At 61.7% G+C, this 55025-nt stretch carries 59 protein-coding genes, 1 tRNA gene and 4 pseudogenes; 39 read left to right on the plus strand and 25 right to left on the minus strand.

Translation table 11 applies throughout. The features are described from left to right. Positions 1 to 133: 133 nt before the first annotated feature. The 19 genes from adhP (at position 134) to WF331_RS10555 (ending at position 16883) form a co-directional block, all read left to right on the plus strand. Positions 134 to 1144 carry an alcohol dehydrogenase AdhP gene (gene adhP, locus WF331_RS10465; protein ID WP_340622878.1) on the plus strand — a complete coding sequence of 337 codons (1011 nt, stop codon included), beginning with the start codon at positions 134 to 136 and terminating at the stop codon, positions 1142 to 1144. Between the two features lie 91 nt (positions 1145 to 1235). After that, positions 1236 to 1442, plus strand: coding sequence for a DUF6434 domain-containing protein (locus tag WF331_RS10470; protein WP_016498947.1), 207 nt, complete (start codon positions 1236 to 1238; stop codon positions 1440 to 1442). Between the two features lie 469 nt (positions 1443 to 1911). After that, entirely contained in the window at positions 1912 to 2589 is a 678-nt protein-coding gene (locus WF331_RS10475; RefSeq protein WP_241799766.1) for a thermostable hemolysin, read from the plus strand. Continuing rightward, positions 2579 to 4048 (plus strand): AMP-binding protein, encoded by a 1470-nt coding sequence (locus tag WF331_RS10480; RefSeq protein ID WP_284396382.1) that lies wholly within the window; start codon positions 2579 to 2581, stop codon positions 4046 to 4048. The genes WF331_RS10475 and WF331_RS10480 overlap by 11 nt, the downstream gene beginning before the upstream one ends. A gap of 8 nt (positions 4049 to 4056) precedes the next feature. Continuing rightward, positions 4057 to 4737, plus strand: coding sequence for a TenA family transcriptional regulator (locus WF331_RS10485; RefSeq protein ID WP_084966335.1), 681 nt, complete (start codon positions 4057 to 4059; stop codon positions 4735 to 4737). Further along, positions 4724 to 5530 carry an SDR family oxidoreductase gene (locus WF331_RS10490; protein ID WP_016498943.1) on the plus strand — a complete coding sequence of 269 codons (807 nt, stop codon included), beginning with the start codon at positions 4724 to 4726 and terminating at the stop codon, positions 5528 to 5530. The genes WF331_RS10485 and WF331_RS10490 overlap by 14 nt, the downstream gene beginning before the upstream one ends. Further along, positions 5527 to 6168 carry a hypothetical protein gene (locus WF331_RS10495; protein ID WP_016498942.1) on the plus strand — a complete coding sequence of 214 codons (642 nt, stop codon included), beginning with the start codon at positions 5527 to 5529 and terminating at the stop codon, positions 6166 to 6168. The genes WF331_RS10490 and WF331_RS10495 overlap by 4 nt, the downstream gene beginning before the upstream one ends. Positions 6169 to 6170: 2 nt before the next feature. Beyond that, positions 6171 to 6833, plus strand: coding sequence for a response regulator (locus tag WF331_RS10500; RefSeq protein ID WP_284363190.1), 663 nt, complete (start codon positions 6171 to 6173; stop codon positions 6831 to 6833). Beyond that, complete coding sequence (locus tag WF331_RS10505) at positions 6830 to 8194, plus strand: sensor histidine kinase (RefSeq protein ID WP_016498940.1); 1365 nt, start codon at positions 6830 to 6832, stop codon at positions 8192 to 8194. The genes WF331_RS10500 and WF331_RS10505 overlap by 4 nt, the downstream gene beginning before the upstream one ends. A gap of 173 nt (positions 8195 to 8367) precedes the next feature. Further along, positions 8368 to 9357 carry an aldo/keto reductase gene (locus WF331_RS10510; RefSeq protein WP_284363194.1) on the plus strand — a complete coding sequence of 330 codons (990 nt, stop codon included), beginning with the start codon at positions 8368 to 8370 and terminating at the stop codon, positions 9355 to 9357. After that, entirely contained in the window at positions 9354 to 9944 is a 591-nt protein-coding gene (locus WF331_RS10515; protein ID WP_340622879.1) for a flavodoxin, read from the plus strand. The genes WF331_RS10510 and WF331_RS10515 overlap by 4 nt, the downstream gene beginning before the upstream one ends. A gap of 24 nt (positions 9945 to 9968) precedes the next feature. Next, positions 9969 to 10961, plus strand: coding sequence for an aldo/keto reductase (locus tag WF331_RS10520; RefSeq protein WP_340622880.1), 993 nt, complete (start codon positions 9969 to 9971; stop codon positions 10959 to 10961). Between the two features lie 59 nt (positions 10962 to 11020). Next, a complete protein-coding gene (locus WF331_RS10525; RefSeq protein WP_340622881.1) occupies positions 11021 to 11488 on the plus strand; it encodes a (R)-mandelonitrile lyase in 468 nt (155 codons plus the stop codon). Positions 11489 to 11717: 229 nt separating this feature from the next. Further along, positions 11718 to 12491 (plus strand): carboxymuconolactone decarboxylase family protein, encoded by a 774-nt coding sequence (locus WF331_RS10530; protein WP_049277005.1) that lies wholly within the window; start codon positions 11718 to 11720, stop codon positions 12489 to 12491. Positions 12492 to 12612: 121 nt separating this feature from the next. Beyond that, positions 12613 to 13557: an alpha/beta hydrolase gene (locus tag WF331_RS10535; protein ID WP_340622925.1), complete on the plus strand. Its 945-nt coding sequence runs from the start codon at positions 12613 to 12615 to the stop codon at positions 13555 to 13557. A 49-nt stretch (positions 13558 to 13606) separates the two neighbouring features. Beyond that, positions 13607 to 14659, plus strand: a complete 1053-nt coding sequence (locus WF331_RS10540) for an alpha/beta hydrolase (RefSeq protein WP_340622882.1) — start codon at positions 13607 to 13609, stop codon at positions 14657 to 14659. An 82-nt stretch (positions 14660 to 14741) separates the two neighbouring features. Then, the gene (locus tag WF331_RS10545) at positions 14742 to 15635 is read left to right on the plus strand and encodes a LysR family transcriptional regulator (protein WP_016498932.1); all 894 of its coding nucleotides are present in this window, start codon (positions 14742 to 14744) and stop codon (positions 15633 to 15635) included. A gap of 179 nt (positions 15636 to 15814) precedes the next feature. Further along, entirely contained in the window at positions 15815 to 16534 is a 720-nt protein-coding gene (locus tag WF331_RS10550; RefSeq protein ID WP_016498931.1) for an SOS response-associated peptidase family protein, read from the plus strand. 28 nt (positions 16535 to 16562) lie between these two features. Beyond that, positions 16563 to 16883 carry a hypothetical protein gene (locus WF331_RS10555; protein WP_284396359.1) on the plus strand — a complete coding sequence of 107 codons (321 nt, stop codon included), beginning with the start codon at positions 16563 to 16565 and terminating at the stop codon, positions 16881 to 16883. A 100-nt stretch (positions 16884 to 16983) separates the two neighbouring features. Here the strand turns inward: WF331_RS10555 and WF331_RS10560 are convergent. Continuing rightward, positions 16984 to 17627: pseudogene (locus WF331_RS10560) on the minus strand (putative metallopeptidase). A gap of 87 nt (positions 17628 to 17714) precedes the next feature. On the opposite strand from WF331_RS10560, the gene WF331_RS10565 reads away from it, so the two are divergent. Beyond that, positions 17715 to 17957 carry a Pathogenicity locus gene (locus WF331_RS10565; RefSeq protein ID WP_080642775.1) on the plus strand — a complete coding sequence of 81 codons (243 nt, stop codon included), beginning with the start codon at positions 17715 to 17717 and terminating at the stop codon, positions 17955 to 17957. Positions 17958 to 18072: 115 nt separating this feature from the next. Here the strand turns inward: WF331_RS10565 and WF331_RS10570 are convergent. The 7 genes and pseudogenes from WF331_RS10570 to WF331_RS10600 form a co-directional block, all read right to left on the minus strand. Further along, positions 18073 to 18192: pseudogene (locus WF331_RS10570) on the minus strand (DUF7681 family protein); the annotation flags it as partial. 610 nt (positions 18193 to 18802) lie between these two features. Next, complete coding sequence (locus WF331_RS10575) at positions 18803 to 19165, minus strand: hypothetical protein (RefSeq protein WP_016498926.1); 363 nt, start codon at positions 19163 to 19165, stop codon at positions 18803 to 18805. Between the two features lie 301 nt (positions 19166 to 19466). Beyond that, the gene (locus tag WF331_RS10580) at positions 19467 to 19829 is read right to left on the minus strand and encodes a VOC family protein (RefSeq protein WP_016498925.1); all 363 of its coding nucleotides are present in this window, start codon (positions 19827 to 19829) and stop codon (positions 19467 to 19469) included. Between the two features lie 353 nt (positions 19830 to 20182). Continuing rightward, a complete protein-coding gene (locus WF331_RS10585; protein ID WP_016498924.1) occupies positions 20183 to 20380 on the minus strand; it encodes a hypothetical protein in 198 nt (65 codons plus the stop codon). Positions 20381 to 20500: 120 nt separating this feature from the next. Beyond that, complete coding sequence (gene trbK / locus WF331_RS10590; RefSeq protein ID WP_284363209.1) at positions 20501 to 20719, minus strand: entry exclusion lipoprotein TrbK; 219 nt, start codon at positions 20717 to 20719, stop codon at positions 20501 to 20503. After that, positions 20716 to 20886 (minus strand): hypothetical protein, encoded by a 171-nt coding sequence (locus tag WF331_RS10595; protein WP_174370129.1) that lies wholly within the window; start codon positions 20884 to 20886, stop codon positions 20716 to 20718. Before WF331_RS10595 ends, trbK begins: the two co-directional genes overlap by 4 nt. Positions 20887 to 21047: 161 nt before the next feature. Continuing rightward, a complete protein-coding gene (locus WF331_RS10600) occupies positions 21048 to 21230 on the minus strand; it encodes a hypothetical protein (protein ID WP_063422729.1) in 183 nt (60 codons plus the stop codon). A gap of 66 nt (positions 21231 to 21296) precedes the next feature. Between WF331_RS10600 and WF331_RS10605 the strand changes: the two genes are divergently transcribed. Both WF331_RS10605 and WF331_RS10610 read left to right on the plus strand, forming a co-directional pair. After that, positions 21297 to 21671, plus strand: coding sequence for a hypothetical protein (locus WF331_RS10605; RefSeq protein WP_284363211.1), 375 nt, complete (start codon positions 21297 to 21299; stop codon positions 21669 to 21671). Between the two features lie 67 nt (positions 21672 to 21738). Next, a complete protein-coding gene (locus WF331_RS10610) occupies positions 21739 to 22323 on the plus strand; it encodes a hypothetical protein (RefSeq protein ID WP_284363212.1) in 585 nt (194 codons plus the stop codon). Between the two features lie 175 nt (positions 22324 to 22498). Here the strand turns inward: WF331_RS10610 and WF331_RS10615 are convergent. Next, positions 22499 to 22723, minus strand: a pseudogene (locus WF331_RS10615) (hypothetical protein); the annotation flags it as partial. Between the two features lies 1 nt (position 22724). Here WF331_RS10615 and WF331_RS10620 point away from each other — a divergent pair. After that, positions 22725 to 22898 (plus strand): annotated as a pseudogene (locus WF331_RS10620) (integrase); the annotation flags it as partial. A gap of 105 nt (positions 22899 to 23003) precedes the next feature. Here the strand turns inward: WF331_RS10620 and WF331_RS10625 are convergent. After that, positions 23004 to 23077 (minus strand) — tRNA-Cys (locus WF331_RS10625). A gap of 154 nt (positions 23078 to 23231) precedes the next feature. Then, entirely contained in the window at positions 23232 to 24251 is a 1020-nt protein-coding gene (gene sohB / locus WF331_RS10630) for a protease SohB (RefSeq protein WP_016498905.1), read from the minus strand. Between the two features lie 198 nt (positions 24252 to 24449). Here sohB and WF331_RS10635 point away from each other — a divergent pair, with 198 nt between their 5' ends. The 4 genes from WF331_RS10635 to WF331_RS10650 all read left to right on the plus strand — a co-directional run bounded on the left by WF331_RS10635 (position 24450) and on the right by WF331_RS10650 (position 27590). Further along, complete coding sequence (locus tag WF331_RS10635) at positions 24450 to 25160, plus strand: histidine phosphatase family protein (protein WP_284396314.1); 711 nt, start codon at positions 24450 to 24452, stop codon at positions 25158 to 25160. 56 nt (positions 25161 to 25216) lie between these two features. Further along, positions 25217 to 25534 (plus strand): SCP2 sterol-binding domain-containing protein, encoded by a 318-nt coding sequence (locus WF331_RS10640; RefSeq protein WP_016487959.1) that lies wholly within the window; start codon positions 25217 to 25219, stop codon positions 25532 to 25534. A gap of 185 nt (positions 25535 to 25719) precedes the next feature. Beyond that, positions 25720 to 26787, plus strand: coding sequence for a phosphotransferase family protein (locus WF331_RS10645; protein WP_284396312.1), 1068 nt, complete (start codon positions 25720 to 25722; stop codon positions 26785 to 26787). 35 nt (positions 26788 to 26822) lie between these two features. Further along, positions 26823 to 27590, plus strand: coding sequence for an SDR family oxidoreductase (locus WF331_RS10650; protein WP_016498902.1), 768 nt, complete (start codon positions 26823 to 26825; stop codon positions 27588 to 27590). Here WF331_RS10650 and WF331_RS10655 read toward each other — a convergent pair whose 3' ends face one another. Together WF331_RS10655 and WF331_RS10660 are read right to left on the minus strand one after the other, a co-directional pair. Then, complete coding sequence (locus tag WF331_RS10655; RefSeq protein ID WP_340622883.1) at positions 27591 to 28412, minus strand: class I SAM-dependent methyltransferase; 822 nt, start codon at positions 28410 to 28412, stop codon at positions 27591 to 27593. Between the two features lie 127 nt (positions 28413 to 28539). Further along, positions 28540 to 28890 (minus strand): hypothetical protein, encoded by a 351-nt coding sequence (locus tag WF331_RS10660; protein WP_016498900.1) that lies wholly within the window; start codon positions 28888 to 28890, stop codon positions 28540 to 28542. Between the two features lie 116 nt (positions 28891 to 29006). Between WF331_RS10660 and WF331_RS10665 the strand changes: the two genes are divergently transcribed. Beyond that, on the plus strand, positions 29007 to 29297 hold the full coding sequence (locus WF331_RS10665; protein ID WP_016498899.1) for an RcnB family protein: 291 nt from the start codon (positions 29007 to 29009) through the stop codon (positions 29295 to 29297). A 1-nt stretch (position 29298) separates the two neighbouring features. On the opposite strand, the gene WF331_RS10670 is transcribed toward WF331_RS10665, so the two are convergent. Beyond that, complete coding sequence (locus WF331_RS10670) at positions 29299 to 30459, minus strand: GGDEF domain-containing protein (protein ID WP_284363223.1); 1161 nt, start codon at positions 30457 to 30459, stop codon at positions 29299 to 29301. A gap of 224 nt (positions 30460 to 30683) precedes the next feature. Between WF331_RS10670 and WF331_RS10675 the strand changes: the two genes are divergently transcribed. The 4 genes from WF331_RS10675 to WF331_RS10690 all read left to right on the plus strand — a co-directional run bounded on the left by WF331_RS10675 (position 30684) and on the right by WF331_RS10690 (position 34952). After that, on the plus strand, positions 30684 to 30869 hold the full coding sequence (locus tag WF331_RS10675) for a hypothetical protein (RefSeq protein ID WP_016498897.1): 186 nt from the start codon (positions 30684 to 30686) through the stop codon (positions 30867 to 30869). A 73-nt stretch (positions 30870 to 30942) separates the two neighbouring features. Continuing rightward, positions 30943 to 31335: a glycine zipper domain-containing protein gene (locus WF331_RS10680; RefSeq protein ID WP_016498896.1), complete on the plus strand. Its 393-nt coding sequence runs from the start codon at positions 30943 to 30945 to the stop codon at positions 31333 to 31335. Positions 31336 to 31559: 224 nt separating this feature from the next. Continuing rightward, the gene (locus WF331_RS10685; RefSeq protein WP_340622884.1) at positions 31560 to 33389 is read left to right on the plus strand and encodes an SLC13 family permease; all 1830 of its coding nucleotides are present in this window, start codon (positions 31560 to 31562) and stop codon (positions 33387 to 33389) included. Positions 33390 to 33527: 138 nt separating this feature from the next. Further along, positions 33528 to 34952 carry a GGDEF domain-containing protein gene (locus tag WF331_RS10690; RefSeq protein WP_063422708.1) on the plus strand — a complete coding sequence of 475 codons (1425 nt, stop codon included), beginning with the start codon at positions 33528 to 33530 and terminating at the stop codon, positions 34950 to 34952. A gap of 1 nt (position 34953) precedes the next feature. On the opposite strand, the gene WF331_RS10695 is transcribed toward WF331_RS10690, so the two are convergent. Then, a complete protein-coding gene (locus WF331_RS10695) occupies positions 34954 to 35715 on the minus strand; it encodes a sulfite exporter TauE/SafE family protein (protein ID WP_016498893.1) in 762 nt (253 codons plus the stop codon). Between the two features lie 98 nt (positions 35716 to 35813). Here WF331_RS10695 and WF331_RS10700 point away from each other — a divergent pair, with 98 nt between their 5' ends. Continuing rightward, entirely contained in the window at positions 35814 to 36737 is a 924-nt protein-coding gene (locus WF331_RS10700) for a LysR family transcriptional regulator (RefSeq protein ID WP_016498892.1), read from the plus strand. A 113-nt stretch (positions 36738 to 36850) separates the two neighbouring features. Here the strand turns inward: WF331_RS10700 and WF331_RS10705 are convergent, their stop codons facing one another. Further along, positions 36851 to 37045, minus strand: a complete 195-nt coding sequence (locus WF331_RS10705) for a hypothetical protein (protein ID WP_016498891.1) — start codon at positions 37043 to 37045, stop codon at positions 36851 to 36853. 672 nt (positions 37046 to 37717) lie between these two features. On the opposite strand from WF331_RS10705, the gene WF331_RS10710 reads away from it, so the two are divergent. Further along, on the plus strand, positions 37718 to 37903 hold the full coding sequence (locus tag WF331_RS10710) for a hypothetical protein (protein ID WP_016498890.1): 186 nt from the start codon (positions 37718 to 37720) through the stop codon (positions 37901 to 37903). Between the two features lie 164 nt (positions 37904 to 38067). On the opposite strand, the gene WF331_RS10715 is transcribed toward WF331_RS10710, so the two are convergent. From WF331_RS10715 to nicC, 6 genes are all read right to left on the minus strand, one after another. After that, the gene (locus WF331_RS10715; RefSeq protein WP_340622885.1) at positions 38068 to 39360 is read right to left on the minus strand and encodes an OprD family porin; all 1293 of its coding nucleotides are present in this window, start codon (positions 39358 to 39360) and stop codon (positions 38068 to 38070) included. A 140-nt stretch (positions 39361 to 39500) separates the two neighbouring features. After that, entirely contained in the window at positions 39501 to 40814 is a 1314-nt protein-coding gene (locus WF331_RS10720; RefSeq protein WP_016498888.1) for an MFS transporter, read from the minus strand. Positions 40815 to 41021: 207 nt separating this feature from the next. Next, positions 41022 to 41663, minus strand: a complete 642-nt coding sequence (locus WF331_RS10725) for an N-carbamoylsarcosine amidohydrolase (RefSeq protein ID WP_041167667.1) — start codon at positions 41661 to 41663, stop codon at positions 41022 to 41024. 15 nt (positions 41664 to 41678) lie between these two features. Beyond that, entirely contained in the window at positions 41679 to 42431 is a 753-nt protein-coding gene (locus WF331_RS10730; protein ID WP_016498886.1) for a maleate cis-trans isomerase family protein, read from the minus strand. A gap of 13 nt (positions 42432 to 42444) precedes the next feature. After that, a complete protein-coding gene (gene nicD, locus WF331_RS10735) occupies positions 42445 to 43251 on the minus strand; it encodes an N-formylmaleamate deformylase (protein ID WP_340622886.1) in 807 nt (268 codons plus the stop codon). Beyond that, positions 43248 to 44396, minus strand: a complete 1149-nt coding sequence (gene nicC / locus WF331_RS10740; RefSeq protein WP_241801327.1) for a 6-hydroxynicotinate 3-monooxygenase — start codon at positions 44394 to 44396, stop codon at positions 43248 to 43250. The genes nicD and nicC overlap by 4 nt, the downstream gene beginning before the upstream one ends. A gap of 321 nt (positions 44397 to 44717) precedes the next feature. On the opposite strand from nicC, the gene WF331_RS10745 reads away from it, so the two are divergent. From WF331_RS10745 to WF331_RS10760, 4 genes are all read left to right on the plus strand, one after another. Continuing rightward, positions 44718 to 45770: a 2,5-dihydroxypyridine 5,6-dioxygenase gene (locus WF331_RS10745; protein WP_174370117.1), complete on the plus strand. Its 1053-nt coding sequence runs from the start codon at positions 44718 to 44720 to the stop codon at positions 45768 to 45770. A gap of 70 nt (positions 45771 to 45840) precedes the next feature. Continuing rightward, a complete protein-coding gene (locus WF331_RS10750; protein WP_016498882.1) occupies positions 45841 to 46317 on the plus strand; it encodes a MarR family winged helix-turn-helix transcriptional regulator in 477 nt (158 codons plus the stop codon). Between the two features lie 133 nt (positions 46318 to 46450). Then, the gene (locus tag WF331_RS10755; protein ID WP_016498881.1) at positions 46451 to 46924 is read left to right on the plus strand and encodes a (2Fe-2S)-binding protein; all 474 of its coding nucleotides are present in this window, start codon (positions 46451 to 46453) and stop codon (positions 46922 to 46924) included. Then, on the plus strand, positions 46921 to 50478 hold the full coding sequence (locus WF331_RS10760) for a molybdopterin cofactor-binding domain-containing protein (RefSeq protein WP_340622887.1): 3558 nt from the start codon (positions 46921 to 46923) through the stop codon (positions 50476 to 50478). The genes WF331_RS10755 and WF331_RS10760 overlap by 4 nt, the downstream gene beginning before the upstream one ends. A 3-nt stretch (positions 50479 to 50481) precedes the next feature. Here the strand turns inward: WF331_RS10760 and WF331_RS10765 are convergent, their stop codons facing one another. Then, a complete protein-coding gene (locus tag WF331_RS10765; RefSeq protein ID WP_041167666.1) occupies positions 50482 to 51120 on the minus strand; it encodes a TetR family transcriptional regulator in 639 nt (212 codons plus the stop codon). A 111-nt stretch (positions 51121 to 51231) separates the two neighbouring features. Next, on the minus strand, positions 51232 to 52398 hold the full coding sequence (locus tag WF331_RS10770) for an MFS transporter (protein WP_340622888.1): 1167 nt from the start codon (positions 52396 to 52398) through the stop codon (positions 51232 to 51234). A 283-nt stretch (positions 52399 to 52681) separates the two neighbouring features. Between WF331_RS10770 and WF331_RS10775 the strand changes: the two genes are divergently transcribed. Continuing rightward, on the plus strand, positions 52682 to 53899 hold the full coding sequence (locus WF331_RS10775; protein ID WP_016498877.1) for an amidohydrolase family protein: 1218 nt from the start codon (positions 52682 to 52684) through the stop codon (positions 53897 to 53899). Between the two features lie 188 nt (positions 53900 to 54087). Here WF331_RS10775 and WF331_RS10780 read toward each other — a convergent pair whose 3' ends face one another. Then, entirely contained in the window at positions 54088 to 54966 is an 879-nt protein-coding gene (locus WF331_RS10780; RefSeq protein ID WP_016498876.1) for a LysR substrate-binding domain-containing protein, read from the minus strand. Positions 54967 to 55025: the final 59 nt, after the last annotated feature.

Raw genomic sequence — 55025 nt, forward strand, 5'->3', positions numbered from 1 at the left:
CGCATCATTGCCGCGGGCTTTTCTTTTGCGACGTGTTCTTGAAGCATGACCTGAAGCAGTTTTGCCCGACCCGGCAAGGGCTATGCTAACCCAGCGATAACCCAAGCTCACTCGGATAGACACGGAGGCTCTTATGAAAGCTGCTGTTGTTGCACCAGGCCGTCGCGTGGACGTGGTAGAGAAAACCCTGCGCCCACTCGAACACGGCGAAGCGCTGCTGAAGATGCAATGCTGCGGTGTCTGCCACACCGACCTGCACGTGAAAAATGGCGATTTCGGTGACAAGACCGGCGTAGTGCTGGGCCACGAAGGCATCGGCGTGGTTCAGGAAGTCGGCCCGGGCGTCACCTCGCTCAAGCCGGGCGACCGTGCCAGTGTTGCCTGGTTTTACCAGGGTTGCGGGCATTGCGAGTATTGCAACAGCGGCAACGAAACCCTGTGCCGCGAGGTGAAGAACTCCGGGTACACCGTGGATGGTGGCATGGCCGAAGCCTGCATCGTCAAGGCCGACTACTCGGTCAAAGTACCCGACGGCCTCGATTCCGCTGCCGCCAGCAGCATCACCTGCGCCGGCGTCACGACCTACAAGGCAGTGAAAATTTCCAACATCCGCCCAGGCCAATGGATTGCCATCTACGGCCTCGGCGGGCTGGGCAACCTGGCCCTGCAATATGCCAAGAACGTCTTCAACGCCAAAGTGATTGCCATCGACGTCAATGAGCAGCAACTGCGCTTCGCCAGCGAAATGGGCGCAGACTTGGTGGTCAACCCGCTCAACGAAGACACCGCAAAGGTTATCCTGGCCAAGACCGGTGGCGCCCACGCCGCCGTGGTGACTGCCGTCGCCAAAGGCGCGTTCAACTCGGCCGTAGACGCCCTGCGCGCTGGCGGGCGACTGGTTGCCGTCGGGCTTCCGTCGGAATCCATGGACCTGAACATTCCCCGCCTGGTGCTGGATGGCATCGAAGTGGTGGGCTCGCTGGTAGGGACACGCCAGGATCTGCAGGAAGCTTTCCAGTTTGCGGCTGAAGGCAAAGTGGTGCCAAAGGTGACTTTGCGGCCAATCGAGGATATCAACCAGATCTTCGACGAGATGCTGGAAGGCAAGATCAAAGGGCGTATGGTGATCCAGTTCGAAGGTTGATTGCCTCAAAGCTGATCATTCCGCACGACCACAACGCCCGTAGATGATCCTCTACGGGCTTTTTGCCTTCTCAACAGTCAAGGAACAGACCATGAGCTTCGACTGGCACGCCGGCCCGATCACCAGAGCCACCCCGCTGGACAAGCATTACCGCAACACGCAGAAGGTTCGTCAGTTTCTGCTCAGTGAATGTGGCGCGTCATTCAAGTTCGACCGTACCTTTATGGCATGGATCAAAACCGGGGCACCCTCAACGATGGGCGAAGTCGCGGACGAATGGCAGCGAATCCATCGATGACAGCCGCCACTTGATGCCTGCAAGCCGGATTGTGCTGTAGCCGCGTCTTTGAGCATCTTGTCCAACGATTCAACCATGCTGGAATAATCCATTTCCTGACTCCATCAATGTTGGATTGGGCTTGAGTTCACCATAGCTTGAGAACGTTTCAATATTTGATGAGGGCGCCGAGACGATATCACTCGCCCTCTTGCTGATGACCATCGCCTCAGAGATGAGGTTCAAGATAAGTGCTCAAGATGCAGTGGGGGGCCTGGCATAGACTGACGGGATCCATTTGGCCAAAGCGCGCTGGTGCCTGCATCGGGCTTTCACTGTCATCCAGTTGAACACGCAGCGGGGGCAGTGACCGAGTGCTCGATCTCCTGCGACTAATCCGGATCTCAGACGCTTTGTGCTGTTTGACTTCAGATTCCCTTCAGATTCGCGCCTGATAATTCTCTCCGTCGAACCCAATCGGGGGAGTTTTATGAGCGAATCTGAATGGAGCAGCCTGCTCCCGCTTCCTGTAGGCAGTCATGCCGACCACCACGCGCAGTTGTCGCTTCATCTGGCAGGCGACGCTTCACGCGAGGATCTGGAGCACTTCATCCACCAGTGCTTTGCCACCGTGCACCAAGCGGATGTGCAGCACTACTTGCCAGAGCTGCTGGCATTGCATGACAGCCACGGACGCCTGATCGCAGCGGCCGGCATGCGACCAGCCTGCGACGGGGCTCTGTTTCTCGAGCGGTATCTGGACGCTCCTTTGGAGGTCGCTGTTTCGCAGGTCGCCGGTGTTGCCCTGGACCGTACAGGCATGGTCGAAGTGGGCAACCTGGCCTCACTCAGCGCTGGCAGCGCCCGAATCATGATCATTGCCGTGACTTGGTTGTTGGCTTCGCGTGGCCTGGAGTGGGTGGCATTCACCGGCGCGGCGACACTGATCAACAGCTTTCAACGGCTGGGCTTGATGCCTACCGTACTGGCTGCGGCTGATCCTGAGCGCTTGCAGGGGCAGTCTAATCAGTGGGGAACGTACTACGACCAACGACCACAGGTGTTCGCCGGCAACATCGGCCATGGCTTCGATGCCCTGACCCGGGCGGGGGTGTTCCAACGCCTTGGGTTTCCCAAGCTGGCCCAGGAGACCGGTCATGCCGCATGAACTGCATCTCTTTCACGCGTTGTTGCTCCAGCATGCCCAGCAAAAACCCGATTCTGTAGCTGTTCGGGGCCCGGCGCAGTGTTTCACCTACCGGCAATTGCTTGACGAGGTCGAATTCCGTGTAGCCAGCTTGCTGACCAGGCCAGCGGGCACGTTCGTCATGGTGCTGGATAACGGGCCTGAGCTGCTTTTCTGGGACTTGGCGGCTCTTTTCGCCGAGCGCACTTGTGTGATCGTACCGCCGTTCTTCAGCCCGGCTCAGTTCCGGCACTGCCTGCAGCAGAGTGGTGCCACGAGCGTGCTGTGCGAGACGCAGTGGACCGCCCTTCTCCTTGAGCAAGGGTTTACCCAAAAGCCGGCAGAAGGCTTTCTGACGCGTGATGGCGTCGTCGCGCCTGAATTGCCGGCGGGCACCGCAAAAATCACCTACACCTCCGGCAGTACCGGAAGCCCCAAGGGCGTATGCCTGGGCGCCGAGGCCATGCTGCGGGTAGCGCGGGAGCTGGAAGCTGCAAGCCGACCAACCGAGCCTCAGCAATACCTGGCGGTACTGCCACTGGGTGTATTGCTGGAGAACCTCGGCGTATACGCCGCGCTCATGGCGGGCGCCTGCGTCCAGCTCTACCCGCAGCAACAGTTGGGCATGGGCGGCGCAAGCCAGGTGGATTTCAAGCGCTTGCTCGCTGCGATTGCCCTAAGCGGTGCACAAAGTCTGATCCTCGTGCCGCAACTGCTGATGGGGCTGGTCACTGCTATCGAGCGCAGGCTCATGGGGGTTGGCCCACTGCGATTCGTGGCCGTGGGCGGCGCCCGGGTATCACCCCACCTGCTGGCTCGGGCCGATGCCGTGGGCTTGCCAGTATTCGAAGGCTATGGCTTGTCCGAATGCGCCTCTGTGGTTGCCCTCAACCGACCGGGGGCCGTTCGCCCTGGCAGCGTCGGTAAGCCCTTGCCCCATGTGCAGGTGCGCATTGCTGACGACGGCGAGGTGCTGGTGGCTGGCTCGACCTTGCTGGGTTACCTGGAAGAGGCGCCGGTCACCGGCGAATGGTGGGCGACGGGCGACCTCGGTCACCTCGACGAAGAGGGCTATCTGTACCTTGACGGGCGTAGTAAGCACCAGTTCATCACCAGCTTCGGTCGTAACGTCAACCCGGAGTGGGTTGAGTCGGAGCTGACTCAGGGCGGCGTGATTGCACAGGCATTCGTGCATGGCGAAGCCTTGCCGCACAACCTGGCGCTGCTCTGGCCACTGGACCCCGCCGCCAGCGACGAGGCTATCGAGCAGGCCGTACGGCACTGCAACGCGCAACTGCCCGATTACGCCCATGTACATGCCTGGCGCCGTTTGCCGGCCCCGCTAAGCCCCATTGATGAAACCCTGACTGCCAACGGCCGCCCACGGCGCGAGGCGATCCTGCAGCGTTACCACACCCTGTTATCCGACATCGCGTTGTGAGGTTCACCATGTCATTTTTCGATGCTTTGCAAACACAAACTGCCGAGGAGCGTCAGGCGTTGTTCGCAGTGCCCGTAATCCGGGACGCGTTGGCCGGCCAGGTCAGCCTGGACAGCTACGTCGCCTTCCTGACCCAGGCCTACCACCATGTCCGCCATACGGTGCCGCTGATGATGGCCTGTGGCGCGCGTTTGCCGTCGCGCCTGGAATGGCTGCGCGGTGCCGTGTGCGAATACATCGATGAGGAGTACGGCCACGAACAGTGGATCCTCAACGACATCAACGCCTGCGGCGGCAACTGGGAAGCCGTGCGTGATGGTCGGCCAGCGCTACCAATCGAGCTGATGGTCGCCTACCTCTACGACCTGATTGCACGCGGTAACCCTGTCGGGCTGTTCGGCATGGTCAACGTACTGGAAGGCACCAGCATCGCCCTGGCCACGCAGGCGGCGGCCACCATCCAGAGCACGTTGGGCTTGCCTGGCCAGGCGTTCAGCTACCTCAGCTCCCATGGTGCGCTCGACCAGGACCACATGGTGACCTACAAGCAGTTGATGGACCGCCTCGATGACGAGGGCGACCAGCAGGCTGTCATCCACGCCGCAAAGGTCGTCTACCGCTTGTACACCGAGATGTTCCAGGGCTTGCCGCGCGCCGCGCAGCACGAGGTGCGTCATGCGATTGCCTGAATCCGTGGTGGTTCTCACCGGCGCCAGCGGGGGTATTGGACTGGAACTTGCCGGGCAATTGTGCGCTGCCGGTGCCCAGGTGCTGGCGGTCAGCCGGCACATGGGCAAGCTGGCTGGCCTGATGAATCGGTATCCGGACCGTTTGCGTTGGCAAGAAGCTGACCTGCGCAGCCAGGCAGGGCGCGAGCAAGTGGTCGGTCGAGCCCGCGAGATGGGCAATGTCAACGTCCTGATCAACGCTGCCGGGGTGAACCGCTTCGCCTTGCTCGATCAGTTGGGCGAGCACGAGCTCGATGAGCTGCTGGACATCAATCTGAAGGCGCCGATACAACTGACACGTGGCTGCCTGCCGTTGCTGCGCACCCAGCCCAAGGCGCTGGTGGTCAATGTCGGATCCACCTATGGCTCGATAGGCTACCCCGGCTATGCCACCTACTGCGCCAGCAAATTCGCCCTGCGTGGCTTTTCGGAAGCGCTGCGGCGCGAGTTGGCCGACACCACGGTGAATGTGCTCTATGCAGCGCCCCGGGCGACCCGCACCGCGATGAATAGCAGTGCTGCGACAGCGCTCAATCAAGCGTTGAAAGTCGGCATGGACGACCCGGCGGATGTCGCCCGTGCAGTGCTTCAGGCCGTGGAGTCTGAACGCAGCGAGCTTTACCTGGGCTGGCCGGAAAAGCTCTTCGTGCGCATTAACGGCATGTTGCCGGGTGTAGTCGACCGAGCACTGCGCAAACAATTGCCTGTCATTCGCCGCTACATCGGCAGCCACTCCAAGGAGTCGATCAAATGAAGCGACTGCTCATCGCCAGCTTGCTGGCATTCGCACCCTTCACCTGGGCGCTGGATCAGACCGGCACACAGCACCTGAGTGAGCTACAGCAGCGCTGGGCGCAGATCCAGTACCAGTTACCGAAGGACAAACGTGCTGACGCCTTCGAAAAGCTGGCGAGTGACGCGACGGCCTTCGTTCACCAGTATCCCGGTACCCCAGAGCCATTGATCTGGGAGGGCATCATCAACAGCAGCTGGGCGGGGGCCACCGGTGGCCTTGGCGCGCTAGGCAAAGTCAAGGCCGCGAAGGCTAGCCTGGAGCAGGCCATGAAACTGGACCCCAACGCCCTGCAGGGTTCGGCCTATACCAGCCTGGGCACGCTGTACGATCAAGTGCCCGGTTGGCCGATTGGTTTCGGTGATGCCGAGATGGCCGACAAGATGCTGCGCAAAGCACTGCAGATCAACCCCGGCGGTATCGACAGCAACTATTTCTGGGCTGATCATCTGTATCGGCAAAAACGCTACCCGGAGGCTACCGCAGCCCTACACAAAGCCTTGCAAGCCCCACCGCGGCCAGGGCGTGAGCTAGCTGATCAGGGTCGTCGCGCGGATATCGATGCTTTACTCAAGGCGATCAAGGACAAACAGGACTGAACATGCGGCTTTTGCTGGTTGAGGACGATATCGCACTGGGAGAGGGGATCTGCGACGGTTTGCGCCAGCAGGGCTACACCCTCGACTGGTTGCGGGACGGTGTCAGTGGCTTGCATGCGTTGCAGCACGAGAGCTTCGACCTGGTGATCCTGGATCTTGGATTGCCGCGCATGGATGGCATTGAACTCCTGCGGCGGGTACGCGCCGGCGGCGACAGCCTTCCGGTGCTGATCCTCACCGCACGGGATGCCCTCGATGATCGCATCACCGGCCTCGATGCCGGCGCCGACGATTACCTGGTCAAGCCGTTCGACCTCAACGAGCTGAAGGCACGCTTGCGCGCGTTGCTCAGGCGCAGCGCCGGCCGCGCCAAGGTCATGATCGAGCATGCCGGCGTCAGCCTCGACCCAGCGACCCAGCAAGTTCAATACAACGGCGTTGAAGTGGTGCTGACCCCCAAGGAATACATGCTGTTGCACGAGTTGCTGGCGCAGCCGGGCAAGGTTTTCACCCGCGAACGCCTGACCCAGCTGCTGTATGGCTGGGATGAGGAACCCGAGAGCAATACGCTGGAGGTGAATATCTACCAGCTGCGCAAAAAGCTGTTCAACGGGCTGATCCGTACGGTGCGCGGCATTGGCTATCTGGTCGAGGCCAAGGCATGAGCTCGCTGCGCCAACGCACCCTGTGGCGGGTGATGCTGTTGCTGCTGCTGGGGACCGGCCTGCTGGCGCTCTATAACTATCACGACAGCCGCCATGAAATTAACGAGGTGTACGACGCGCACCTGGCTCAAAACGCTCGCTTGCTGCAGGGCGTCATGAGCCTGCCGGTGCAAAGTGGCTCGCGTGAAGCGATGTACCAGGCATTCAACGAGGCATTGGCCCAGGCGGGCCACCATCGGGTAGGCCACCCCTACGAGAGCAAGCTGGCATTCCAGGTCTGGCAGGACGGCGCTGGCCTGCTGGTGCACACACCCAGTGCACCGACCATCGACCCTCCACCGACGGCCCCCGGTTTCTACGACTTTTCCAGTGGTGGCGAGCAATGGCGCGGTTTCGTGCTGCCGGTGCCGGAACGACACTGGGTAATCTGGGTGGGCGAGCGTGACGATGTGCGCTACGACTTGATCGATCGCATCGTTCGCCACACCCTGTTCCCGTTCCTGCTCGGCAGCCTGGTGTTGGCACTGCTGGTTTGGGCTGCTATCGGCTGGGGACTGCGGCCGTTGCAGAACATGGCCAACATCATCCGTGGGCGTCACGCCGATTCGCTAGAGCCGTTGCAGTTGGTGCCTCTGCCCTCGGAGCTGGAGCCCATGCAGGCCGCCATCAACCGCCTGTTGGCGCAGATCGAGGACCTGTTGCGGCGTGAGCATCGGTTCATTGCCGATGCCGCCCACGAAATGCGCACACCCTTGGCCGTCCTCCGCCTGCACGCGCAGAACGCGCTGGAGGCCAGCAACGAGGCCGAGCGACACAAAGCGCTGGGCTTTCTGATGGGTGGGGTGGACCGGCTTACCCGGGTTGTCAATCAGTTGCTGACGCTGGCCCGTGTCGAGCCAAGGTTGGGGCAGCGAGCCAGTACTGAGATCGACCTGGCCGAAGTGGCCACCGAGACCTTGGCCGACCTGACCCCGTGGATACTGGACCGCGGCCTGGAGCCCTCGCTGGATATCGGTGAAGGCGACCATCACCTGACAATCGATGCCGGCGCCCTGGGCATCGCCCTGCAGAACCTGGTGTCGAACGCGGTGGAGCACTCACCACCCGCTGGCCGCATCACGGTGTCACTCAGGCGCCTGGAGAATCACGTCGAGCTGGTCGTCGAGGACGAGGGGCCGGGTATCGATGAGGCCAGCCTGTCGCGCGTATTCGAGCGTTTCTACAGCCGTAACAGCCCCAATGGTGCAGGCCTTGGGCTTTCCATCGTGGCGACCATCGTTGACCGGATGGGCGGGCAGGTGCGTTTGCATAATCGAGCAAGCGGCGGGCTAGCCGCCACCCTGCTGTTTCCGGTGGGTTGAATTCCCCAGCATACTCGCCACCAACCCTGCACTGGCATCTGACGCTGAGCACTTCAGGCCCTCGATTCCGGGACTGATGAGCAAACCTCATGAACCCTTGCCGAATTAACCGTCTAGTCCTCACTCGTTAGCTCGCTTAGTGTTCTCCCAACGCCAAATGTCGGGAGATCCAAATGCACAAGCGCACACTCGGAAACAGTTCACTCGAAGTGTCAGCCCTGGGCTTCGGTTGCATGGGCTTGAGCCATGGTTACGGCCCGGCGACTGACACACAACAAGCCATTGCGCTGATCCGATCGGCGGTTGACCGAGGCGTCACGCTTTTCGATACCGCCGAAGTTTACGGCCCCTACTTGAACGAACATGTGGTGGGCGAAGCCCTGGCACCGATGCGCGATCAAGTGGTCATCGCCACCAAGTTCGGTTTCACCTTCGGCGACGACAATAAACAGCAGATTCTCAACAGCCGACCAGAGCACATCCGGGTCGCGGTCGAGGGTTCGTTGCGTCGACTGAAGACCGATTACATCGACCTGCTTTACCAGCACCGCGTCGATCCGGACGTGCCGATCGAGGACGTCGCCGGGGTGGTGAAGGACTTGATTGGCGAGGGCAAGGTCAAGCACTTCGGCCTGTCGGAGGCCGGCGCGCAGACCATTCGCCGTGCGCACGCGGTGCAGCCGGTCACAGCACTGCAAAGCGAATACTCACTGTGGTGGCGCGAGCCTGAGCAAGAAATCCTGCCGACGCTTTGGGAGTTGGGGATCGGCTTCGTCCCGTTCAGCCCATTGGGCAAAGGTTTTCTCACCGGCACGGTGTCGGCGCAGGCCACTTACGGCAGCGACGACTTCCGCAGCATCGTCCCGCGTTTCAGCCAGCCGGCGCTGCAAGCCAATCAGGGCCTGGTGGTGTTGATCCGGCAGATCGCCGAGCAAAAACAAGCCACACCCGCACAGATCGCGCTGGCATGGCTGCTCGCACAGGCGCGGTGGATTGTGCCGATTCCGGGGACGACCAAACTGCATCGTCTGGAAGAAAACCTCGGCGGCGCAGATATCACGCTCGACGCCTTGGAACTGAAAGCAATAGATACAGCGTTGGCGCAGATCCGCATCGAGGGCGAGCGTTATCCCGAGGCCCTCAAGGCGCGTGTCGGTCGATGAGCAACGATCACGATCCGTTGCGGCGCACGGTGATCGCCGCGCTGGCCAGCGCCCCGCTGCTGTCTCTGGCCGACACGCAAGGCGCCAGTCAAACACCGCGCTCAGGCTCGCGGATTCTGGTGGCGTACTTCTCGCGCTCGGGCAATACCCGCGTGGTCGCCGGGCTGATCCAGCGTGGACTGGGTGCCGACCTCTTCGAGATTCGCCCGGCCTACCCTTACCCCGAGGACTATCTGCAAACCGTGGAGCAGGCGCGTCAGGAGCGTGACAGCGGCTTCGAGCCCGAGCTGCAAGAGAAGGTTCACGCACTCAGCGACTACGACGCGCTCTATCTCGGGTTCCCGATCTGGGGCGAAACCGCCCCGCCCATCGTGCGCGCATTTCTCAGCGCACACGACCTGACCGGCAAGACCCTCATCCCCTTCAACACCCACGGCGGTTATGGCTTGGGTAACAGCCGCAGCGTGCTGGTCAACCACGCGCCGAAGGCAAAGGTTCTGGAAGGTTTTGTGATGGAGAGTGAGCAAGAGCGCAAGACCATGGAACGTGTGAACGGCTGGCTGAGCGATCACACCCGCACGCGTTAACCGAATTCTGTACGGAGTGACATCATGAAAATCCGCACGTTGGGCAATGGCCTGGAAGTGTCCGCACTGGGCCTTGGCTGCATGAGCATGACCTCGGCCTATGGGCCGGCTGCCGACAAAGCCAACATGATCAAGCTGATTCGTTCGGCCCACGAGCAAGGCATTACCTTGTTCGACACCGCCGAAGCGTATGGCCCGTTCGCCAATGAAGAACTGCTGGGCGAGGCCTTGCAGCCAATTCGCGAGCAGGTCGTCATCGCTACCAAGTTCGGCTTCGATATCGACCTGATCACCGGCGCACGCGGCGGCGGAACCAACAGCCGCCCTGAGCATATACGCGCCGTTGCAGAGGCGTCGTTGCAGCGTCTGCGCACTGATTGCATCGACCTGTTTTATCAGCACCGCGTCGATCCCCAGGTACCCATCGAAGACGTCGCCGGCACCGTCAAGGATCTGATCGCCGAGGGCAAGGTCAAGCATTTCGGCCTGTCTGAGGCGGGTGTGGAAACCATTCGCCGGGCGCACGCGGTGCAAGCGGTCACGGCGGTGCAGAGCGAATATTCGCTGTTCTGGCGAGGCCCGGAGCTGGAGCTGCTGACAGTACTGGAAGAACTGGGAATCGGTTTCGTACCGTTCAGCCCGCTCGGCGCCGGTTTTCTCACCGGTCAGATCGACGAGCACACGCAGTTCGACGCCAGCGATTTCCGCAACTATGTACCACGCTTCTCCCCTGAAGCGCGCAAGGCCAATCTGGCGCTGGTCGATGTGGTAAAAGCCGTCGCGCATCGCAAACACGCCACACCGGCGCAAGTGGCGCTGGCCTGGCTGCTCGCACAGAAACCGTGGATTGTGCCGATCCCGGGCACGACCAAACCCCATCGACTGGAAGAGAACCTGGGCGCAGTCGAACTGCAATTGACCGGTGACGATCTGCGCGAGATCAACCAACAGATTGCGCAGATTCAAGTGCACGGTGAACGCCTGCCAGAGTCGGCACTGAAAATGACCGGACTCTGAGTCTGCCCAACGCGGCGCCAAGTGCGGCGCCACTTTCCCTTCTGACCGGAGTTGATCCGATGACCCGATTGATCGCACCACTCGTTGCTTTGTCACTCATGGCAGCAGAATCCCAGGGCGCCGGTGAAATCCGCGTTACGCCGAATGGCTCGCAGCCCTCGGTCAATGGCGCGGCGCAAAACTTTACCGGCACGGTGCGCGTTGATGGCCTGTTCAACGGTGATGCGCCGGCGCGCATCGGCGGCGGCACGGTGACCTTCGAGCCAGGCGCACGCACGGCGTGGCACACCCATCCGCTGGGGCAAACGCTGATCGTCACAGCAGGCGTCGGATACGTGCAGCAAGAGGGCGGCCCGCGTCAGCAAATCCGACCGGGCGACACTGTCTGGATTCCGCCGCATACCCGTCACTGGCATGGCGCCACGGCCAGCAACGGCATGACCCACATCGCCATCGCTGAAGCCGAGGACGGCAAGACCGTCACCTGGGCGGAACAGGTCTCGGAGGCGCAATACACCGGCCAATGAAGTTACGGAATGTGTCGAAGTTGCTCGCCCGGCACCTCTGTCACAAACCGTCAGCCGCCCTGCAGGCCCGGCATCAGCGGGGTCGCGCCGAAGTTGCAGCGGTGACGGCAATTTCGACTCATGAATTCTGCTCAGAAGTCCATGCGCAATTTCGGGGTTAATCGACACAACCATCCTCCGTACGATCCAGCGACACAACGCTGACCCGCAACGGATGGAGCCTTTCACGATGACCACTGACGCACGCAACCACTCTACCCTTCCCACGCTCATGGCGCTTTGCCTGGGCGTCGGGGCGATGTTCAGCGTTACCACTCAAGCAGCCGAGGCATCGCAGACCATGGCCAGCCCCTCCGCCAGCGCAGCTAGCTTGTCGCGCCAGCAACAAACGATTCCCCTGATCGCCGCGTTCATGGCGACCAGCGACATACCCAACCTCAACACCGCGCTCAATCAAGGCCTCGATGCCGGCTTGACCATCAGCGAAACCCGGGAAATTCTGGTGCAGCTGTACGCCTATGTGGGCTTCCCGCGCAGCCTCAACGCCTTGAACGAGTTGATGGCGGTGGTACAGACGCGCAAACAGCGCGGTATCGAAGACGCGCCGGGGCGTGAGCCGAGCCGGGCGATTCCGGTCGGGGATGAGCTGCTGGCCGCCGGCACCGCAAATCAAACCAGGATTTCCGGTGCCCCGGTCAAAGGCCCGGTGTTCGAGTTCGCTCCGGTAATAAACCGGTACCTGCAAACTCACTTGTTCGGCGACATCTTCGAGCGCGACAACCTCGACTGGCAAAGCCGCGAACTGGCGACCATCGGCGCGCTGGCGGCAACGCCTGGGGTCGAGCCACAATTACGCTCGCACATGGCGGCGAGCCTGCGCGTCGGTCTGAGCGCGGCGCAGTTGCACGAAGTCACGCAGCTGCTGAAACAACACGGCGACGAGCAGACGGCTGAACGTGCCAAGACCGCGTTGACCCAAGCCCTCACGGCTTCGGGTAAATGACATGACGCCTGCCAAGTCCCTACTGAGCATCGCGCTGTTGAGCCTGCTGGCGGCCTGCGCGAACAGCCCCGATGGCTCGTTGCAGATTCAACGACAAGGCAGCTTCGCCGCCGGCGGAACGGTGACCACTGCACCGGGCACCTTCAACCCGCACCAACCGATGACGCCCAACGGCCAGACATACCACGGTGACCACGCCTACGCCTTCTATCAAATCCCGGTGGATGCGCGAAAACTGCCCATCGTCATGTGGCACGGTGCGGGTCAGTTTTCCAAGACCTGGGAAACCACCGCCGATGGTCGCGAAGGCTTTCAGAACATCTTTCTACGCCGCCATTATGGCGTCTATCTGATCGATCAGCCGCGGCGTGGCGATGCCGGGCGCAGCATGGTCGAGACCACAATCAAGCCTGTACCTGACGAACAATTGTGGTTCAACCAGTTCCGCATCGGGTTGTGGCCCAACTACTTCAGCGGTGTGCAAGTGGCACAGGATGCCCAGACCCGCGAGCAATTTTTCCGGGCGATGACGCCGAACACCGGGCCGTTCGACATGGACGTGGTCTCTGATGGCGTATCAGCACTCTTCGACAAAATCGGCCCGGGGATTTTGTTCACCCATTCGCAAGGTGGCGGGCCGGGCTGGTTGACCGCGATCAAGAACGACAAGGTGAAAGCCATTGTGGCGTTCGAGCCAGGCAGCAGCTTCGTGTTCGCTCAAGGTGAAGTCCCTCCGCCAATTCCCAGCGCGTTCGACACAGTGCAAGGCGCGGCGGTGCCGATGGAGCAATTCAAGGCCCTCACGCGCATTCCGATTCTGATCCTTCACGGCGACAACATCCCGGAGCAGGCGGTCGACCTGCCCGCCCAGGACAGTTGGCGCGCACGCCTGAAAATGGCCCGGCTCTGGCGTGACGCGGTCAATCGCCACGGCGGTGATGTGCGACTGATCCACCTGCCGGAGATCGGCATTCATGGCAATACCCACTTCCCCATGTCGGATCTGAACAACGTGCAGATCGCTGACCTGGTCGCGCAATTCCTCGAAGAAAACCAGTTGGACTGACCCAAATACTTTTGCAACTGCCGCCCTTTTGATTGCTCAGGAGCTTCAGGTGAAAAACACACTCAAGGCCACGTTTATGTCGGCATTGGTCGGCCTCTCGGCGGGCGAAGCCTTGGCCGCCGATTACAAAAAGAACCCGTTCACCCTCGCCTACGACGGCGCGATCAGCAAGAACGAACCGGGCAAGGTCAACATCCATCCGGTCAGCTACAAACTCAACGGTCTGGATATCGCCGCCAACGTATACACCCCGGTTAACTATGACGCGAAGAAGACCTACCCGACCGTGGTCGTTGCACACCCCAATGGTGGCGTGAAAGAACAAGTCGCCGGGCTGTACGCCCAACGCCTGGCCGAACAGGGCTACATCACCATCACGGCCGATGCGGCGTATCAGGGCGCCAGCGGTGGCCAGCCGCGCAGCATCGATAAGCCGGCGTATCGCATCGAAGACATTCACGGCATGGCCGACTTCATCAGCCAGTTTGCCGGCGTCGATGACAAACGCATGGGCCTGCTCGGCATCTGTGGTGGCGGTGGTTATTCGTTGGCGGCAGCGCAAACCGACAAACGCTTCAAATCGTTGGCAACAGTAAGCATGTTCAACTCAGGCAGAGTACGTCGCAACGGCTACAACGACTCGCAAATGGACAGCATTCAGCAACGCCTGCAACAGGCGTCAACAGCCCGCGCGCAAGAAGCGGCCGGCGGCGCGGTGCTGTACTCGGGCGATGCCAACCTCACCGACGAGCAAATTGCCAAACTGCCCTTCGAGCTGTATCGCCAAGGTTATGAGTACTACTGGAAGACCCACGCACACCCGAACTCGACCTTCAAATACACCACCAGCAGCCTGGTCGACTTGATGCGTTTCGACGCCACTGACCATATCGAGCTGATCAACCAACCGTTGCTGATGATCGTCGGCAGCAAAGCCGACAGCCTGTACATGACGCAGGATGCTTTGCCCAAAGCCACCGGCACCACCGACAAGGAGGTGTTTATCCTCGACGGTGCGACGCACATCGAGACCTACTGGGTGCCGCGTTATGTCGATGCCGCAATTGGCAAACTGACCACGTTTTACGCCCGCACCTTGTAACCAGTCTCTTGAGGGGTCGCGCATACGTGTGCAACCTGCTTTCATGGATTAATCCCGCGCCCCTCATGAGAGGTTCTCATCAATGTCCCGCGCCAATCTAAACGACCTGCAAGCCTTCGTGGTCATCACCCGCGAAGGCAGTTTCACCCGCGCGGCCGCTCAGCTTGGCGTTTCGCAGTCGGCGCTGAGCCACACCATGCGCGCACTGGAAAGCCGATTGGGCGTGCGCTTGCTGACACGTACCACCCGCAGCGTTTCGCCGACCGAGGCGGGTCAGCGGCTGTATCAATCGATGGCGCCGCGGTTCGATGAGATCGAACTCGAACTGGCCGCGGTCAGCGAGTTTCGTGACACCCCGGCAGGCAGTGTGCGGATTCAAGCGTCCGAACATGCCGCCAACAATATTCTGTGGCCCAAGCTTTTAAAGGTGCTCCCCGACTATCCGGACATCAAAGTCGAAATCACTGTCGACTACGCCCTCTCCGACATCGTCGCGCAACGCTATGACGCCGGCGTACGCCTGGGAGATCAGGTGGCCAAGGACATGATCGCCGTTCCTATCGGGCCACCCCTGCGCATCGCAGTCGTGGGCTCACCCGAGTATTTCAACAAGCGGCCATTGCCCAAGGTGCCCGGTGACCTTGCGGCGCACAATTGCATCAATTTGCGCCTACCCACTCATGGCAGCCTGATGCAATGGGATTTTGAAAAGGATGGTCACGAGCTGAAGGCCCGTGTCGAAGGTCAATGGACATTCAACAGCAGCGTGCCGATCCTGCGTGCGGCCGTGGCGGGATGTGGCTTGGGTTTCCTGCCGGAGGACATGGTGGCGAAGGAGCTAGCCGACGGCAGCCTTGTGCGGGTGTTGGAAGATTGGTGCCAACCCTTTGCCGGTTACCATCTCTACTATCCTAATCGCCGTGAACATTCATCAGCGTTCGGCGTTGTAGTTGAAGCGTTACTCTACAAGCACTGAGTCATCGACGTTCAAGCCGTCTGAATTTGACCCGCCCCACCAACCCGCGAATGAGTAAGACGTCTCTCGCCACAGTGCGAAAGGCCTAAACAAAACTGTATGTATATACAGTTATAGCTGGCATCGGGTGCCCGGTAGATCCGAGGCGATGAAAAATCTGACGGGCGAGAGGTGGGAAAATGTGCGGACGATATTCGATCTATGAGTCGATGGATCATTACCTGCGCCAGCTGTCGCTGGACCTGGTGGTGATCAATGGCTACGACCACGCGCCAATCAACCGCTTCAACGTGGCACCGTCGACACGCGTCGAAATCATCCGCCCGGTCGACGATGGACTCAGCGTAGATCGGGTCAAGTGGGGGTGGTCGCCGTTTTGGGCGAAGGGGAAGCGGCCGGACCCGATCAATGCCCGGGCTGAAACGGTGCTAACAGGGAAATTCTTCAAAGACCTGTGGCCAGGTGGTAGAGCCCTGGCGCCGGCGAACGGCTGGTTCGAGTGGATACCAGACCCAGCGGATCCGAAGCGCAAGCAGCCGTACTACATCACAAGCGCCAACGGCGCCCCGCTCTATTTCGCTGCGCTTGCAGAAGTGCACCAGAACACCGAGCCAGACGAGCGCGATGGATTTGTGATCATCACCGCAGCAGCGGATCAGGGACTGATCGACATCCACGACAGGAAGCCCTTGGTATTGCCCCCTGAGCTCGCGCGGGAATGGATCGACCCGACTACATCGCCGCAGCGGGCTGCGACGATCGTGGAGCAAGGTTGCATGCCAGCTGCGCAATTCCGGTGGTATCCGGTCGGTAAGGCGGTAGGAAATGTGAGGAATGAGGGTGAGTCGTTGATTACACCGATGAACAACGAAAATCATCAGGGTCAGCTAGAGTTTTGATGAGTACAAGCACCGCGAGATAACGATCATGCTAAAACAAGAAGCAGACGACGTGATTGAGCGTATCAGGGACGATCTGAAAAGGCACGGTGTGCTGATCGGCTTTGATCCAGAGTTTACCACTGTCGAGTTCGGGTGCGACCTGGACCACTACGTTGCTCAGGTCAGAGAGGATCCGAACAACCGTGTACTAGGTATCGCGATACATGACGAAGGCTTATGGGCCCAGCTCCAGCAAGGCACGGTGTATCGCTGTGTTGTCAGTGATTGTCGAGGGAAGCTTTTCGGTATTCCTATTACGATAGAACCGAGAACCGATGCGTCCTACACCATTCAATACAAGCTCTGAATGCTACCTGCAGATTGATAGCCATTCAGCCCTGCCCAGTGGAGGGCTGATGCAGACACGATCAGGTTTTTCAGCGCACAAAGAAAAACCCCGCAGATTTTCATCTGCGGGGCTTTCGAATGGTGGAGGTCGAGGTCGGAATCGAACCGGCCCCGCCCGGCGTACTTGGTTGGGTCATGCCCCTCGCAATGTTGATCTTGGCCACCTCAGGCGGCCGGCTTGCAGCGTCGATCAGCTGCTGTACGTCGTGGCTTGGCCCACACCCACGAACTCTTCGACGTCATGGCCGCGCAGGTAGAGCTTGGGTAAACCGTCTTGGGTGAACTTGGGCGCGCCGTACTCATCGGTTGCCTGGGCGATGTGGTAGAGCTCGTGCTCGACCCGGGTGCAGAACTGAGCGTCGGAGCACTGGGCGCAGTTGTCGGCGGCCAGGGTGATGAGGTAGGTCGGCTCGTCTCCAAACCATTCCCGCATCTGCTGCTCTTGCCGAGCCTTTTGCCACCCGCCTGCGCGGAACATCAGCTGCTCGGCCTGGCCGAGAACTACCCGCCCCTGCTTAGCGAATCCGGACGATGCCCATAGCACGCCGATGTTGGCATCCATCAGGTGGGCGTGATCTGGGTTGTGGATGCCGCCGGTGTCAGTGAGGATCTCGCTCTGCACCCAGTCCCATACGCCGGTAGCCGGGCGCAATGTGAGCCACAGCGATTCGAGCAGGTCTACCGGTGGAAGGAGTCTAGCCAAAGTGCTTGGCCTCCAGTCGCTTGTGGCACCGACTACCAACATGAGGCAATCTTACAAAGCACCATTGATCAGATAGGGATTTCACTGATGCCATTTCCACCGAAGGAACGTGCTGCACTATTACAACTCAAGGGCGTAGGCCCAACGGTCATCACCAGACTTGAGCAGATGGGTATCGCCTCATTGGCCGAACTGAGCAGAGCCGATGTAACCGACATCTTGGCGCGAGCATCTGCCGCATTGGGATCGACATGCTGGAGAAATAGCCCTCAAGCAAGAGCTGCTATTACTGCCGCCGTCGATTTTGCGAAAGATGCACTTAGCCGATAGCCCATCCTTACGTGAACACCATCCTGTGCGTCTCGGCATGGGCATGACCGTGCAGGATGGCCACAAGATTAGTCTTGGCCAGGGCCAAGGTACGCTGGTCCACGCCTTCGATCTAGCCGATTTGCTTGAACAGCTCACTGGCATCGGCCTCCAGGGCCTTGATTGAGTTCATGCCATCGATCTCGCTCTGAGTGAGGTCGCGGTAACCTGTGATCTTCTTGTGCTGGTTGTCCATAGGTGGTCCTCAGATTGTCGCGCCACAAGTTCTCGAAGTCAGCCAATGGCAGTCACTTCAAGATTCGCTACAAGGACCACTAGACGATCTTCCCGAGCCACGGATCCAAGGAAATTGGTGAAGGACTCAGCAAGGAAATCATCAAGCAACTGGGCCTCAAATGAGGCCCCACCACCCTGAACAGACGTCCAGTCAGCCCCATGAGAGGAAACATGTACGACTACAAAATCGTGGCTCACGAACGGGCGCTTGGTCGCCTTCGAGCACACCTCGAAGCTCGAGAGCCTGGAAGAAGCTCTGGCCAAGTTCGGAGTTCGACTCCAGGTGATACCTACCGCGCTGCAGGCTGCTTGATCGCGCAACTCTCACCGGCCCTCTTGAGGGCCTGTTTGGGCAATAAAAAACCCGGTACTTGGCCGCGCTCATGAATGGGTGCGGATGACCGCCGCTGAAGCCGTGTCAGGGTACCTGTGATCTTCTGGGGACGGGCCTTTAAACAGCGTTGCGACCTCTACGCTTTTCGCTCCGGCCGCCCTGCCCCTCTCATACTGCACTTTCAGCGTCATCTACATAAGCGAAAAAGCCCAGCGCTAGGCTGGGCTCGGAGGATTTAGTTGGAAGGCTGTCTACTGTGATGCCAGTAGAGGTACAGCAATCCCAGTGGCGCGATGAAGATCGCCAGGAACCAGCAGATGAACATCGTCATCACTTTGATAAACAGCATCAGCAGCGCATTCACGAAGAACATGTTGCGGCCCATGATGAAGCCCACCACGCTCTCGTACACAAATCGAGAATAGGGATAGAGCAAGGTACTCACCACCGAGATGGCTACCGTTGCGAAATCAATACCTAGTGGAGCGCGTGATTTCATGTAAATGAAAAAAGCCCCAAACAGCGCGCCGAAGAATAACTGCCGAGCGTAGTAGCTCGGGGTTAGCCCCCCAAAAGTCATTGCCAAAAACTGTCGCATAAGATCCATCTCAAGGTTCAAGGGGCGCAAATTCTACCAGTCTGGCCCCACCTCAAGTAAATCCCTAAACGAACAAGCCCAGCTCTATGGCTGGGCATTTTGGCGATGTTTGTCGAGTATGCGACCTACTCGACATCGGGCCTGGCGCCACCTTCGTACGCAATGGAGGCGGTGATGGCTCTGACGATGCCCGGCCCCATGCCGGTCACCCCTAATACCCCATCCCAAACCAAACCAAATTGCCACCATGCCGCATCCGGCCACGGAGGGCGGCGCATACATAGAACCATCGGGGGCAAATCTAAACCTCTGGAATATCGGTACTCCAAACAGCCAGTTCGTATCCATCTGGGTCGGTGAAGTGGAATCTCCGCCCTCCAGGGAAAGAGAATATTTCTCGACTGATACGGGCGCCCGCCGAAACAAGTTTACGTTGCGACTCTTCGAGATCAGTTGAATACAAGATCACCAGCGGGCCTCCGGGCTGCACGGGCTCCCCGGTCGTAAAACCACCAGTAAGACGCCCATCGCTAAATTCTGTGTAGCTGGGGCCATAGTCCACAAAGCTCCAGCCGAAGGCCTCACCGTAGAAAGCCTTGCTGCGCTCAATGCTAGCCACATTGAACTCAATATTATCGATCTTGCTGTCTCTGCTCTGGCTCATCTAAACCTCCTTGTTTGATGCACGCAATCTAACACGACGCAGTCTTGTTCACCTCTAACAGCCACAGACCAAATCAATTTTTCGCCATTCACACTGCCACCATGCCGCATCCGGCCACGGAGGGCGGCGCATGCATGGACAAAGCCATGAACATCGAGACATCGACCGTCACCAAGCTGCTGATCACCGAGGTGCACGGCCTCGACCCGATCAGTGTGTACCTCGAAGACCTGGCGCCATGGAGCCGAACCCTGACTGGGCTTACCTCTGCCGCGCCATCGCGACAGTTCAGCAGGCCCTGGGCAAAGAGTTTCCGATCGCCGCCTGCCCCTCCGGCGCTGCCCGCCAGCACCTCAACGCTTGCCGCCGAGTGTGGGCGGCAGGGCCGTGAAGAACCAGTAGATTCCAGTTCCCAGCACCAGGGTCCACCGGCTTTGCGGGTTGAGAAACATCCCAACCACCCCAAGCGCGATTAGGGTCACGCCAGCCCACCGTCTGCGCTTCGGGTTGAACCATAGCTGGAACTCCCGAAGTCTTTCACGCAACTGCATTACCACTCTCCCTCTTTGGTAAGCGGCCAAGCATAACAACAGCAGCGCTGCACGCCAGCGCCTTCCCCACATACGAAAACGCCGCCTGATGAGGCGGCGCTGACTGACGAAGACCGGACGTTACCAGGTCTTCGGCTCTGACTTCTTGTACGAGCCACCGGTCATGCACTTCTCGACCAGGTCTTCGCGGGCCTTGTTGTCTGGAAGCGTTTTCAGGTAGTCGGGCTGACAGTGTTCGCTAGTCGGCTCGTAGGCTGCCGTGTCGACGGCGTCTTCTTTGCAGCCAGCCAAGCTTATAACGAGTGCCGCAGCGAGGATTGAGGCAAGGCATGACTTCACGGTTTGAACCCCTTGTCCTGGCTCTCATCAGGCGGAGTGATGTTCCAGAGATTCTCGCTGGCTTCCTGCTGTGCCTGCGCCTTCTTCTCTTCCTCGGACTCCCAGCACCCGCTGAGGGACAGGGCAGCCATGGCGATGATGGCTGAGCCAATGATGGTGCGTTTCATGAGGTTCCTTCCTGGAAATGGCCGGGCGTTATATCAAACATCCCCACCCTCCGCAAAACGTGGCGCCGTGCCATCAGCCAGCGCCTTCCGCTATTCAACGATAACGCCTCTCCGGCGAGGGCGGCTCCTTGGCGATCAGCCACTGCCCAGGCTGTTGCAGCCTAGTCTTCGACAACCCGGAACTGCATCTCCACCGGACCGCCGGGTGCACGCGACTCCATCACCGAAACATGCTTTGCCCCGCAGTGCTGGCAGTAGAAGGCCTGCCTGTTCAATTCTTCATCGTGATCCAGCTCTGCTTCCGTTTCTTTCTCACAGTTCTGGCAGACGAACTTTGTAGTCATCTCCGGACCTCCTCTACCAATTAAACATTCAGCGTAGCCCGGCTTGCCAGGCTCCGAGGTATCCCCATGCCCACAGAAAACAAACCGACCAAGCCGCTGAAGGTTGAGCGCTCGACCGTAACGAAGCTGGTGATCACCGGCGCACCTCGGCTGGACACGATCACCGTGTTCCTTGAGGACTTCGGCCGGCGTGACTGCCCCACCGAATCGAACCCGAACTACAGCAAGGATGAAGCACGCGAGCTCTGGCACAACATCGACGTTCTTCGCAGCGTCGATTCACCGAACGAATGCTGGCATCACAACAAGCTGCTCACTGAATTGTTTGAGGATGAGTGGCACTACCCGGTCGAACGCAATGCGGGCGAGGAAAATCACGAATTCACAAACCTGCGTCGCGTCGTTGAGGCCGTTCAGGGCGCGCTGCGCCAAGAGCGATAGCCCGTAGTGAATGCCCATGTTCTGGTATCGACGTTGAAAACGGCGACATCTTAGGCAAGAATGGCCTTTGGCCATCGCATTGATGCAGCCGCTTAAAATAGGGAAAAATGGAATGAAGTTGAAGTTTGCTGTCGCTCTCGGTTGCTTCCTCGGAGTTTCGAGCATTGCCGTTGCCAAACTTGATTTTCAGTATCAAGAGTTACCTAGCGATAGAACCAGTAGAGACTACGGCGCTCAAATCAAAGCACTTGACAAAGTGATGAGCGGTTACAAGTGGGCTACTGAAGACGGCACCGGCTTCATCATCACTGCGATCCCAAACCCATACCCAGGTGCTACTAGCGACTACTCAGTGAACGGTTTGTACTTTGGGATGAATAGATACAGATACGACAAAGAACAAGTTCGGATCATGCCATATCGGCTTTACGCACAACAAAGCGAACGAGTCGGATATATTGAGCTTTGGGATGATGAAAGCAAAGGCTCCATGCACATAAAAGCTCTTGACAGCAACACTCTTGAAGTATTCGACAGCGCAACGAAAAGTGATGAAAAGGATCGAATCATATACAAAAAAGTAAATGAATTTGCAAAAAACCCTCATGAAAACAAACTCAAAAGCGCGCTAGACGACGGCACCGTCTTCTGACTAATTTCACAGCAGCGAAGCTACCCAAGTAGCTTTGCTGTTTAAAACTCCGTGAAAGCTATGTGCTAGCGGAAATCAGCGCCAACTCCCGCTGTCCAGTATTTACCCCCTTCAAAGTCAGCCGTAACGCGCCAGGAGTACACCTGCACTGCACCCAGCTGTAACCCCTCTCCCTCTATTTCGAGGCGGCGAGAAGATCGGCGGCAGGAGCGCCCTCGGCAGCGATGCGACGAGCTTGAGCCACTCCCCTAGCAAGCATCCTCGTCATCGACTCGCCTGGCTGAGAGGTGAATGCCTCTTCGTGTAAAGCCATCCCTGACCGGGCATAAATCCCCAAGAACATCTGCGTCCCACCAGGTCGGCAAAACCTCACCCGAACATCAATACGAGTGCCGTCATTCGGCAACGCTGACCTAGTCGCCTCAGTTCGGCAGTTCCAGTTCCGCGATATCAGACCGAAGGCAGCCTCGGAAATCGAGGGCATTAGCCACGCCAGCAGGCTGCTGGGCCACTCCAAAGAAGAGATCACGAAGCGGGTCTACCGCCGAGTCGGCGAGGTCGTCAGCCCGACCAAACAACGACCTGATGCGGAAACGATGCCTGATTATGCGGAAATGATTGGGTTTTCTGACGCGCAAATAAAAACCCCGCAGACGTTAATCTGCGGGGCTTTCGAATGGTGGAGGCCGAGGTCGGAATCGAACCGGCGTAGACGGATTTGCAATCCGGAGCATAACCACTTTGCTACTCGGCCTCAAAGGTCGGATCTAGCTGCTTGCGCTTTGCTATCTCCTTGAAACGCTGAACCTTTTTCAAAGTTTGCTGCGTTTCGATGGGCGCCATTATGTCTTCATTCCTTTAACCTTGCAACCCCCTGAACAAAAAAAAATTTCAACGGGTTCAAGGTGTTAGCGCAGGCGGCTGAGTTTACTCCATAAGCCCACCACGGTGTTCTCCACCGTGCCGCTGGCAGCCATGCCGATTCGCTCTTGAAGGCTCTTGCGTTCGGCATAGTGCAGGTGAAACAGGTTGGCGTTGCGCGCGCGGGCGCTGAGGTACTCGTCGCTGGTTTGCAGTTCGTCCACCAACTGGCGGTTGAGTGCGGCAACGCCGAGCCAGACTTCGCCTGTAGCCACTTCATCAATATGCAGTTGCGGGCGATAGCGGGCGACAAAATCCTTGAACAGCTGGTGGGTGATGTCCAGGTCTTCCTGGAACTTCTCCCGGCCTTTGTCGGTGTTTTCGCCAAATACGGTCAGGGTGCGCTTGTACTCACCGGCTGTCAGCACTTCGAAGTCGATGTCGTGCTTCTTCAGCAGGCGGTTGATGTTGGGCAACTGCGCCACCACCCCGATCGAACCCAGCACGGCGAACGGCGCACTGACGATTTTCTCGCCGATGCAGGCCATCATGTAACCACCGCTGGCGGCCACCTTGTCGATGCACACGGTCAGCGGGATGCCCGCCTGGCGAATGCGCGCCAGTTGCGATGCAGCCAGGCCGTAGCTGTGCACCAGGCCACCACCGCTTTCGAGGCGCAGCACCACTTCGTCACGCGGGGTGGCGAGGGTCAGCAGCGCGGTGATTTCGTTGCGCAGGCTTTCAGTGGCAGAGGCTTTGATGTCGCCATCGAAGTCCAGCACGAAGACCCGGCCCTTTTCCTCGGCCTTGCCTTTCTTCTGCTGTTTTTCCGCCTTGGCCTGCTGCTTGCGCAAGGCCTTGAGCTGGGCCTTGTCGAGCAGGCCGGACTCCAGGCGCTCGCGCAGGTCCTTGTAGAATTCGTTCAGGCGGGTGACCTGCAGCTGCCCACCCGGCTTGCGCCGCCCTTTGCTGCGCAACCCGGCGATGGCCGACAGCACCACGAGGATGGCGATGACCAGGGTGGCGGTTTTGGCGAGAAAGCTTGCGTACTCGGCAAGAAACTCCACGTTGACTCCTTAAATACCTGCGCCAAAGCGGCGCGTAACTGTTGCAAGCATACCGCTGCACCTGAGGCGCTGCCAGCCGGTGTAAACGCTGGCAACACCTTTCAAACAACCTTTTCAAACGCTTGTATGTTTTTTCGTTGACAGCCCGTGTGCTGCATCCTAACCTCGCAGCAACCTCCAAACAGGCCGGAACCTTTCGTGGGCAACCTCTACCTGATCCGACATGGCCAAGCCTCCTTCGGTGCCGATGACTACGACGTCCTCTCGCCCGTGGGCGTGCGCCAAAGCCAGGCCTTGGGTGAGCACCTGGCCCAACTGGGTATTCGGCTGGACCGCTGCGTGGCAGGCAACCTGCGCCGCCAGCAGGATACCGCACGCCTGGCCCTGGAGGCCTTGCATGCCAGCGGCTGCCCGGTGCCGGCTGTTGAGACCGACGCCGCGTTCAATGAGTTCGATGCCGATGGCGTCATCCGCGCCCTGTTGCCCGGGCTGCTGCCAGAAGAACCCGATGCCCTGCACATCCTGCGCAACGCTGCGCAGCACCGCAGCGAGTTCCAGCGCCTGTTCTCCTTGATGGTGCAGCGCTGGCACGCGGGCGAACACGCCGACGATGGCCTGGAAAGCTGGCAGGCGTTCACCCACCGTGTACAAGGTGGCCTGCAGCGCGTGCTGGATGCCGCCGGCAGCGGCGACAATGTCGCCATCTTCACATCGGGCGGCACCATCGCCGCCCTGCTCCACCTGGTTACCCGTATTACCCCCAGCCAGGCGTTCGCGCTGAACTGGCAGATCATCAACACGTCGCTCAGCCAGCTGAAGTTCCGCGGCCGCGACGTGGCACTGGCCTCCTTCAACAGCCAGGCCCATGTGCAGCTGTTGAGGGTACCGGAGCTTGTCACCTATCGATGAGCCCGGTTTGTTGTGTCCCTGCGGGGACGTGTAAATAACTCTATAAGGAATGCGCCATGACCTCCGTAGCTGATGCCGTCAAAAAGATGCAAGAGAAGTTCAACCCATCCGCTGCCGCCGGCCTGGACCTGGTGTTCGGCTTCAACATCACCGACGAAGGCAAGCAATACGCGCTGATCGTCAAAGACGGCACCTGCGACCTGCAGGAAGGCGAAAACCCGGACGCCAACTGCACCCTGGTGATGGACAGCGAAACCCTGAAGGGCATCGTCAGTGGTGAAACCGACGGCATGCAGGCCTTCATGGGCGGCAAGCTGCGCGTTGAAGGCGACATGATGCTGTCGATGAAACTCAGCGAGCTGTTCCCGTCCTGAGGGCTGGGTACACCGGATGATCGAAAAACCGAAGCCGTGGCGGCTTCGGTTTTTTTTTGCCCTGCATTCGGTGCAGTGATCGACCTGCAACACCCTCGCCTATTTGGCACTTGGCACGCTTGTTCCAGCGCCGCCAGGCCATTAGATTAGCCAATAGTCCTTGCGATCGAGAATAAGGAAAACGCATGACGCTCACCGACCAGTCCACCCAGGTACGCCCCGGCGAAGAACTCGACGCGGCCGTCATCGACCCTTACCTCAAGGCCAACATCCCCGGCCTGGACGGCCTGCCGAGCATAAGCCAGTTTCCCGGGGGGGCCTCCAACCTCACCTACCTGGTCAGCTACCCGGGCCGGGACTTTGTGCTGCGCCGCCCGCCCTTCGGGCAAAAGGCCAAGTCGGCCCACGACATGGGCCGCGAGTTCCGCATCCTCAATCAGTTGAACAGTGGTTTCCCCTTCTGCCCCAAGGCGTATGTGCACTGCACCGACAGCAGCCTGATCGGCGGCGAGTTCTATGTCATGGAACGGGTCAAGGGCATCATCCTGCGCTCGGACATCCCCGCCGAGCTGAACCTGGACGCCAGCCGCACCGAGGCCCTGTGCAAAAGCTTTATCGACCGCCTGGTCGAGTTGCACCAGGTGGACTACAACGCCTGCGGCCTGGCCGACCTGGGCAAGCCGGAAGGCTACGTGCAGCGCCAGATCGAGGGCTGGACCAGCCGCTACGAAAAAGCCCTGACCCCGGATGCCCCGCCCTGGGAAAAGGTGACCGCCTGGCTGCACGACAAAATGCCCGCCGACCATCCGAAACCCGCCATCGTGCACAACGATTACCGCTTCGACAACGTGATCCTCGACGCCGACAACCCCATGCGCATCATCGGTGTGCTGGACTGGGAAATGGCCACCCTGGGCGACCCGCTGATGGACCTGGGCAACAGCCTGGCCTACTGGATCGAGGCCGACGACCCGGCGCCGGTGCAACTGATGCGCCGTCAGCCGAGCAACGCCCCAGGCATGCTCACCCGCCGCCAGTTCGTGGATTACTACGCCGAGCGCGCGGGCATCCCGCTGGACAACTTCGATTACTACTATTGCTATGGCCTGTTCCGCCTGGCCGGCATCGTCCAGCAGATCTACTACCGCTACTTCCACGGCCAGACCCAGGACAAGCGTTTCGCCCAGTTCATTCACATGAACCGCTTGCTGGAGCAGATGAGCTTGCAGGTCATCGCGAAGTCCAGCCTCTGAACAACGCCACGACGACGGATAACAAGGAAAACAGCATGTCCAAGACCCACCTGTTCGACCTCGACGGCAAGATTGCCTTCGTTTCCGGCGCCAGCCGCGGCATCGGCGAAGCCATCGCCCACCTGCTGGCCCAGCAAGGTGCCCATGTAATCGTTTCCAGTCGCAAGCTAGACGGTTGCCAACAGGTGGCCGAGGCAATCATCGCGGCGGGTGGCAAGGCGACGGCGGTGGCCTGCCACATCGGTGAGATGGAACAGATCCGGCAGGTGTTCGCCGGCATCCGCGAACAGTTCGGGCGCCTGGACATCCTGGTCAACAACGCCGCCACCAACCCGCAGTTCTGCAACGTGCTGGACACCGACCTGAATGCGTTCCAGAAGACGGTGGACGTGAATATTCGCGGTTACTTCTTCATGTCGGTGGAAGCCGGCAAGCTGATGCGCGAGCATGGCGGCGGCAGCATCATCAACGTGGCGTCCATCAACGGCGTGTCCCCCGGCCATTTCCAGGGTATCTATTCGGTGACCAAGGCGGCAGTCATCAACATGACCAAAGTCTTCGCCAAAGAGTGCGCCCAGTTCGGCATTCGCTGCAACGCCCTGCTGCCGGGCCTGACCGACACCAAGTTCGCCTCTGCACTGGTGAAGAACGACGCCATCCTGAACGCCGCACTGCAGCAGATCCCGCTCAAACGCGTGGCCGACCCCAAGGAAATGGCCGGCGCGGTGTTGTACCTGGCCAGCGATGCCTCCAGCTACACCACCGGCACGGCACTCAACGTCGACGGCGGCTACCTGTCCTGATCAGGCTTTGACCGCCACCAAGGTGTAACTCAGGGGCAAGCGTGCAGGCTGCTCGCGCAAGCGGTACTCACCATCGCTGCCCTTGAGCATCTGCCCCGGCAGCGCCTCCCAGGGGATGCTCTGGTGCTCAACCAGTGCCGTCAATTGCAGCCCGTGCGCCAGCAGGGCAGTCACGACTTCACCCAGGCCGTGGTTCCATTCGTGGGTTTCGGTGTGGGCAAGGCGCTGTTCGGTCTCGACGTAGGTCTGGTCGTTGTGCCACACCGTCGGCGCTTCGTGCTCGAAGTACGGGTATTCGAGCTGCAGGCGGTCCTGGTGGTCTTCGTTGATGGCCATCAGCATCGGGTGCCCATCGCGCAGGAACAACCGCCCGCCAGGCTTCAGCAGCGCAGCGACCGCACGCGCCCACGGCTCGATGCGGGGCAACCAGCAGAGCGCGCCAATACCGGTGTAGACCAGGTCGAACGTGCCTGCCGGCAGTACCTTGTCGGCGGCATGGACGTCGGACTCGACATACGCGATGGGCATCGCGCAACGCTCGGCCAGTGCCCGCGCCTCCACCAGCGAAGCCGCCGAATAGTCCAGGCCGCAGACCTTGGCGCCAAGGCGTGCCAGCGACAAGGTGTCGGTGCCGATGTGGCACTGCAGGTGGACGGTGTTCAGCCCGGTGATGTCGCCAAGCAAAGGCAAGTCGAAGCGGACGGTTTCGGAAAGGTGCCCGGGGCGCTGGACCAGAATATCGACTTCGTATTCCTTGGAGGCAGCGTGCAGCGGGGCGCGTTCGTCCCAGCTGGTGCGGTTGAGTTGCAGTGAACGGTCCATGGTGTCTTCCTTGAGTGGTGACGGCTCATGCTAGCCGCCATCTGCTCATCTACGACACCACTGCCTTGCTAAAAATTGTAAAGGCCGAAAAACACCCAACGAGCAAACAACTGGACTGCGCTGGCCCTTACAGGCAGGTAGCCGCCGCTGCCCGGCGCTGCAGCGCCACGCCGTCATTCTTCTGCGCGTAGTAGTCGACCCGCGCCCCGCCCGCCTGGGGGTAAACATCCACAAACGCCTCGGCCTCACGGGTATACACCGTGAACCCGCCCTGCTTGCGGGGTTCCAGGTAACCACTGGCGTCGTCGCCGAACACCTTCTCTTCCTGCCAGCTGAACTGGATGCACTGGGCCACCAGTTCCGGCGCCTTGTGCGAATCGAGCTGCGCAGTCGGCTTGCCGCCGCGGGCCGTCTCCATGGTCGCAGAAGCACAACCGACCAGCATCAGCGCTGCGGCCATCGGCAGAATCGCACGCATGTTCCATCCTCAGGGTATTGAAAAAGATGCGACTCTAGCACTGGCGGGCATCGCGAGTGAATTGTCACGCGCATGCCGCTGTCGCAGATAAGGTATGTCGCCATCAGGAGCACCACATGAAGCTTCACTATCTGCTACTCGCCGCCCTGCCCTGCCTGCCTCTGGCAGTCAGCGCCGCGCCCTCCAGCGAAGAAAGCATCACCGCCCCGGAAACCCACAATCGCACGCTTGAAGTGGGCGACAAGGCCCCGGACCAGTACAAACGCGACGAGGAGGCCATCAAGGACTGGAAAGCCAAAGGCTTGCCAGCACCCGAGAAGGAAAGCCATTGGGTACGCATGGGTGACCACTACGTGCTGGTGCAGATCACCAACGGGGTAGTGCTGGCGATTCAGCCGGCATCCTGATTCATCCCGCCTGGATCAACGCCGCCATGTGCACCGTGTTGCGCCCGGCGGCCTTGGCCTGGTACAGCGCCGCATCGGCTTGGGCCAGCAGGTTGGCGGTGCTGTCTTTGGGGCCCGGCACACCACACCACAAGCCGACGCTGAAGCGCAGTTCGATCTGGTCACCGGCAAAGCGCGCCGGGCTGCGCGCAATGGCCTCGCGCAGCCCTTGCAGCGCAGCCATCGCGCCACTGCGGTCACTGCCCGGCAGCAAAAGCAGGAATTCTTCGCCACCATAACGGCCCAGGCTGTCACCCTGGCGCAGCCGCTGCTGCAACTGGCGCACGCAATGGCACAACACCTCGTCGCCGGCCAGATGCCCATACAGGTCGTTGATGCGCTTGAAATGGTCGATGTCGATCATTGCCACAGCCAGGCTGGCGTGTTGCTGGCGAGCATGGTCCAGTTCCACGGCAAACCGTTCCAGTATCGCCCTGCGGTTGAATGTGCCGGTCAGCACATCGTGCAAGGCCAGGTGCTGCAAACGGGACTCGCTGCGCTCCTTGGCCATCAGCACCAGCCCGATCGAATACATCATCACCGTCGCCGTGCCGATTGCCACGGAAATGCTCTGCTTGAGGTTGCTGGTGTCGTAACGCATTTCCACCGCCGTGCCATTGGCCACCGCGACCACACGCATGCCCAGGCCGACCAGGCTGATCAACGCACCGATCTGCAGCAGCAGGTGGGCCCTGCCCGGCCGCTCGGCATGGCGCCACGCCCAGTAAAGAATCATCGAGCACTGCAGCATCAATACCAGCGTCGCCAGCAGCATGCGCGGCTCCAGCGTATCGAGCAGCAGCATCAGCCCCACCAGCATGCAGGCGGGGATGAGGAAAATGACACGCCAGGGCACCACCTGCTCACGCACCCGGAACAGGCTGGCGGTGTAGAACGCCAGGGCCAGCGACAGCAAGCTGTTGCCCAGGCCGTAGCTGACCCACAGCGGGGCCTGGGCATAGACGGTGTAGCAGACATAAGCCAGCGCATGCACCAGCAGCCCGCAACCGGTGAGCAGCAGGTTGTCACGGCGGTTGCTGCGCCCGACCAGCAACAGGCAGAAGGCCAGAATGGTTGCAACCAGTGCAACGGCGGCGAACAACGTGGGGGTATGGGCGATCATCGTGATTCACCGAGTGGCAGATTGCCGTCTTGACTGCGGCTTGCCCCACAGTTTAGAGGGACATTGCCCGCGCGACCATGACCGAATGGGACAGAACAACAGCCTGCAAGCACGCCGCTCATCACCGCAGCGACAATTTTTTGCCCGCCCGGGAAACCAAATGGATCATTCCCAGTCTCAGGAAGTGTCCCGTAAACCGTTGCGGATCAAGGACCTATATCGTGATGACCCGCTTTGCAAGCCTTACGCTGATTGCTGCATTTCTGCTGACCGCAGGCTGCCACAGCCATCGCTACCATGACGACGACGATGGCTGGCGTGACCGCGACCGTGGCCATCGCCACCACCATCGGCATGACCGCGATGACGATGACAATCGTCAGTACCGCGGTGACCGCGACTATCGCTGAAGCGTCTTTGCCCCCCTGACCTGCCGCCCGTTGCGCGGCAACTTAACCTGATGATTCCTTTGAGGTTCGTATCATGCGTCTGACTCTGCCTTCCCTTGCCCTCGGCCTGCTGCTGTGCCAAGGCGCTTTCGCCGGTGACGGTACTGCCGCCATCGGCGGCGGCCTGGGTGGTGTCCTGGGTAACGTTGTCGGTCAACAACTCGGCGGCAAGACCGGCGCGGCCATCGGTGCCGGCGTGGGCGGCGCAGCCGGCAGTGCGGTAGGTGCACGCAAGGGCAACCGTACCGAAGCCGCTATCGGCGGTGGCCTGGGTTCGGCTGGCGGCTCGCTGCTGGGCGGCGCGGTGGGCGGCAAGACCGGTTCGACCGTGGGTGCCGGCCTGGGCGGCGCCGCTGGCGGTGCCCTCGGCAACCACCTGGGTGACGACAACCGCGGCAGCAAGAAGCACCGCCGTCACCGTCACTGATTAGCTGACTCAAGGGCTGCTGCGCAGCCCATACCCGGTAAACCAGCTCTTACCTCGACAGCATTGGCCGCAAGGCATATGCAATCCTGTGGGAGCCTGGCTTGCCGGCGATGGGCCGCATAGCGGCCCTTTTTGTTGCAGCACATCAACACCCCCTTCATCACAAGCTGGCACACTGACTGCTACTGTCTATCGTGCCCCGTGTGAAGGAACACCCCCTCCCCATGAACCAAGATCTGCTCTGGGTCCTCGGCCTGCTGGCCATCGTCGTTGTCCTGTTCATCATCAATCGCCCACGCATGGACGTGGTCGCGCTGATGGTGATTCTGGCCCTGCCGCTGCTCGGCATCCTCACCGTGGAGCAGGCCCTGGCCGGCTTCAGCGACCCCAACGTGGTACTGATCGCCGCGCTGTTCGTGATCGGCGAAGGCCTGGTGCGCACCGGTATTGCCTACCGTATTGGCGAATGGATGAGCGAGCGGGCCGGCAATAGCGAGACACGCCTGCTGGTGCTGCTGATGGTGGCCGTGGCCGGGCTGGGGTCGATGATGAGTTCCACCGGCGTGGTGGCCATTTTCATCCCGGTGGTGCTAAGCATTGCCGCGCGCCTGCAGCTGTCGCCCAGCCGCCTGATGATGCCTCTGGCGTTTGCCGGGCTGACCAGCGGCATGCTCAGCCTGGTGGCCACGCCGCCCAACGTGGTGGTGCACAGCGAGCTGGTGCGCAATGGCGAAGCGGGCTTCAGCTTCTTCAGCTTTACCCCGTTCGGCCTGGTGGTGCTGGTGCTGGGCATCGGCTACATGCTGCTGACCCGCCACTGGCTGAACGGCGAAGTACGCAAGGACGGCCGCGTGGAAACCCGCCGCACACTGCTGGACCTGGTGCTGGACTACAAGCTCAACGGCCGTGAACGGCGCCTGCGCATACGCCCTGATTCACCGCTGATCGGCCATACCCTCGGCGAGCTGGAGTTGCGCACCCGGCACGGCGCCAACGTGATCGGCATCGAGCGCCAGCACAAGTTCACCACACGGGTGATCGGCGCCGACTCCAACACCGTACTGCACCAGGGCGATGTGCTGCTGCTTGACCTGTTCGCCAACCGCGACGATCTGCGCAGCCTGTGCCAGACCATGCAACTGGAGCCCCTGCACTTCAAGGCAGCCTACTTCATCGATCAGTCCCAGGAGCTGGGCATGGCCGAGGTCTCGCTGCCGCCGGGCTCGCAGTTGATCGGCAAGAGCATTCTCGAACTGGCCTTTCGCACCCGCTTCGGCCTCAACGTGGTCGGCCTGCGCCGCGAACAGGCCGCTATCGAAGAGCAACTGGTGGAAGAAAAGCTGCGCCTTGGCGATACCTTGCTGGTGGTCGGCCCGTGGAAGGCCGTGCGCCAGTTGCAAAGCCAGCCCAAGGACTTTCTGGTACTGAGCCTGCCAGCCGAGATCGACCAGGTCGCGCCAGCCCGCACCCGCGCGCCACAGGCGTTACTTAGCCTGGCGGTGATGGTCGGACTGATGGTGAGCGGTGCCGTGCCCAATGTCATCGCGGCCTTGATCGGTTGCCTGCTGATGGGCGCCGGCCGCTGCATCGACATGAACAGCGCCTATCGGGCCATTCATTGGCAAAGCCTGGTGCTGATCGTCGGCATGCTGCCGTTCGCCCAGGCACTGCAAAAAACCGGTGGTATCGACCTGGCGGTGGGCGGGCTGGTCAGCGTGCTGGGTGGCGCCGGCCCCAGTGCCATTCTCGCCTGCCTTTTCGCCGTCACGGCGGTGATTGGCCTGTTCATTTCCAACACGGCCACTGCGGTATTGATGGCGCCGGTAGCTGTCAGTACCGCCGCGCAACTGGGCATGTCACCCTACCCGTTTGCCATGACCGTGGCCCTGGCCGCATCGGCGGCATTCATGACGCCGGTGTCATCGCCGGTCAACACACTGGTGCTGGGGCCGGGGCAATACCGCTTCGCCGACTTCGTCAAAATCGGCGTGCCGTTCACCGTGCTGGTGATGGTGGTCACCGTCGTGATGGTGCCGTGGTTCTTCGGGTTTTAAAGGAAAGCAACAAGGATTAGAGGCAATTTGACATTATCTCGGCCGATCGCGGCAGATTGACATCAACTGGGCTGACGAAACACACTGCGGGTTATTGCCCCAGGTGCTTCAAGGCGTTGTCCTGGATTTCGTTTCCGCTTGCCGGTCGAGTTCATGGTTTTTCCAGCCCAATCGCGCTTGTTGCCTTATGTCGTTCTGCTTTGCCTGACCTTTGCCCTCACCCTGGGCGGCATCCTGGCACGCCCGATCGAATCGCTGTCGCTGTTCTGGCCAGTGAACGCTGTGGTGGCCGGCGTACTGTTGCGCTACCCCCGCCAAGCCACCCTGACCGGCTTCAGCCTGGTGTGGCTGGCCATGGTCGGCGCCGACCTGTTGTGTGGCAGTGCCTGGGGGCCGGCCCTGTGGTTCAACCTGTGCAATCTTGCTGTGGTAGTAACCCTCTGGCAGCTGCTGTCGCGCTTGCCACGGCTGCACCGGCGCATGCGCACCCCGCACGGCGTACTCAGCGTGTTCGCCGCCTGTGCCGCCGCCGCCATGGTGGCGGCCAGCATGGCAGCGGTCATGGCTGCACCCTGGTTCGAGCAATCCTTGCGCGCCACCTGGCTGGCCTGGTTCAGCGAACAGTTCTCGACTAGCGTGCTGGTGCTGCCGGTGCTGCTCACCGCGCCCTCGGTACGGGCCCTGGTGCGCGGAGGTGCCCAGGCCATCCGCCTGGCGCCGCTGCTGGTGCTGCTGGTCTCGCTGGCGCTCAGCATTGCCTTTGGCGGCCCCGGTGCCATCGCCTTCCCGATTGCCGCCTTGCTGTGGTGTGCCTGGACCTACTCGCCATTCATGGTTTCGCTGCTGACACTCACCGCCGGCAGCACCTTGATTGTGGCGGTGGCGCAAAACCTCATGCACTTCAGCGTGCCGCAAAGCGAGCCCGGGGTGACCACGCTGATGTCGGCCCGCCTGGGCATTGCCATGCTGGTGCTCGGCCCGCTGGTGGTGGCCTGCGTCAGCCAGGCCAACCGCAGCCTGATGGCCCGCCTGGCGCACCAGGCCACCATCGACCACCTGACCGGCGTGCTCACCCGCAGTGCCTTCACCCGCCGCGCCAACGCGCTGCTGGACAGCCGCCAGCAGCATGCCCAGGCACTGCCACTGACCCTGATGATGCTGGACATCGACCACTTCAAGTCGATCAACGATGCCCATGGCCACGGGGTCGGTGACCAGGTGCTGCGCCAGTTCGCCAGCACCCTGCAAGACCAGTTGCACAACGATGAACTGCTCGCGCGTCTGGGCGGCGAGGAGTTTGTCGTCATCCTCCCGGGCCTTGCGCCAGAACGCGCCAAGTTCACCGCCGAACGCCTGCGCCGCGCGGTACAGGACCTGCACGTGGTGCAGGCCGACCAGCGCCTGCAGATTACCGTGAGTATCGGCCTGGCCGGCTGCGACGCCAATATCCCGGCCCCCAGCCTGGACGCGTTGCTGGCAAGCGCCGATCAGGCGCTGTACCGGGCCAAGGCCCATGGCCGCAACCGTGTGGAGCAGGCCGAAGCGCAGCGCCAGGTGGTGTGACTCAACCGGCCAGCAAGTCCCACGACAGCTTGGCGATCAGCACGCACAGCAGTATCAGGAACAGCCCGCGCACAAAGCCTGCGCCCTTGCGTACTGCCAGCCAGGTGCCGGTAAGGGCCCCAAGCACGTTGCACGCCGCCATGGGCAGGGCGATGGCATACAGCACGTTGCCCGAGGGCACGAAGAACACCAGCGCCGCCAGGTTGGTGGCAATGTTCACCACCTTGGCCGAGGCCGAGGCGTGCAGGAAGTCCAAGGCGAAGAAGCGGATGAAAAGGAAGATCAGGAAGCTGCCGGTGCCCGGGCCGAACAGGCCATCGTAAAAACCGATCGCGCCACCGATCAGCACCGCCAGGCACTGCTCCTTGCGGCCGATCTTCGCGGGTTTGTGCAGCGTGCCGAAGTCTTTCTTGCAGAAGGTGTAGATGGCCATCAGCACGATCATCACCAGCACTGCCGGGCGCATCACACTGGGCGGCACCAGTGATACCGTGGCCGCGCCTGCGAACGACATGACAAAGGCGCTGAGCGCTGCCGGCACGATCAGCCCCCAGTCCAGCGTCACCTTGCGAATGAACGAGCGCGCCGCGAAGGCCGTACCACACACTGACGCCAGCTTGTTGGTGCCGAGCAACGCCGCTGGTTGCGCGGTGGGCAGCACGTTGAACAAGGCCGGGATCTGGATCAGCCCGCCGCCCCCCACTGCGGCGTCGATCAGCCCGGCGGCAAAGGCGAACACAGAAAGCACAGCAACATCCATCATGACGCGGTTCCAGGCAGAGAAGACCCCAGCAAGGCTAATCAAAGTGCTGCGCTTGTGTTGAAATGCCATATTGCAAAAACTGCAACAAGGAGCAGGCAATGGCATTGGACATGTTGCGGGAAATCCAGGCGTTCGTCAGCGTGGCACACAAGCGCAGCTTCGTGGCCGCCGCTCGCGCGCTGGGGCGCTCACCCAGCGCGGTAACCCGTGCGGTGCAAACCCTTGAAGACAACGCAGGAAGCAAGCTGCTAAACCGCAACGCCAACGCCGTCACCCTCACCGAAGCCGGTGAGCGCCTGCTGCCCCATGCCGAACGCTTGCTGGATGTGCAACGTGATGCGGCCGAAGAGTTGGCCGCGCTCAGTGGTAGCGCCGAGGGCTGGATACGCTTTGCCGTGCCGCAACTGCTGGGTGAGCATGTGCTGCCACAGGTGCTCGCCGAGTTCTCCCGCTGCCACCCCAAAGTCACCCTGGACGTAAGGTACTGCGACGAAACCCTCGACCCGCTGCAAGGCAAGTTCGATTTCGTGGTACGTGGGGCCTTTCCGCAATCGAGCGAGCTGATCGGCTACCCGCTGTGGGCCTACCAGCGCCACCTGTATGCCAGCCCGGCTTACCTGGCGGTGGCCGGCACACCTCAGCACCCTGAAGAGCTCGAAGGGCATGCGTTGATCCTGCACACCGCCCCGCGCATTCTCAAGGCCTGGCATTTTTGCCGCGACGACCAGATTACCAGCCTGCGGCCCAGGCCCAGGCTACGCCTGGACTCCGGTGACGCGGTGTACCACAGCACCCTGGCCGGGGCAGGCATCGCCCGCCTGGCTGCCTGGGTTGGCGAAGCGCAGGTCAAGGCCGGGCGGCTGGTCCGGGTGTGCCCGCAATACCGCCTGACTTCCAGCAGCGGCCAGGACCCGCAAATGCATGCCGTGTACCCTGCTGGCGAACTGCCGGCGCGGGTACGCGACCTGCTAGCGGCATTGCGCCGTGCCGGCCTGGCCTGCCAAAACAGCCCCCCGAAATGACTGTTCAATTTCTGCTCAATTTAACAGAGCCCGCCGCGGGCCTGGCTTACAGCACTTTATCCACAGACCTACCCACGTTTTTTGTGGACAGATTTCCCAACGCAAAGAACGACTTATCGCACAACCAGCAACGCCGTGTTTGCCAGCTTGACCAACTCGATCCACTCCGCCGTGCTGATCACTCCGGCCTGTTCCAGCACCAGGGCATCGCGCAATGCCTGGTCATATCCCTGCTCATCAAGTGTGCCTTCGGCAAGAAAACGGCTACGCCACTCCAGCATGGCTGAAGTGCCTTTCTTGTATTCCATTGATGTATCGACTCCACGGCAAAAAGACCGGCCCGAATGAGCGGCGGCGGGAGACTACACGAGGCTTTTACACTTGAGAATGACTTGCAGCTACCGCTGGTCCAGCAGTGCAAGCAGGGGGAATACTGGCCAATTGGTCAGGCATTGGGCCCGTCAGTTGAAATAGACGGGCCGCGCAGGAAAAAAGCAGTTGAAGTCAGCTTGGCGGAATGGTGCCAAGAATACCAATCAGAATGGTCAGTAGCAGAAAACCACCCAGGAACAGCGCCAGCTTGCCCATTGGAACCTCTACAGTTGTGATGCGGGGATGGACATATTGTCGAGCCTGAGCTGATACGGTTACAGATTCAGGTTTGTGGAAAAAAAGCGGATCAGATGCGGCGCAGATACATTATTGCTACATGAGGTTTCAAGACGGGTTACAGGCTCCGGCTGTAACCACGCAGGTGGCCTGCCCTTCAAAAGGCGACTGAACGCAGCTGACACGGGAAGTCGAGCTCGATTGAGAGCACATGAATTGAAACGTAGTTTGTAGGACTTTTTACTGTGCGCTGTGGGAAGAATCGCGGCAGGGGCACAAACCTGTATGAAACATCAGTTTCTCCAGTTAATTCGAGCTGCTACGGTTCCTTTTTCCTACAACGGCACGGAAGCCTACAGCTCGAGAAAAGCATGGACCCGTTCAACACTTCGGCACTGAAGTTACAGAAAAAATTGCTGGACCTGCGCCTTGAGTGCGACCGCCTGAGAAGTGAGGGCAAGGACATGGAAGCGGACCGCCTCGCCGGGTCGATCGCGCGGATTGAGGCGGCTATCAGGCAGTTGCCGGATAACCTCAAGCCCGTGACCCTGCAGTGACCGCTACTGCTCCCGCAAGGCATGCACCAGAGCTGTAGGAGCGGCCTTGTGTCGCGACAGGGCTGCATAGCAGCCCCGGCAATTTATGCATTTTCGCTGAAACCCTGGGGCTGCTGCGACACAAGGCCGCCCATACACGAAGCGCGCAGCACAGGCCATCCGCTTTAGAACAGCTTTACCGTGTAACTCAGGATCAAGCGGTTCTCATCGATGTCGGTGCGGTAGTTGGAGCGCGCCATCACGTTGCGCACGCGCACCCCAAGCCCGGCCAGCGGCCCGCTTTGCACCACGTAGGCCAGGTCCAGGTCACGCTCGCGGTCACGCCCTTCAAAGCCCAGCCCGGTGTCCACATCGCGCCCTTTCACATAGCGCAGGGTGGACGTCAGGCCCGGAAGGCCCAAGGCGACAAAGTTGTAGTCATGCCGCACCTGCCACGAGCGTTCGCCCGGCGCCGAGAACTCATAGGTCGGCAGCGTATTCCCCATCGGGTTGGTGTTTGCACCTACCTGGATGAAGCCATCATCGCCGCCGATCTGCTGGTAGCCCACGTAAAAGGTATGCCCGCCGGTCTTGGCCGAAAACAGGCTGAACAGCGCATGGTTGTCATAGTCACCGGCAATCTTGCGCCCGTCCTCGCGGGCATCGAAGTAGCCGGCATTGACCCCCAGCGTCCAGTCCCCCAGCGGCTCGGCGTGCTTGAAGCTGTAGAAGCGCTGCTGGTAGATATCCTCCAGTTGCGCCTGCCACACACCGACGCTGGTACGGTTGCCGTTGAAGGCATAGTCGGCGCCAACGTAGTTGAAGCGGTCACTGGTAAAGCGCGCCAGCCGCGCCGGGTTGATCGGGTCGTTGACCAGCGCGTACATTTTCTGGCTGTTGGATGAGTCGCGCAGGCTGGTGGAGCGGAACTGGCCGGCATTCAGGGTCAACCCGGAAAACTCGCGCGACTCCAGCATCGCGCCCTGGTAGGTAGGCGGCAGCAGGCGCAGATCGCTGAACAACAGCACAGGCAGGTTGGGCATCAACTCGCCCACCTTCAGTTCGGTTTGCGAGACCTTGAACTTGATCGCCGCCCCCAGGCGGCTGTATTCGTCCGCCGACTTGCCGCTATCCAGGCTGGGCAGCAACCCGGACCTGGCATGCTGCGGGCTGCTGTCGAGCTTGAAACCAAGCAGGCCCGTCACATCCACGCCGACGCCGAGCGTGCCCTGGGTGTAGCCGGAGCTTGCGTTCAGGATAAAACCCTGCGCCCATTCCAGGGTACGCGACTGGGTGCTCGCGCCCTTGATATCGGCATAATCGCGGCTGAAGAAGTAATTGCGTGCCTGCAGCGTGGCGCGGGCACCTTCGATGAAACCGGCCTCCTCTGCCGAGGCCTCGGCGCACAACGCGGCGGCGATACACCCGCCGGCCAGGCACGCAGACGAAGAAAAACGCGGTGCAATGGAACCTTGCATGGAGCTACTCCTGGATTTGGACAACAGCAACCCGGCGCGGCGGCCGTGTGTGGCTACCAACGTGCAGGTTGCATCGAGAGAGGGGTCGGCAGGCGGGCGCCCGGCCCGCCTGCCCTGCCGTTGCTTGAAGCGCTGGGCCGCTAGCGGTTGACCAGCTTCGCCGGCAAGGCGATGACCAGGAAGCAGCTGAGGATCAGGCAGCCGGCAAACACCCACAATGCGGCGTGGGAGGTACCGGTGAGGTCGGTGACCAGGCCCATCAGTGAGTTGCTCACCAGGCCTGCGATGTTGGCCACCGAGCAAGCCAGGGCAAAGCCGGTGGCGGCCGCAGTGCCTTTGAGGAAGGTAGCCGGCAGGCTGAAGAACACCGGCACCGCGCCGATGATCGCTGCCGAGGCAATGGCGAACAGCGCCACGGTCATCACCAGGTTCTGGCTGAACAACGTGCTGCTGGCCATGGCGATTGCACCAATGATGAACGGCACGATGATGTGCCAGCGGCGCTCACGGTGGCGGTCGGAGCTGGCCCCGATCATCAACATGCCGGCCAGTGCGGCCAGGCTCGGAATGGCCGTCAGCAGACCGATGTGGAAGGTATCGCTGACGCCAGCATCGCGGATGAAGGTCGGCATCCAGAAGCCCATGGCATAGGCGCTGAGCAAAATCGAAAAGTCGATGCCCCCCAGCATCCACACCTTCAGGTTGAAAAAGCCGTCGCGAAAGCTGTGTTTGCTGTCCTTGCCCTCGGCATCGTCAGCCGCCAGGTCCGCTGCCAACTGCGCCTTGTCGTCAGCCGACAGCCACTTGGCCTGCTGGAAATGGTTAGGCAATGCCCAAAACGTGAGGATGCCCAGCAACACACTGGGGATCGCCTCCAGCAAAAACAGCCACTGCCAGCCGTGCAGGCCATGCACCTGGTCGAAATGCCCCATGATCCAGCCAGAAATCGGCCCGCCGATCACGCTCGACAAGGGCAGCCCGATCATGAACAAGGCAATGATGCGCCCGCGCCGATAGGTGGGGTACCACATGGTCAGGTAGTACAGCACGCCCGGCAGGAAGCCGGCCTCGGCAGCCCCCAGCAGAAAACGCAGGACATAGAACTGGGTGGTGGTGGAAACGAACATGGTGCAGGCCGACAGCAGGCCCCAGGTGATCATGATGCGTGCGATCCATAGCTTGGCGCCAACGCGCTGCAGGATCAGGTTGCTCGGCACTTCGAAAATGATGTAGCCGACAAAGAACAGCCCGGCACCCAGGCCATAGGCCGCTGTGCTGAACTGCAGGTCTTCGAGCATCTGCAGCTTGGCGAAGCCGACATTGATGCGGTCCAGATAAGCTGCGAGGTAGCAGAAGCACAGGAAGGGGATGAGCCTCCAGGTGATCTTGCTGTACAGCGCTTTAGTGCCATGGTCGATGTCACTGTGGACCGTGGTTGCATTCGCAATTGGCATTTCCTGTCTCCTGGCGGGCGACTTTGTGGTTGTTTTAAGGCCAGCAGTGTTCGACGCGCCGGGCACCCCGCGCACTATACGCGGCGTGCCTGGGCAGCGCCTGAAGACCCCGAGTGCTCCTGCGGGGCGACCACCCGGACAGCAGGCGGTCATGGACGGGCTTCCCGCACCGGTCCTTGATTGTTATTGGTAAGGGCTAACCGGCGTTCAGCCGGCCAGGTGCCTGAGTTGCTGCATCGCCTCCTGGCGGGTGACGACATCGCCATACTTGCTGTCGATGTCGAACAGGTTGGCTTCGTGCGGGTCGTTGTGGCGATCACCGACGCACTCGCGCACCACGATGGTTCGAAACCCGTGCTGCATGGCATCCACCGCACTGGCCCGGATGCAGCCACTGGTGGAGCAGCCAGCCAGTACCACGGTATCCACGCCTTGAGCATGCAGCAGCGGGGCCAGGCTGGTGGCGAAGAAGGCACTGGCGTACTGCTTGCTCAGCACCACCTCCCCTGCCTGTGGCGCAACGGCCTCGCAGAACGCCGCCAGCGGGTTGCCTTCGACCATGTCCTTCATCACCGGCGCCTTGCGCACCCACACGCCGCCGTCAGCAAAATGCGGCGGCTGGTAGCGGATGTTGGTGTGCACCACCAGGGTACCGCAGTCGCGGGCCAGCGCCAGCAGGCCGGCAGCCTGCTCGACCGCCGCGACCACGCCCGGGGCGTACAGCGGTGCGCCGGGGGTGGTGTAGCCCTGCATGAAGTCGATCATCAACAGGGCTGGTTTGCGGCCAAAGCCGATGCGCTGGCCCCATACGCCCTGGTAGTTGTCACGGGCGCTTTGTGCGTCGCTCATGTCCATCTCCCGATTTCAGTAGGCGCCCGACAGCAGGGCACCGGCACCCGGCACGACCGGCTCCAGGTCCAGCGCCTTGAGCATGGCGTACGTGGTGGCGATGGCAGCGGTCACCACCGGCTTGCCGGTTTGCGCCTCAACCTTGGCCACGGCCGGCAGCGATTGCATCTGCACGCAGGCCGAGAGCACCACCACATCGACCCCCTCAAGGTTCATGCCGGCGACGATGCCTGGCAGGTTGGCCGGGTCATGGCGGGCCACGGCGAGGTTGTCGGGGATTTCCAGCGCGCGCCAGTCCTGCACCTCAAAGCCTTCCTCGCGGATGTAGTTCACCACCAGCTCGGTCAAAGGCTTCATGTACGGCGCGACGATGGCAATGCGCTTGGCCTTCATCACATGCAAGGCCTCGACCAACGCCCCGGCGCTGGTGATTACCGGTGCCAGCGCGTCGTTGTCGGCGGTGGCCTGCTGCAAGCGCTTTTCCGATTGCCGGTGATAGCCCAGGCCCATGGCCATGATCGCCACCAGGCAGGCGTAGCCCAGCACATCCACCTTGGCGTCGGACAGCTCCATTGCGCAGCGGTCGGACTCGGCGTCCATGGCGGCCAGCTCTTCCTTCTTCACCTGCTTCATGCGCATGCGGCTGGAATGGAAGGTGAAGCGCTCGGGGCGGATCGCCTGGCGCGCGTTGAGCATCGCCGGGATTTCGGTTTCCATCGTGGTGTTCGAGCTCGGCACGATCTGGCCGATGCGGTATAGCTTGGTCATGTCTCGTGCTCCGTCAGACAAGGGGTTGGTCGAGGAAGTCGCCAAAAGCGGCGAAGAAGCCGTCCAGGTCATCCCATGGGATCATGTGGCCGGCGTTGTCGACATGCGCGACCTGGATATCCGGCTTGAGTTCACGTATTTCAGCGATGTCACGGGGCTCGATTACCCCACCTCGCCCGGCCACCATCAGCAATGCCGGCTGGCGCACCGCAGGCAGGTACTGGTGGATATCCACGTTGTGAAAATCATCAAACGCCCGCACGATCGCCGGCTCGTGGCAGGTGTGCAGCCATTCGGCTCGCAGCGCCAGCTGCTCGTCGCTCCAGGTGGCGCAGAATGCGCGCATGTCGTCGCCGCTCATGCCCACCGTGGCCTGGCGGATCGAATCCACATACCACGGCAGCTTGCTCGGGTAGGCACGGCGGCCTGGCCCGGACACCGGCGGGTCGACCAGCACCAGCCGCTGCAGCCCCGGTGCTCCCTGGGCAGCCGCGCGAATGGCAAAGCGCGCACCCATCGAGTGCCCGACCAGGTGGTAGCTGTGCAGGCCCAGCGCTGCGGCAAAGGCCGGAATGTCCGCAGCACAGGCGTCGGTGCCGTAGTCCAGTTCGGGGCCGCTTGAAGACAAGCCGCGGCCGCGCACATCCAGCACGTAGGTGTCGAAGTACAACCCAAGACGCTCGGCGACGAAGCCCCAGGTGATCCCCGGGCTGGTGATGCCGGGCACCAGGATCAGCGCATGGCCCTTGCCGCCGTAGCGCAGGTAATGCTGGCGGATGCCATTGGCGCAGACGTTGCCGCCGGCGACGAAGGTGCTCATGCCGCCTCCCCGCTTTTCAGCGCCTGGCCGTACAGGTCATAGCCGTAGACCCAGGCCGGGTCCTCCTGGCTGTAGAGGAAGGTGTTGGCGTTGGATACCGCCTGCACCCGGGATGCCCGCTCCTTGCGATTGGCCTCGTACAGGGCGAACGCGGTGCGGTGGTCGGACAGCCCGGTTTCTTGCAGGCAGCGGGTCAGCATGGCTGCATCCTCGATGGCCATGCACGCGCCCTGGGCCATGTGTGGCTTCATCGGGTGGCAGGCATCACCCAGCAGCACCAGGCGGCCACGGCTCCACAGCGGCAGCGGGTTGCGGTTGCGCAACGGCCATTTGGTGATCGACTCGGTGGCGTCGATCAGCTTCTGCACGGTGGGGTGGTAGCCCTCGAAGGCAGCGCGCATTTCCTCCTGGCTGCTGTCGACGTACGCCCCCTGGAAGTCCCAGGCCGCGTGAGGTACGCCGGTGACGAAGTAGTACTCGTCGCGCTTGCCGGTGGTGTAGTAGACCATCATGTGGCGGTCTTCGGACCACCACTTGACGCAGGGCTCGAACACATCGGCATGCTGCGCCAGGTTTACCCCGCGGATCAGCGCACGGTGGGCGACCCAACCGCTGTAGATCGGCGCTTCAGCGCCCAGCAGTTCTTCACGAATCCTGGAATGGATGCCGTCGGCACCGATGACGATGTCGGCCACGGTGTGGGTGCCGTCGGCGAAGTCCAGGCGCACCTGTTCGCCTTCGTCGACGATCTTTTGCAGGCGTTTGCCAAAGTGCACGGTACCCGGCTTGATCGCCTCGATCTGCAGGGCGTGCAGGTCGCCACGGTGGATGGTGATATAGGCCGCGCCATACTCGCGGCGGGCAAACTCGCCCAGCGGGATACGCGCCAGGTAGTCACCGCTACCGCCATCGCGGCTGAACCAGAAGTCCGGGTGCGAGCCCATCAGTTCCAGCTTCTGCTCCAGCCCCATGCGGCGGAAGATCTTCATCACGTTCGGGCCAATATGGATGCCCGCCCCCAGGCGGGTGAACTCCGGCGCCTGCTCGAACACCTCGACATCGAACCCGGCCTGCTGCAGCAACGTGGCGGCGGCCGCCCCACCCAGACCCGCACCGACGATTGCGATTTTCTGCCTACCACGCATGGGTATCTCTCCTCTTGTTCTGATATGTGGCCAGCGGTTCGACCGCCTGACGATTTAGAGCGTATACGCTGCAAATGAACTTTGAATAGAGGCACGACAAAATATTTTTCAAACGCCTGATCGAAAGCCAATACCGGCTATCTGTTACCGCAAACATTGGCTGATGTGTGAATAGGTAACGTTTGACAGATAACTTGCGCTTGCCGTCAGGATGCGCTTTCATCTGCCAAAGTAGGGTGTACACGCTATTATTTTGCACCGAGATGAAGCGCCAGGCACTGCCATGGTGCACCCCTGTCAACGCCACCCAGGAGAACCCCGATGCCGGTGAGCAATGCACAACTGACCCAGATGTTCGAGCACGTACTGAAGCTGTCCCGCGTGGACGAGACGCAGAGCGTGGCCGTACTCAAGAGCCACTACTCCGACCCGCGCACGGTCAACGCCGCGATGGAGGCCGCGCAGCGCCTGAAGGCGAAGGTGTATGCGGTAGAGCTGCCAGCGTTCAACCACCCGACCGCCATGGGTAACGACATGACTGCCTACTGCGGCGACACCGCACTGACCGGCAACCTGGCGGCGCAGCGGGCGCTGGAAGCGGCCGACCTGGTCGTCGACACCATGATGCTGCTGCACTCGCCCGAGCAGGAGCAGATCCTCAAGACCGGCACGCGCATCCTGCTGGCGGTTGAGCCACCTGAAGTGCTGGCGCGCATGCTGCCGAGCGAAGACGACAAACGCCGGGTGCTGGCCGCCGAAACCTTGCTGAAACAGGCGCGCAGCATGCATGTGCGGTCCAAGGCCGGCAGCGACTTCCACGCCCCGCTCGGCCAGTACCCGGCCGTGACCGAGTACGGCTATGCCGACGAACCAGGGCGCTGGGACCACTGGCCCAGCGGTTTCCTGTTCACCTGGCCGAACGAGGACAGTGCCGAGGGCACGCTGGTGCTGGATGTGGGCGACATCATCCTGCCGTTCAAGAACTACTGCCGCGAGCGCATCACCCTGGAGATTGAAAAAGGCTTTATCACCGGCATCCACGGCGGCTTCGAGGCCGAGTACCTGCGCGACTACATGAGGTACTTCAACGACCCCGAGGTGTACGGCATCTCACACATCGGCTGGGGCCTGCAACCGCGCGCGCAGTGGACTGCCATGGGCTTGCACGACCGCAACGACGGCATGTGCATGGACGCCCGCGCGTTCTACGGCAACTTCCTGTTCTCCACCGGCCCGAACACCGAGGTCGGCGGCAAGCGCAAGACCCCCTGCCACCTGGACATCCCGCTGCGCAACTGCGATATCTACCTGGATGACAAGGCCGTGGTGCTGGCCGGCGACGTGGTCGCACCAGAAGAATCACGGGCGCGATAGTGGTTATACTGGCCGGGCGCTCCGCTATTGGCGGCCGGCCAGCACCTTTCCACCCAGCCCAAGCCATCCCATGCCAAAGAAAACCACCCCCAGCAGCGCCCCGCTAGACACCACACCCTATGACGTCACCGAACAAGTCGGCCACCTGCTGCGCAAGGCTTACCAGCGGCACACGGCGATCTTCCAGCAGCAGGCCTGCGACCCGCAGCTTACCTCGATCCAGTTCGTTACCCTGTGTGCCCTGCGCGACCACGGCCCCAGCTCCCAGGCCGAACTGATCAAGGCCACCGCGGTAGACCAGGCAACCATCCGCGGCATCGTCGAGCGCCTGAAGGCGCGCGAGCTGGTGCAGCTGTCACCAGACCCGGGCGACCGGCGCAAGGTCATTGTCGAACTCACCGACAGCGGCGCGGCATTGCTCGACGCAATGATCCCCTGCGCCCGGCAGATCAGCGAATTGAGCATGGGCAGCCTGAATGCCGGCGAACGCGTGGCCATTTTGTACCTGCTGCGCAAGATGATCGACAGCGACGAAAACCCCGGCTGACAAGCTGACGCGCCCGGCAAACCATCTCTGGCCTGCTTCTTGCTCACTCATTTCATGTAGTGAGTACTTACCGAAACTCTCGCGTCATGTGAGTCCTTTGGTAGCGCAAGCAACCTCCAGAGATGAGCCAACAATGCAAACAACCATCTCCCTGCGGGTCAACGGCCAGCCTGTCGAAGTCAGCGCCATGCCCGACACCCCGCTGCTGCTGATCCTGCGCAACGACCTGTGCCTGAACGGGCCCAAATACGGCTGCGGCCTGGGCGAATGCGGGGCGTGCACGGTGATCATCGACGGCGTGGCCGCACGCTCGTGCGTCATCCCCCTGGCCGGCGCTGCGGGCCGCGACATCACCACCCTCGAAGGGCTGGGCAGCAAGGCCGCGCCACACCCGGTGCAACAGGCGTTCATCGACGAACAGGCAGCACAGTGCGGCTACTGCATGAACGGCATGATCATGACCACCAAGGCCCTGCTCGACCGCATCCCCGACCCCAGCGACGAACAGATTCGCCAGGAACTGTCCGGCAACCTGTGCCGCTGCGGCACTCACGTCGAAATCCTGCGCGCCGTGCGCCGCGCCGCCGAGACCCGGAGAAAAGCATGAACCACTCACAACAGGTGCCCAGCCGCGACCAGCTGCTGGCCAAGACTGGCGTGTTGCTGATCGTCGACCAGATCACCCCACCCTCGGGCCCCGTGGCCAAGGGTGTGACGCCTGTGGTCAAGGCGCGCGAGCTGGCGCTGTTCATCGCTGTCAGCGACGACGGCATGGTCTACGCCTTCAACGGCCACGTCGACCTGGGCACCGGCATCCGCACCTCGCTGGCGCAAATCGTCGCCGAAGAGCTGGACCTGCACATGGACCAGGTGCACATGGTGCTGGGCGACACCGAGCGGGCACCCAACCAGGGCGCGACCATCGCCAGCGCCACCCTGCAGATTTCCGCCGTGCCCCTGCGCAAGGCAGCCGCCACCGCGCGGCGTCACCTGCTGCAACAGGCCGCGCAACGCCTTGGCTGCACGCCCGAAGTGCTACGCATCGAAGAAGGCGCGGTCATCGCCAGCGATGGCAGCACGCTGCGTTTTGCCGAACTGGTACAGGGCGAAAACCACCAGCTGCACATTGCCGACGATGCCCCGCTCAAGGCCATCGACGACTACCGCCTGGTCGGCCGCAGCGCTGCACGGGTAGACATTCCCGGCAAGGCCACCGGCGAGCTGACCTACGTGCATGACATGCGCCTGCCCGACATGCTTCACGGCCGGGTGATCCGCCCGCCCTACGCCGGTCATGACAGCGGCGACTTCGTCGGCAACAGCCTGCTGGCGGTAGATGAATCGTCCATCGCCCATTTGCCCGGCGTGGTGGCCGTGGTCGTCATCCGCGACTTTGTCGGCGTGGTGGCCGAGCGCGAAGAACAAGCGATCCGCGCGGCCCAGGCGCTGAAAATCAGCTGGAAGCCATTCACAGGCAAGCTGCCCGACCTCAGCGATGTCGCCCAGGCCATCCGCGACAACCCGCGGGTACAGCGCACCGTGCTGGACCAGGGCGATGTCGACGGCGGCATCGCCAATGCCACTCAGCGCCTGAGCCGCAGCTACCTGTGGCCGTACCAGCTGCACGCATCGATCGGCCCCTCGTGCGCGCTGGCCGACTTCACCGATGGGCCGATCCGCGTGTGGTCCGGCACGCAGAACCCGCACCTGCTGCGCGCCGACCTCGCCTGGCTGCTGGAGTGTGCAGAGGAGCGCATCGAGATCATCCGCATGGAGGCCGCCGGTTGCTACGGACGCAACTGTGCCGATGACGTGTGCGCCGACGCGGTGCTGCTGTCGCGCGCGGTACAGCGCCCGGTGCGGGTGCAGCTGACCCGCGAGCAGGAGCATGTGTGGGAGCCCAAGGGTACCGCGCAGCTGATGGAAATCGACGGCGGCCTGAACGCCGACGGCAGCGTGGCCGCCTATGACTTCCAGACCAGCTACCCCTCCAATGGCGCACCTACCCTGGCCCTGCTGCTGACCGGTGCCGTGGAACCGGTGCCGGCGCTGTTCGAAATGGGCGACCGCACGTCGATCCCGCCCTATGACTACGAACACATGCGCGTCACCATCAACGACATGACGCCACTGGTACGTGCCTCGTGGATGCGTGGCGTGTCGGCCATGCCCAACAGCTTCGCCCACGAGTCGTACATCGATGAGCTGGCCTTTGCCGCTGGCGTCGACCCGGTCGAATACCGCCTCAGGCACCTGTCCGACCCGCGCGCCATCGACCTGGTCAAGGCCACCGCCGACCGCGCCGAATGGCAGCCGCATACCCGGCCCATGCAGGCGCAGGCCGAAGGCGATGTGCTGCGCGGCAGGGGCTTTGCCTATGCACGCTACATCCACAGCAAATTCCCCGGTTTTGGCGCGGCGTGGGCGGCATGGGTGGCCGATGTCGCGGTGGACCGGCGCACCGGTGAAGTGGCCGTCACCCGCGTGGTGATCGGCCACGATGCCGGGATGATGGTCAACCCCGAGGGCGTGCGCCACCAGATCCACGGTAACGTCATTCAGTCCACCAGCCGGGTGCTCAAGGAACAGGTCAGCTTCGAAGAGTCGACCGTGGCCAGCAAGGAATGGGGCGGGTACCCGATCCTGACCTTCCCCGAACTGCCGGCCATCGACGTGATGATGCTGCCGCGTCAGCACGAAGCGCCGATGGGCAGCGGCGAGTCGGCCTCGGTACCGAGCGCGGCAGCCATCGCCAATGCCATTTTCGACGCGACCGGCATTCGTTTTCGCGAGCTGCCGATCACGGCGGAGCGGGTGCGTGCCGCCCTCGATGGCCAAGGTCAGGGCCCTGAAGCGCCAGCGCAGCCGACCACCAAGCGTTCGAAGTGGTGGTTCGGCTCGCTGGCCGGGGTATTCGGCGCTGCATTGGGCGTACTCGCCACAGCCCTGCCCTGGCGCGCTGAAATCGCCCCGGTCACCCCGCCAGGCCCTGGCAGCTGGAGCGCCGCGATGCTCGAGCGTGGGCGCCAGGTGGCGGCGGCCGGTGACTGCGCCGTGTGCCATACGGTCAGCGGCGGCAAGGTCAATACAGGCGGGCTGGCGATGGAAACACCATTCGGCACGTTGTACAGCACCAACATCACCCCGGACCCGGAAACCGGCATCGGCCGCTGGTCGTTCGCTGCCTTCGAGCGGGCCATGCGCGAAGGCATCAGCCGCGACGGTCGGCACCTGTACCCGGCGTTTCCCTATACCTCGTTTCGCAACATCAACGACGCCGACATGCAGGCGCTGTATGCCTACCTGATGTCGCAAACTCCGGTACGCCAGGAAGCACCCGCCAACCAGATGCGCTTCCCGTTCAACCAGCGGCCACTGATGGCCGGCTGGAATGCGCTGTTTCTGCAACGCGGCGAATACCAGCCCGACCCGCAGCGCAGTGCGCAGTGGAACCGCGGCGCCTACCTGGTCGACGGCCTGGGCCACTGCACCGCCTGCCACTCGCCTCGCAACCTGATGGGCGCGGAAAAAGGCGGCAGCAGCTACCTGGCGGGCGGCATGGTCGATGGCTGGGAAGCCCCGGCCCTGAATGCACTGGGCAAATCATCCACGCCGTGGAGCGAAGACGAGCTGTTCAGCTACCTGAGCACCGGGTTCTCCGAAAAGCACGGTGTGGCGGCCGGCCCAATGGGCCCGGTGGTCAGCGAACTGGCCACCCTGCCAAAGAGCGACGTGCGTGCCATTGCCCACTACCTAGGTTCACTCGACGGCGAGCCACAGGCAGTGGCCGCCAAGGCCGCGCCCCAGGTGGACACGCAAGTGTCGCTGAGCAACGGCGAGCGGGTATTCAAAGGCGCATGCATGGCCTGCCACAGCGATGGGCTGGGGCCGAAGCTGTTTGGCGTCAGCCCGTCGATGGCGGTCAACAGCAACGTCCACAGCGCCCTGCCGGACAACCTGCTGCGCGTGGTGCTGCACGGCATTGCCACCCCGGCCACCCGTGACCTGGGCTACATGCCCGGCTTCAAGGACAGCCTGTCGGACCGCCAGGTCGCCGACCTGGCAGCTTACCTGCGCCAGCGCTTCGCTGCCGACAAGCCGGCCTGGCAAGGCCTGGCGGCCAAGGCCGCGCAGGTGCGCGCCAACCCCGGCAGCCACTGAGCGTCAGCGGCGCAGGCCGCGCAGGGCAAGGTCGCTGATAAACACCAGCCAGTCGGCCTTGGCCTGCTTGTCGGCCAGGTCTACGGCCAGAAACGAGCTGAGGGTGTGGCGGTTGGAATTATAGAAATAGCAGAGCGAGGCAATCATCAGGTAGGCGTGGGTGATGTCGATGTCGTCGCGGAACAGGCCCTTGGCCTGGCCTGCTTCAATGATCGGCCGCAGCACGCCGACTGCTTCGCCGGACAGCGCCTTAAGGTTCTGCGACTTGCGCGCGTGCTGGCCCTGGTGAAGGTTTTCGGTGGCGAGGATGGTGACGAATTCGGGGTGGCGCACGTAGTAGTCCCAGATGAACGCCACCAGCTCACGCAGGGCCTGTTCCGGGTCGCCTAGGTCGATGCGCAGCTTGGCTTCGGCCCGGTTGAAGCTGGCGTAGATATGCTCCAGCACGCTGATGAACAGCTTTTCCTTGCTGCCGAAGTAGTAATAGATCATCCGGTCGTTGGACTTGGCCAGCGTGGAGATCTGCTCGATACGCCCACCGGTGAAGCCTTCCTTGCTGAAGACCTTCACCGCAGCCTTGAGAATGTTGTCCCGGGTGCGGTCGGCCTGTTGGGCACGAACACCGGTTTTGCGAGTTTGCATGTCGGTCCCTGAGGGGCTGGCCAGATAACCAACACTGCCACAGACGTTGGGCCTTTGCGAGACAACGTGCTGTATCACCACGCTGCCCGCACTGCTCCAGCAGGCTTACAGCTAAACCGTCGAATCATGCACACTTCCTTGCCTGGCAGGCTTGGCCCCAGCGCCCAGGCAGGTAACTGCAAAGGCAATCACCAATGCCCCGGTACCCAACAGGAAAATCAGCTGCTGGTTGGAGCCCTCCACCAGCATGGCAATCAGTGCCGGCGTCACTGCTGCAGCCCCCATCAAGGTAATGCTGACCAAAGGCGTCAGCTTGCCGGTCGGGTCGTTGGTGGTGATCAGCGCCATGTAGTACGACAACGACAGCACCCAGCCAAAGTTGATCAGCAACAACGCTATGAACAGCTGCATTGGCGTGCGGGTATGGCCGGTGAGCATGGCGATGGAAATGAACACCGCCACCAGCCCTACGGCGATCATCAATTGGCGATTGACCCGCGCACCCAGCAGGCTAGGCAGCCCCGCCCCCGGCAAACCACCGAGGGCCGACAGGCCGAACGCCCAGCCGATATCGACGCCGCTGATGCCCTGGTCTCGCGCCAACTGGTCAATGAAGCCCCATACGCAGTAGATGGCGATCTGCATGAAGAGCATGCCCACCAACGCAGTGCGCCCCGTGCGCGCCGAACCACCCTGGGCAGGCGAGGCTTCGCCACTGGCCAGCAACGCCGCCGGGCGACGCGGCAGCGCCAGGCTGGCGCCGCAGATCAGCAAGTACCACAGGCCAAACGCGCACAAGGCGGTCACCGTGCCACTCTGCGCGGCCAGCAGCGGCAACGCTGCGGAAAACAGCGAGTACTCTGGGGTTTGCAGCAACAGCATCAACCCGAACGAACGGTCCTGGTTGGGCAAGCGGCCCAGCGTGGACACCGCATAGGCATACACCAGTCCCGCACAGGTGCCGGCCGCCAGGCGCACGATCAGTAGCATGGTGTTGGTGGTGGCAAAGGCGGTCGCGATGCTCAAGGCCACGCACAGTGCGCCCACGATCAGGCACAGGCTGCGCCCGCCGTGGCGCTTCATCAGCACCGGGCAAAGCAAGGTACCCAGGGTCATGCCGATCATCTCGACCGACACCACCCAGCCCTGCTGATCGAGTGACAGGCTCAGTTGCTCCGTGACCAACCCCATGAAGATGGGTTGTACGCCACAGACGATGAAGGAAGTACAGGCGATGAAAATCAGCGCGGCACGCAGCAGCTTGGAATCTTGCGTCATGGGGACCCCGACACGGCATTTGTTTTTATTGTGTGTGGCGACCTGCCCTGAAAGGCGCCGTAGCTGGCGGCTGGGCGGGTCTCATGGGCAATCGTGGGCCGAGATGGAAGGCTTTGAAAGTTAATTATCGGCATCGATATCAGTGGGCTTTTTAATGCAGGCCAGACTGCCCTGGGCTGCATCCATAAATGCACTGAACCCGATCCTGATAATTAATTGGAGACCTATCGGCATCCCCCCTACCGTGGTACGTCACCCAAGCCTCAGTAGAAAAGGCCCGATCATGAACGACCGTGAGTTCATCAACGCCATCGACGCCGATGGCATGCCTCTGCACATTGCCGTAACCAACGGGCGCATCAGCCACATCGGCCCGCAACGCGCCAGCACCCCAGCCCGTGAAACCATCGACCTCGAAGGCCTGCTGGTGCTGCCAGGCTTTGTCGATGGCCACATCCACCTGGACAAGAGCTTTGTCGGCGACCGCTGGCGACCGCACCAACCGGTCGCCAGCCTGCGCGAGCGCCTGGCCGTGGAAAAACGCGAACTGGCCAGTGCCCCACCCATCGTCGAGCGCGCCGATGCGCTGATGCGCCAAGCCGCCTCGTTCGGCACCCTGGCGATGCGCTGCCACGTGGACGTGGACGCCACCACCGGCCTGACCAATCTGCACGCCATGCTCGAAGCCCGGGACAAGTGGAAAGACCTGCTCGACATCGAGCTGGTGGCCTTCCCCCAGGCAGGCGTGGTGAGCTGCCCCGGCACGGCTGAAGTGATGGAAGCGGCCATCCGCGAAGGCGTGCAGGTGGTCGGCGGCATCGACCCCACCACACTGGATGGCGACGCCGACGCCCAGCTGGACATTGTCTTCGGCATCGCCGAACGGCATGGCGTGAAGGTCGACATTCACCTGCACGAGCCGGGCGATATCTGCATCGCCCAGCTCGAGCGCATTGCGGCACGCACCCAGGCACTGGGCATGCAAGGCCTGGTGGCGGTCAGCCACGCCTATGGCCTGGGCGACGTATCCGATGCTGTGGTCGACCGCACGGCCGAAGTACTGGCGGGCGCCGGCATTTCCATCATGACCAACGCCCCCGGCGAACATGCGTTCCCACCCGTGCTGCGCCTGCGTAACGGCGGCGTGCGGGTATTTACCGGCAACGACAACATCCAGGACGCCTGGTGGCCCTACGGCAATGGCGACATGCTGCAGCGGGCGATGCTGGTCAGCTATCGCTCGGGCTTCAATACCGATGACGAGCTGCGGGTTGCGCTGGAAATGGCGACAGAAGCCAGTGCCGGGGTGATGGGCAAACAGGACTATGGTTTGAAAGTTGGTAACGAGGCCAGCTTCGTGCTGTTCAAGGCACCCAATGCCGCTGCGGCGGTGGCGGCTGCCATTCATGAACGGGTGATCGTGCGCCACGGCGCGTTCTGGGGCGGGCCTGCGCAGTTGCAGTTGAAGGCAGTGCAGTTTGCTACCGAACTGCGCCGTTAATCGCAGGCAAAGTACAGACCCCAGCCCTGCGCGGCCCCTGTGGGAGCGGGTTCACCCGCGAACACCGGCAGCGCCGGTGCCATACACCGCGTTGTCTTCTTCGCGGGTAAACCCGCTCCCACAGGGTACGCGGCACGGTTTCGAGCTTTGTACGCTGAGCGAAGGCGCAGCCAATGGGCTGCGCAGGCTCATTCCTCCTCAGCCCGCAATATCCCGATCAGAATTTCAGCCAGCGCCATGACCATAGGGTCCGCCGTAGGCCGATGAAAAATCGCCGCCTCAAACACCTTGATGGGCTTGAACCCCTGCTCCGCCCCAAGCACTCGATGCCCACCCGTCACCACCCGCGACGGCAACAGGCTAACCCCCAACCCGTTAGCCACCGCCTCCTGAATCCCCGCCAGGCTCGAACTGGTAAAAGCGATCCGCCAACTGCGTCCCATTGCCTCGACCGCTCCGATCATGTCATCCCGGTACAATCCCCGCGGCGGAAAGGTCACCAGCGGAATGGGGTCTTGGGCGAAACACGGGTACTGCGCACTGTCGATCCACTCGATGCGCTCTGGCTGGCAGGCATTCGCCTCGCGGCTATGGCGCCGTTGCTTGATCAACACCAAGTCCAGCTCGCCTCGGTCGTAGGTACTCATCAAATCGCGGCTCAACCCACCGGTAATCTCCAGCTTCACTGTCGGATTACGCCGGTTGAACGCCGCCAGCGCCTGCATCGTCTTGCCTGCGACAAAATCGTCCGGCAGGCCGATGCGTACAGTCACTGTCACCCCGCCCGACATGGCCTCGGTCAGTTGACTGCTCACTGCCAGCAGGTGCCGCGCATACCCCAGCAGGGTTTCCCCCGCATCGGTCGGGTGTACCTCGCGGTTGCTGCGGTCGAGCAACTGCTGGCCAACCATTTCCTCCAGCCGGCGCACCTTCTGGCTGACCGTGGACTGGGTGGAGTGCAGGCGTGCGGCAGCGGTGGTGAAACTGCCGCAGTCGGCCACCATGACCACGGTGCGGAGCATGTCCAGGTCATAGATGGCACGGTTGGGTTTGATGGAGTCAGGCATCTGCGGGTTCAGCTTTTGTGGATGGGGCTGGGTACATGATGCCTGAAGCGGCAGTGCAT

This window comes from Pseudomonas sp. YNh (assembly GCF_037993085.1).
Lineage (GTDB): Bacteria > Pseudomonadota > Gammaproteobacteria > Pseudomonadales > Pseudomonadaceae > Aquipseudomonas > Aquipseudomonas putida.

Coding starts and splice junctions, on each gene's coding strand:
- WF331_RS10670 (WP_284363223.1), bottom strand. CDS start 30,459: ATGATCGCCCATACCCCCACGTTGTTCGCCGCCGTTGCACTGGTTGCA.
- WF331_RS10595 (WP_174370129.1), bottom strand. CDS start 20,886: ATGAAACGCACCATCATTGGCTCAGCCATCATCGCCATGGCTGCCCTG.
- WF331_RS10575 (WP_016498926.1), bottom strand. CDS start 19,165: ATGCGACAGTTTTTGGCAATGACTTTTGGGGGGCTAACCCCGAGCTAC.
- WF331_RS10585 (WP_016498924.1), bottom strand. CDS start 20,380: ATGCAGTTGCGTGAAAGACTTCGGGAGTTCCAGCTATGGTTCAACCCG.
- WF331_RS10780 (WP_016498876.1), bottom strand. CDS start 54,966: ATGCCTGACTCCATCAAACCCAACCGTGCCATCTATGACCTGGACATG.
- WF331_RS10545 (WP_016498932.1), top strand. CDS start 14,742: ATGTCCCGCGCCAATCTAAACGACCTGCAAGCCTTCGTGGTCATCACC.
- WF331_RS10645 (WP_284396312.1), top strand. CDS start 25,720: ATGACGCTCACCGACCAGTCCACCCAGGTACGCCCCGGCGAAGAACTC.
- WF331_RS10730 (WP_016498886.1), bottom strand. CDS start 42,431: ATGACCAAGCTATACCGCATCGGCCAGATCGTGCCGAGCTCGAACACC.
- WF331_RS10510 (WP_284363194.1), top strand. CDS start 8,368: ATGCACAAGCGCACACTCGGAAACAGTTCACTCGAAGTGTCAGCCCTG.
- nicD (WP_340622886.1), bottom strand. CDS start 43,251: ATGAGCACCTTCGTCGCCGGCGGCAACGTCTGCGCCAATGGCATCCGC.
- WF331_RS10485 (WP_084966335.1), top strand. CDS start 4,057: ATGTCATTTTTCGATGCTTTGCAAACACAAACTGCCGAGGAGCGTCAG.
- WF331_RS10725 (WP_041167667.1), bottom strand. CDS start 41,663: ATGAGCGACGCACAAAGCGCCCGTGACAACTACCAGGGCGTATGGGGC.
- WF331_RS10520 (WP_340622880.1), top strand. CDS start 9,969: ATGAAAATCCGCACGTTGGGCAATGGCCTGGAAGTGTCCGCACTGGGC.
- WF331_RS10495 (WP_016498942.1), top strand. CDS start 5,527: ATGAAGCGACTGCTCATCGCCAGCTTGCTGGCATTCGCACCCTTCACC.
- WF331_RS10770 (WP_340622888.1), bottom strand. CDS start 52,398: ATGACGCAAGATTCCAAGCTGCTGCGTGCCGCGCTGATTTTCATCGCC.
- WF331_RS10675 (WP_016498897.1), top strand. CDS start 30,684: ATGACCCGCTTTGCAAGCCTTACGCTGATTGCTGCATTTCTGCTGACC.
- WF331_RS10745 (WP_174370117.1), top strand. CDS start 44,718: ATGCCGGTGAGCAATGCACAACTGACCCAGATGTTCGAGCACGTACTG.
- WF331_RS10760 (WP_340622887.1), top strand. CDS start 46,921: ATGAACCACTCACAACAGGTGCCCAGCCGCGACCAGCTGCTGGCCAAG.
- WF331_RS10515 (WP_340622879.1), top strand. CDS start 9,354: ATGAGCAACGATCACGATCCGTTGCGGCGCACGGTGATCGCCGCGCTG.
- WF331_RS10525 (WP_340622881.1), top strand. CDS start 11,021: ATGACCCGATTGATCGCACCACTCGTTGCTTTGTCACTCATGGCAGCA.
- WF331_RS10660 (WP_016498900.1), bottom strand. CDS start 28,890: ATGCGTGCGATTCTGCCGATGGCCGCAGCGCTGATGCTGGTCGGTTGT.
- WF331_RS10550 (WP_016498931.1), top strand. CDS start 15,815: ATGTGCGGACGATATTCGATCTATGAGTCGATGGATCATTACCTGCGC.
- WF331_RS10470 (WP_016498947.1), top strand. CDS start 1,236: ATGAGCTTCGACTGGCACGCCGGCCCGATCACCAGAGCCACCCCGCTG.
- WF331_RS10695 (WP_016498893.1), bottom strand. CDS start 35,715: ATGATGGATGTTGCTGTGCTTTCTGTGTTCGCCTTTGCCGCCGGGCTG.
- WF331_RS10720 (WP_016498888.1), bottom strand. CDS start 40,814: ATGCCAATTGCGAATGCAACCACGGTCCACAGTGACATCGACCATGGC.
- WF331_RS10755 (WP_016498881.1), top strand. CDS start 46,451: ATGCAAACAACCATCTCCCTGCGGGTCAACGGCCAGCCTGTCGAAGTC.
- WF331_RS10775 (WP_016498877.1), top strand. CDS start 52,682: ATGAACGACCGTGAGTTCATCAACGCCATCGACGCCGATGGCATGCCT.
- WF331_RS10710 (WP_016498890.1), top strand. CDS start 37,718: ATGGACCCGTTCAACACTTCGGCACTGAAGTTACAGAAAAAATTGCTG.
- WF331_RS10685 (WP_340622884.1), top strand. CDS start 31,560: ATGAACCAAGATCTGCTCTGGGTCCTCGGCCTGCTGGCCATCGTCGTT.
- WF331_RS10700 (WP_016498892.1), top strand. CDS start 35,814: ATGGCATTGGACATGTTGCGGGAAATCCAGGCGTTCGTCAGCGTGGCA.
- nicC (WP_241801327.1), bottom strand. CDS start 44,396: ATGCGTGGTAGGCAGAAAATCGCAATCGTCGGTGCGGGTCTGGGTGGG.
- WF331_RS10480 (WP_284396382.1), top strand. CDS start 2,579: ATGCCGCATGAACTGCATCTCTTTCACGCGTTGTTGCTCCAGCATGCC.
- WF331_RS10475 (WP_241799766.1), top strand. CDS start 1,912: ATGAGCGAATCTGAATGGAGCAGCCTGCTCCCGCTTCCTGTAGGCAGT.
- WF331_RS10600 (WP_063422729.1), bottom strand. CDS start 21,230: ATGACTACAAAGTTCGTCTGCCAGAACTGTGAGAAAGAAACGGAAGCA.
- WF331_RS10605 (WP_284363211.1), top strand. CDS start 21,297: ATGCCCACAGAAAACAAACCGACCAAGCCGCTGAAGGTTGAGCGCTCG.
- WF331_RS10640 (WP_016487959.1), top strand. CDS start 25,217: ATGACCTCCGTAGCTGATGCCGTCAAAAAGATGCAAGAGAAGTTCAAC.
- WF331_RS10565 (WP_080642775.1), top strand. CDS start 17,715: ATGCCATTTCCACCGAAGGAACGTGCTGCACTATTACAACTCAAGGGC.
- WF331_RS10490 (WP_016498943.1), top strand. CDS start 4,724: ATGCGATTGCCTGAATCCGTGGTGGTTCTCACCGGCGCCAGCGGGGGT.
- WF331_RS10650 (WP_016498902.1), top strand. CDS start 26,823: ATGTCCAAGACCCACCTGTTCGACCTCGACGGCAAGATTGCCTTCGTT.
- WF331_RS10715 (WP_340622885.1), bottom strand. CDS start 39,360: ATGCAAGGTTCCATTGCACCGCGTTTTTCTTCGTCTGCGTGCCTGGCC.
- WF331_RS10705 (WP_016498891.1), bottom strand. CDS start 37,045: ATGGAATACAAGAAAGGCACTTCAGCCATGCTGGAGTGGCGTAGCCGT.
- WF331_RS10750 (WP_016498882.1), top strand. CDS start 45,841: ATGCCAAAGAAAACCACCCCCAGCAGCGCCCCGCTAGACACCACACCC.
- WF331_RS10765 (WP_041167666.1), bottom strand. CDS start 51,120: ATGCAAACTCGCAAAACCGGTGTTCGTGCCCAACAGGCCGACCGCACC.
- WF331_RS10580 (WP_016498925.1), bottom strand. CDS start 19,829: ATGAGCCAGAGCAGAGACAGCAAGATCGATAATATTGAGTTCAATGTG.
- WF331_RS10530 (WP_049277005.1), top strand. CDS start 11,718: ATGACCACTGACGCACGCAACCACTCTACCCTTCCCACGCTCATGGCG.
- WF331_RS10555 (WP_284396359.1), top strand. CDS start 16,563: ATGCTAAAACAAGAAGCAGACGACGTGATTGAGCGTATCAGGGACGAT.
- WF331_RS10665 (WP_016498899.1), top strand. CDS start 29,007: ATGAAGCTTCACTATCTGCTACTCGCCGCCCTGCCCTGCCTGCCTCTG.
- WF331_RS10655 (WP_340622883.1), bottom strand. CDS start 28,412: ATGGACCGTTCACTGCAACTCAACCGCACCAGCTGGGACGAACGCGCC.
- WF331_RS10680 (WP_016498896.1), top strand. CDS start 30,943: ATGCGTCTGACTCTGCCTTCCCTTGCCCTCGGCCTGCTGCTGTGCCAA.
- adhP (WP_340622878.1), top strand. CDS start 134: ATGAAAGCTGCTGTTGTTGCACCAGGCCGTCGCGTGGACGTGGTAGAG.
- WF331_RS10500 (WP_284363190.1), top strand. CDS start 6,171: ATGCGGCTTTTGCTGGTTGAGGACGATATCGCACTGGGAGAGGGGATC.
- WF331_RS10505 (WP_016498940.1), top strand. CDS start 6,830: ATGAGCTCGCTGCGCCAACGCACCCTGTGGCGGGTGATGCTGTTGCTG.